Consider the following 57,671-nt stretch of genomic DNA (forward strand, 5'->3'; position numbering starts at 1 on the left):
ACTACTGTGGCAGGTACTTGTACCACCCCATCAGCGCCAACAGGAGCTTTGGATATTACTAACAGTACTTGTGTGAGCGCTTGTACAGTAAGTGGTGGTTCTATAGCTGTTGGTTCAGTTTCAGGATCAGGAGGAACTATAGAATATTCTACCAATGGAGGTTCATCATGGAGTGCAACTTTACCAACTTACGCTGCTCCACAAACTATTTTAGCGAGTGTTCTAAGTCCGGCAGGTTGTCGTAGTACTAGTACTCAAGTTGGAACTACTGTGGCAGGTACTTGTACCACACCATCAGCACCAACAGGAGCTTTATCTATAACTAATAGTACTTGTGCTAGCTTATGTACAGTAAGTGGCGGTTCTATAGCTGTTGGTTCAGTTTCAGGATCAGGAGGAACTTTACAATATTCTACTAATGGAGGTTCTTCATGGAGTTCTTCTTTACCAACTTATGCTGCACCACAAACAATTCTGGCAAGTGTTCTAAGTTCAGGAGGTTGTCGTAGTGCTAGTTTCCAAGTCGGAACTACAGTGGCAGGTACATGTACGCCAGTAACAGCTGGTATTACTAATAACAGTGGTACTACAGCATTATCCTGTTCACAAAGCAGTATTAATGTAACAGCAACAGGAGGCGGAAGCTATTCATGGAATGGCGGAGCTACTCCGGGTACTGCAGCAAATAGCTTTGCTACAGCAGGAACTTATACTGTAACAGTAACAGGAGCTAACGGTTGTACTGCTACCGCACAAATTACTATTACAGGAACCGTTTCATCACCAGCTACTTGGTATTTAGATGCCGATGGGGATCATTATTATACTGGTTTACCACAAACATCATGTTCACCACCTTCAGGGACTGGTTGGACCAGCACCGGTATATTAGGCGGCGGAGATTGTAATGATTCAGTTGCCACGATTTATCCAGGAGCTGCAGAGACTTGTTACGATGGCATACTTCAAAACTGTAATGGTAGCTTACTATCAGGGTGTGCTATTATAACTTCGAGATTACGACTAGGTGATTGTGGAGCAAACTTAACCAGTACGGGTCAGATAATTCGAGGCGATCGTTTTTCACAGGCGATTCCATCCGGAGTAACAGTTACAGGTTATCGTTTTAGAGTTACCAATACACAAACAGGAGCGTTTCGTATTGTGGAGCGTCCAAACTATGTTTTCCAATTAACCTATACAGATATTGCTACATATAGTACTACTTATACTATAGAAGTAGCGCTTCGATTGAATCAGGAATGGATGCCTACTTATGGTGCTGCGTGTAGTGTTACTACGCCAGGAGTAGCGCAGACTGCATTGACTGATTTGGCTTGTGGCAGTCATTTGGCACAGGTATCAAGTACGATTCGTGCGACAAGTGTAGTTTCTGCATCAAGTTATGATTTTGAGGTTTCGTTGATTGAGGATGATTTAGTTACGGCTACTACAGTCTTTAACAGTCCGAGTCCGTCTTTCAATTTATTACAATTGAGTAGTTTCCCAATTAAGTTTGGTGCTGAGTATCGAATCAGAGTTAAGGCAATAGTTTTAATTGACAGTGTTGCTCTGCCTTCAAGCTATGGGACTACTTGTTCAGTATTTACGCCAGAAGCACCGCTTGCTTCACTGCGCGATTGTGCAGGGGAAGGTGGGCTTGCTCTGACTTCGTACAACACTGTTATTTATGCTAATCCACTAGGTATAGGAGGAGCTCAATATATATTTACATTGTATAATGAAGATGGCTACAGCCAGCAGTATTATAGTTATAACCGATATGTACGTTTAATGGACTTCCATTTATTGACACCATTGACAGTAGGTGGGGATTATAAGCTACAGGTAGATGCATTTATTTATGGTTTCCCTTATGCTGGTAAAGATTGTGATATTTCTGTTCCGGCACCACCGACACCATCGGGCAAAATAGTTGTAGCTACAGTATTCCAGGCGAGTGCTTATCCGAATCCTTTTGCGAATAACTTTATGCTGGATGTTAAGACCTCTAGTGATTCAGTAGTGAACTTAAAAGTTTATGACATGGTTGGAAGATTGATTGAGCAGCGTGAAGCGAGAGTATCTGATTTAGAAACAACGACCATTGGAGATCGTTATCCAAGTGGTGTTTACAACGTGGTTGTATCACAGGAAGATAATGTACAAACGCTACGTGTAGTAAAACGATAATAGCTATTTGTTATTTATAATAAAAAGGCCTTCGAGAAATCGAGGGTCTTTTTTTGTTTCAATAGTATATCTAAAAGGGAGTAGATAATCAAATCAGTATTATTCTTAATTACAAATCCTATAAATTTTGACAGGAATTATTTTAGATTACTTACTTTATTAACTAAAAATCAATAATTTATTAACACGCAAACGTTTTCGTTTAGTGTAATTGAACCTGGGAAGTATTTTAAATAAGGTTTATTCTATATATTTACATTCCCTAAGTTTACTCTTTTCATACAATAGCCATGAATTAAATGCATTTTTAATTAATGCAATAATTTAAACATTTAATTTATTTTTTTTTATGAAAACAAAATTACTCAATTATCAAAAAATTGTTAAATCCGCATTTGTTTTACTTTTTCTTTATTCAAGTACTGCCTTCGCAGGTGCTGGGTTTTGGAAGCAATATGTAATTATTAATAATGGAGGAGGTAATACCTACTATGGTAATAGTCTCGGGTCATTTTTTAATGGCGCCAATTTAGGGACTTATTGTCAAAATGCCACATTAATCCTAAATGGGGCAGAAGCCAACACATTCCAGAATGGCAATGATAATGTTACCTGCGATGTATTCTGTCCCCGTATGTATTACAGAATTTACAAAAGTGGGACTACCGCACCCAGTTACACAGTTATGAGTTTAGGATTTAGATCTGTGGCAGGTAATAATGATAAAAAGTGGGATCAAACTACTCAGAATATCAACATGCTTTCCGGAACCACTGCCGGGACATATGTTATTGAGGTTTATTTTGAGGGAAATGCAGTATATTCTGGTGGTAACTTTAGTTTTAGTGATGGAACTTCCAGTGGCCCTTACACAGCAACTTTTACTGTTACTGACATACCAGCAATTACTGGTATAACAGGAAGTATCTCGAATACAGCATTATGTTCTAATGCTACCCAAACGCTTACAGCGAACGGTGTTGCAGGGACTGGTGCCACAGTAAACTGGTGGACAGCTACCAATGGAGGAGGAACTAATTTGGGTACAGGTACGACCTTGACTAATAGAGGTCCGGGGACTTACTTTGCAAGAGTAACGGGAACTTGTAGTCCAGCTGTTGAAGCATCTATAACTATTTCGTCAACTGCGATTCCGGCTATCACGAATATAACAGGAAGCGTATCAAATACAGCATTATGTTCCAATGCTACCCAAACGCTTACAGCGAATGGGGTTGCAGGAGCAGGTGCTACAGTAAACTGGTGGACAGCCACCAATGGTGGAGGAACTAATTTGGGTATAGGTACGACCTTGACTAATAGAGGTCCGGGGACTTACTTTGCAAGAGTAACGGGAACTTGTAGTCCAGCTGTTGAAGCATCTATAACTATTTCGTCAACTGCGATTCCGGCTATCACGGATATAACAGGAAGCGTATCAAATACATCATTATGTTCCAATGCTACCCAAACGCTTACAGCGAATGGGGTTGCAGGAGCAGGTGCTACAGTAAACTGGTGGACAGCCACCAATGGTGGAGGAACTAATTTGGGTATAGGTACGACCTTGACTAATAGAGGTCCGGGGACTTACTTTGCAAGGGTAACGGGAACTTGTAGTCCAGCTGTTGAAGCATCTATAACTATTTCGTCAACTGCGATTCCGGCTATCACGGATATAACAGGAAGCGTATCAAATACATCATTATGTTCCAATGCTACCCAAACGCTTACAGCGAATGGAGTTGCAGGAGCAGGTGCTACAGTAAACTGGTGGACAGCCACCAATGGTGGAGGAACCAATTTGGGTACTGGTACAACCTTGGCTAATGCAGGTCCGGGGACTTACTTTGCAAGAGTAACGGGAACTTGTACGCCAGCTGTTGAAGCTTCTATAACTATTTCGTCAACTGCGATTCCGGCTATTACGAATATAACAGGAAGCGTATCAAATACTTCATTATGTTCTAATGCTACACAAACGCTTACAGCGAATGGGGTTGCAGGAGCAGGTGCTACAGTAAACTGGTGGACAGCCACCAATGGTGGAGGAACCAATTTGGGTACTGGTACAACCTTGGCTAATGCAGGTCCAGGGACTTACTTTGCAAGAGTAACGGGAATTTGTACGCCAGCTGTTGAAGCTTCTATAACTATTTCATCAACTGCGATTCCAGCTATTACGAATATAACAGGAAGCGTATCAAATACTTCATTATGTTCTAATGCTACACAAACACTTACAGCGAATGGAGTTGCAGGAGCAGGTGCTACAGTAAACTGGTGGACAGCCACCAATGGTGGAGGAACCAATTTGGGTACTGGTACAACCTTGGCTAATGCAGGTCCAGGGACTTACTTTGCAAGAGTAACGGGAACTTGTACGCCAGCTGTTGAAGCTTCTATAATAGTAAATTCAGTTACTGCCGAAACATGGTATTTAGATGCAGATGGCGACAGATATATCACTTCTTCACCAACTACGGTTACTGCGTGTTCACAACCTGCAGCTACAGCACCAGCAGTTTACAGAGTAGTAGGAGGAGCACAAGGAGTACTAGGATTTGGAGTAGCATTTGACTGTAATGATTCAGCTGCCACGATTTATCCAGGAGCTGCAGAGACTTGTTACGACGGCATACTTCAAAACTGTAATGGTAGCTTACTATCAGGGTGTGCTATTATAACTTCGAGATTACGACTAGGTGATTGTGGAGCAAACTTAACCAGTACGGGTCAGATAATTCGAGGCGATCGTTTTTCACAGGCGATTCCATCCGGAGTAACAGTTACAGGTTATCGTTTTAGAGTTACCAATACACAAACAGGAGCGTTTCGTATTGTGGATCGTCCAAACTATGTTTTCCAATTAACCTATACAGATATTGCTACATATAGCACTACTTATACTATAGAAGTAGCGCTTCGATTGAATCAGGAATGGATGCCTACTTATGGTGCTGCGTGTAGTGTTACTACGCCAGGAGTAGCGCAGACTGCATTGACTGATTTGGCTTGTGGCAGTCATTTGGCACAGGTATCAAGTACGATTCGTGCGACAAGTGTAGTTTCTGCATCAAGTTATGATTTTGAGGTTTCGTTGATTGAGGATGATTTAGTTACGGCTACTACAGTCTTTAACAGTCCGAGTCCGTCTTTCAATTTATTACAATTGAGTAGTTTCCCAATTAAGTTTGGTGCTGAGTATCGAATCAGAGTTAAGGCAATAGTTTTAATTGACAGTGTTGCTCTGCCTTCAAGCTATGGGACTACTTGTTCAGTATTTACGCCAGAAGCACCGCTTGCTTCACTGCGCGATTGTGCAGGGGAAGGTGGGCTTGCTCTGACTTCGTACAACACTGTTATTTATGCTAATCCACTAGGTATAGGAGGAGCTCAATATATATTTACATTGTATAATGAAGATGGCTACAGCCAGCAGTATTATAGTTATAACCGATATGTACGTTTAATGGACTTCCATTTATTGACACCATTGACAGTAGGTGGGGATTATAAGCTACAGGTAGATGCATTTATTTATGGTTTCCCTTATGCTGGTAAAGATTGTGATATTTCTGTTCCGGCACCACCGACACCATCGGGCAAAATAGTTGTAGCTACAGTATTCCAGGCGAGTGCTTATCCGAATCCTTTTGCGAATAACTTTATGCTGGATGTTAAGACCTCTAGTGATTCAGTAGTGAACTTAAAAGTTTATGACATGGTTGGAAGATTGATCGAGCAGCGTGAAGCGAGAGTATCTGATTTAGAAACAACGACCATCGGAGATCATTATCCGAGTGGTGTTTACAACGTGGTTGTATCACAGGAAGATAATGTACAAACGCTACGTGTAGTAAAACGATAATAGCTATTTGTTATTTATAATAAAAAGGCCTTCGAGAAATTGAGGGTCTTTTTTTATTAGCTGTTGTTTGTTTAACCTGTTGGGTGTAATTTATTTTTAAGTATTTTTCTATAAAAAAACAACACAAAAACTTCTTTTTAGCCGCTTATTTACTTTACTGATTTTTGCCTTCTAAAACACATTTTTAAAAATAAAAAACACCCTTAATCCTTTCCACCTGCTTATTTATATGGGATTTCCTAATTTTATTTTTGATAATTTAGGTATTATATTTTTATGGATGCTATAAAAATACAGTCAAATAATTATTGACTGTTTTGTTTTTTTAACAAAAAAATGATTTACTACGATACTTTTTATTAACATTTTTTGTTTCGTATTCTATTTTGTTGTAAAATTGTACTAGTTATGCAATCGATTGCATTAATTTATTCATCATCAGTAGTTTGTATTATCATTTTTTTGATGAAAAAGTTACTTTAACGCAATCGATTACATTATTTTATGTCAAAATCAATTTTTAACTTAATTATTTATTTTATGATTAAAATTACCCAAAATTTTCATCAGGCAAAAGCCAAAACGGCGGTTCATCGATTGCTGGGGGTTTTTGTTTTAGCCTTGTCAATATTTAGTGTGGGAAATGCTTTTGGGCAAATTTCTATGACATCTAGCCCAACAAGCTATTCGCAGAACTTTGATGTACTAGCAACGAATAGTCCAGGTAGTAATGTAGCATGGGCTGACAATAGTACGATAGCAGGTTGGTATTGTAATCAAACTAGCTACAGAACATACACAACGGGTGATGCCACCCCTACCAATAGATTTTGGTCTTGCGGATCAAGTACTTCCAGTACTGAAAGATCTTTTGGTTCAATGATGACTAGTACTACAGTAAGAGATTGGGGGGTTAAACTTACCAACAATACTGGTAGTACATTAAATTCTATAACAATTGGCTTTGATGCGGAAAGGTGGTATACAGCTGGTACAGGGAGTAATTTTATTATACAATATTCAACTTCTGTAAGTACTCTTGGTACTGCAGTTACAAATACAACTGGTGCAAGTACTGGATGGACAACTATAGCGACAATTAGTTCGCCAGCTACATCATTAAGTTATACATTGTCTTCTCTTTCACTAACAAATGGGTCAACAATTTTTATTAGATTCTTTTCTGTTTATATGGGTTCAGCATCTAATGTGTCTTTATGGGCAACAGATAACTTTACAGCAAGTTGGGCTTCCGGTTCTTCTATTACAGCTCCAGCATTAGGGACACAGCTTACAACAACTTATGGGACTGCATCTACGGCACAAACTTCTGCTGTAGTTGGTTCTGGTTTAAGTGTTGGTATTACAGCTACGGCGCAAACAAATTTTGAGGTGTCAAGTGATAATGCTACTTTTGGTCCTACTGCTAGTCTTCCTCAGGCAGGAGCGACCTTGTATGTTCGTTTAAAGTCAGATGCTCCCGTAACAGGTTCGTATAACGATGTTAATGCTGCGTTATTATCAAGTACAGGTGCGGCTTCTGTTTATGTTAAAACAAAACCGACTTTAAATGCGGTTACCGCCAAAGCCTTAACCATAACAGGTCTTACAGGTAATAACAAACCGTATGATGGTAACACAACCGCTTCGTTTACTGTTGGTACTTTGGCTTATACAGGTTTAGTTAATAGTGAAAGTCATGCAGTAAATACTACCGGAACACAAACAGCAGCTTTTACAACAGCATCTGCTGCTGATGGAAAGCAAATAACGGTTTCAGGCTATTTGCCTCCTACAGCAAATTATACAGTTACACCACCTAGTTTAACAGGAAATATTACTAAAGTACCTTTAACTATTACTGCCGGGAATCAAAGCGTAACTTATGGTACAGCGGCAGCTACCGTTACTGCTGCGGGTACTTATACCCCAACCGGTTTTGTAAATAGTGAGAATTCATCGGTTATAACTGGTACTGCTTCTTATACAACTTCTTATACTGATACTACAGCTGCGGCAACCCCAGGTGTTACAATTACTCCTGTGGTAACTGGTTTAATAGCTACTAATTATAGCTTTACTCCGGCAAATGGTACTATCACGATTACGAAAGCTAATTCAAGCATTTCAATTACAGGAGGAAGTCCTACTTATGCTTATGATGGTAATCCTCAAGGACCAACTACTTCTAGTGTAACAGGTTCTACAGGTACGGTATCTTATTTATATACAAATACTTCCGGTCCTGCTTATAACAGTAGTGCACCGCCATCTAATGCAGGCGCCTATCAGGTAGTAGCAACGGTAGATCCGGATACTAACTATAACGGAGCTTCATCAACACCTTATGCTTTCAGTATTATATCGGCTACGATGCCGGAAATAACTAGTCCGTTAACAGCTTCTGCAACTTATGGCGTTGCCGCAGCGACCTATACAATTACAGGTACTTTCTCACCTACATCATTTGATGCAATAGGATTACCAGCTGGTTTAAGTGTAAATACTTCTACAGGTGAAATTACAGGAACGGCTACTGCTGCACCAGGTAATTATAACGTAACTATTAGCGCAACTAATGGAACTGGTACAGGAGATGACATCCTTGTTTATACTATCCTTGCAAAAGAACTTACGGTTAATAGTGCTGTTGCTAATAATAAAGTATATAATAGAACGGATGCAGCTACTTTTTCAGGAACTTTAAGTGGTTTTGTGAATGGTGATGATGAATTTGATGTAAGCTTAAATGGAACAGGTACTTTTGCACAGGTAACAGTAGGTACAGCAATAGCGGTAACTTCTACAGCTACATTAGGAGGTGCTAAAGCAAACTATTATACTTTAACACAACCAACAGGTTTATCAGCAGATATTACCCAAAAAGGATTAACAATTAGCGGTGCCACAGTAACTCCTAAAACATATACAGGAACTGCAGGGGCAACTATTACGGGTGGCAGCTTAGTGGGAGTTATTTCTCCTGATTCGGTTACGCTTGTAAATGGTGGCGGAACATTTGCTGATGTAAATGTAGCTAATGGAATTTCAGTAGCCTCTGCATTTAGTTTGGCAGTTGGTGGTGATTCTGCGAATTATACGGTGGCACAACCAACATTAACCGGAAATATCACGACAGCACCATTAACCATTACCGGTTTAACAGGAGTGAATAAACCATATGATGGTAACACAACCGCTACGTTTACAGGAACTCCTGAGTATTCTGGATTGCAAAACGGAGAAACGTTTTCGGTTACCGGTACCGGGACAGCAACTTTTGCCAATGCAACAGCTGGTAATGGAAAAACGATAACTATTAACGGTTATACTGCTCCTTCAGCTAATTATAGCGTTACAACTTCTACTGTAACCGCAAACATCACTAAAGTAGCTTTAACTATCACTGCGAATAACCAAAGTGTTGGTTATGGTACAGCTGCATCTGTTGTTACTGCAGCAGGTGCTTATACAGCTACAGGTTTTGTAAACAGTGAGACAGCTTCAGTTATATCGGGAGCAGCAAGTTATACTACTAATTATACAAATACTACTGCAGTTGGTGCTTCGGGAGTTACTATAACTCCTGCGGTTGGTACTTTATCAGCTGCTAATTATAGTTTTGGTACTTTTGTAGATGGTACTATTACGGTGACTGTTGTTACTAATACTACTGATTATTTCCGATCTACCGGCAATGGTGATTGGGGTGATATTGCAACATGGGAAGCGTCTGTTGATGGAGCTACTAATTGGCATACTTCATCTTTAGTTCCTGGTGCATCTGCCGCTATGGCGACCATTCAGGATGGACATACTGTTACTATCAGTGCAGATAGAACAATTGGTAATACAACTATCAATAGTGGTAGTACCGGAGGTACTCTGAAAACTACTACAAGTGCCGTTGTTACTGTTTCATCAACTAAGACCCTTACTGTAAATGGTACTTTTGAGAACAATGGTACCGTTACTAACTTGGTGTCTACAGGTGCTACTGTATTATTTAATGCTAACAGTACTTATCTTTTATCAGGAACAAGTGCATTCTTTCCAGGGGGATCTACGGTGACTTGGAATGCAAATTCTACAATCAATGTAACAGGAGGGCCTATTTCAGGTAATTTGGCTACTACCGCAAGTACTGTATATGGTAATATTACATTCAATACAGATGCCCCAACAGGTACCATTGTTCCTTTTAGTAGTAATAGTGGTTTACAAAGAATTGCAGGTAATTTGACGGTTACAAAATTTGGAACAGGTTTGTTGCAACTAATATCCAGTGGAGGTACGAATATTTTGCCTATTGACGGTAATTATTTGCAATCAGCCGGTTCAGTTGTAATGAATCCTTCTTCAGCTTCTTCAACTACTTTTAGACCCATTGTTGTAAAAGGTAATTTTACTTTGGATGGTGGTACGTTTCGCTTATCAAGTAGTACAGCAAACTGTTACCTGATTGTAAAAGGAAACTTTACAGTGAACAACAGTGCAATTATAGAAAACACAGGTGGTACCAGTGCCAGTGGAGCAGCATATGTTCACTTGGCCGGGAACGGTGCGCAAACTTATTCTCGCTCTACAACCAGTACAATTACAGCCACGGCGGGTAACCAGATTAATTTTGTTGTAAATGGTGGTAACGTTTTAGATATGGGTACAAGTATTATTGATGGTAGTGCGAATGTGAATGTAACGGTAAGTGGTGCGTATACATCCTCTGCACTTGTCGGTAATACAGCAGTTAGTGCTACGAGTACTCTTATTACTATAACCAGTGGAAGTATGACAGGTATATTACCGGGTATGGCTATCTCAGGAGGAAGTATCCCTGCCAATACTTATGTGACAGCTGTATATTCTGGTACTCAATTACAATTGTCAAAAGCCCCTACAGCTACTGCCACTGGTGTAAGTTTCACCATAGCTTCAGCTTCAGCAGCAACAATTAAGACTGCTAATGCAGGCGGCCTCGACAGTGCTTTTGCAAATGGCGGAACTAAAACACTGAACCCGGCTGCAAACTACGAGTTTAATGGTACTGTTGCGCAGGTAAAAGGTTCATTGCTGACAAATGCTGCTAATTTAACTATTAACAACCCTGCAGGTGTAAGCTTTAATACTCCTGTCACTGTAAGTGGAAACTTATCGATAACAGCAGGATCAACTTTAAGTGTAGCAAATGGTTTGAATATTCCGGTTGGAAGTTTGACATTGGGTGGAGCTGCTCAGGCTAGTGGTTCTACTTATGGAGGTACAGGGTCTAATGCCGGAACAATAAATGCAACATATTTTGCTGCAACAACAGGTACTGTGTCAGTGGGACCTAGTATCTCATTTACGGGTACTCCTCTTACTGCTGTAAATACTACTTATGGAACAGCTTCGGCTTCAACTACTTTTTCTGTTTCAGGAGTTAGTATGACTGCTGGTATTTTAGTAACGCCACCATCAGGATATGAGGTTTCTTTGTCTTCTGGTTCAGGTTATGGAGCTACGGTAACAGTAGGTGCGGCGGGTACTATTGCTTCAACTCCTGTTTATGTGAGATTAGCTGCGACAACAGCTGTGGGTGCTTATTCTGGTAATATTGTTCTATCTAGCACTGGTGCTTTAAGTAGAAACGTTGCTACTGTTTCGAGTACTGTAAAACCTACTACTCCAGTGGTAACCGTAGTTAATAACTGTGATGGTACATCAACTTTGTCTACCACTGCTACTGGAACTTTATTATGGAGTACTAATGAAACAACAGCTAGCATTACGGTAAATGCTGCAGCAACCTATACGGTAACTCAAACAGTAAATTCAGTTACAAGTGATGCCGGTAGCGGAACAGCTGCGCCAAGAACAGCGCCAACAGCGGCTATCTCAAACAACAATGGTTTAGCACTTAACTGTACCACACCAAGCACTACCTTAACGGCTAGTGGAGGAGGTACCTATTCATGGTCAACCGGAGCTACTACAGCTGCAATTACAGTTTCACCAACAGCTGCTTCTACTGATTATACAGTAACGGTAACAGCTGCTAACGGATGTACAGCTACTGCTACTGCTACAGTTACTGCAGATAAAACAGCACCGATAGCGGCTATTTCAAACGACAATGGTTTAGCACTTAGCTGTACTACACCAAGCACTACCTTAACGGCTAGTGGTGGAGGTACTTATTTATGGTCAACCGGAGATACTACGGCTGCGATTACAGTTTCACCGACCGCAGCTTCTACAGATTATACGGTAACGGTAACAAGTGCTAATGGATGTACAGATTCAAAAACGGTGACAGTCACAGCTAATAAAACTGCACCACCAACCCCAACTATTTCTGCGGGAGGTCCAACTACATTCTGTTCAGGCGGAAGTGTTGTTTTGACTTCGAGTGCGGCATCAGGTAACACTTGGTCAACAGGTGCTGTATCGCAAAGTATCACAGTAAGTACAGCAGGGGACTATACAGTTCAGGTTACCAATGGTTTTGGATGTCAAAGTTTATCATCGGCGGCTACGACAGTTACCGTAATCGCTCAGCTGGTTTGGTATTTAGATGCTGATAACGATGGTTATTCAAGTAGTGCAGCATCATCAGTTTCAGCCTGTACTCAGCCTGTTGGTGGTTATAAACTCGCTGGTCAGTTAGCCAATGCAGGAGTAGGCAGTATAGGAACAGATTGTAATGATTCAGTTGCTACGATTTATCCAGGAGCTGCAGAGACTTGTTACGACGGCATACTTCAAAACTGTAATGGTAGCTTACTATCAGGCTGTGCTATTATAACTTCGAGATTACGACTAGGTGATTGTGGAGCAAACTTAACCAGTACGGGTCAGATAATTCGAGGCGATCGTTTTTCACAGGCGATTCCATCCGGAGTAACAGTTACAGGTTATCGTTTTAGAGTTACCAATACACAAACAGGAGCGTTTCGTATTGTGGAGCGTCCAAACTATGTTTTCCAATTAACCTATACAGATATTGCTACATATAGTACTACTTATACTATAGAAGTAGCGCTTCGATTGAATCAGGAATGGATGCCTACTTATGGTGCTGCGTGTAGTGTTACTACGCCAGGAGTAGCGCAGACTGCATTGACTGATTTGGCTTGTGGCAGTCATTTGGCACAGGTATCAAGTACGATTCGTGCGACAAGTGTAGTTTCTGCATCAAGTTATGATTTTGAGGTTTCGTTGATTGAGGATGATTTAGTTACGGCTACTACAGTCTTTAACAGTCCGAGTCCGTCTTTCAATTTATTACAATTGAGTAGTTTCCCAATTAAGTTTGGTGCTGAGTATCGAATCAGAGTTAAGGCAATAGTTTTAATTGACAGTGTTGCTCTGCCTTCAAGCTATGGGACTACTTGTTCAGTATTTACGCCAGAAGCACCGCTTGCTTCACTGCGCGATTGTGCAGGGGAAGGTGGGCTTGCTCTGACTTCGTACAACACTGTTATTTATGCTAATCCACTAGGTATAGGAGGAGCTCAATATATATTTACATTGTATAATGAAGATGGCTACAGCCAGCAGTATTATAGTTATAACCGATATGTACGTTTAATGGACTTCCATTTATTGACACCATTGACAGTAGGTGGGGATTATAAGCTACAGGTAGATGCATTTATTTATGGTTTCCCTTATGCTGGTAAAGATTGTGATATTTCTGTTCCGGCACCACCGACACCATCGGGCAAAATAGTTGTAGCTACAGTATTCCAGGCGAGTGCTTATCCGAATCCTTTTGCGAATAACTTTATGCTGGATGTTAAGACCTCTAGTGATTCAGTAGTGAACTTAAAAGTTTATGACATGGTTGGAAGATTGATCGAGCAGCGTGAAGCGAGAGTATCTGATTTAGAAACAACGACCATCGGAGATCGTTATCCGAGTGGTGTTTACAACGTGGTTGTATCACAGGAAGATAATGTACAAACGCTACGTGTAGTAAAACGATAATAGCTATTTGTTATTTATAATAAAAAGGCCTTCGAGAAATCGAGGGTCTTTTTTTGCGGTTTTGTTGTTCTCTTTTTAAGTAAATCCTTATAAGGTTTTTAGGATTTAAGTGACAACTACATCGATTAAGTACATTTAAAATCGATTAAATGCTTATTAACCGTTGTATAACAATTAGTTAATATCTTTTTCTTGTAGATTACTTTTTTAGTGTTAAGTTTGAGGCTGGAAAAAAATTAATCAGATATGAAAAGTACCTCTACTATTTTAAGATTGAGTGAGTTTGTGACATCAGGAATGATGAATAACTCTTTGAAAAAAACTAAAACAATTCTACTCTTAATCGCCGTCTTTTTGATGGGATGTAATTTGAATTTTGGGCAAACCACACAAACATGGCAAAGTACTGCAAGTACTGCTTGGTTAACTGCAGCAAATTGGAATGCAGCTGTACCAGGGAGTAAAACAGTTACTACCAATAATGATATTGCTTTGTTCAACATTAATACTGCAACAGGTGTTGGTATTAACATGACTACCCAAACGGGAACCCATTATTTGGGGGCATTGAATTTCGGAACTGGAGCTACAACAAATAGAAGTGTTAGTAATAGTACTGCGACTGCAGGGACAGTGTTTTTCAATGGTGTTACTTTAAACGGGACTGCAAATACTATTATTTGGAATCAATCTTCCGGTACCCATTCATTTACTAACGGGAGCGGTACTTTTAATCTAGGGTTAAATGCTACTGATCATGTTATTCAGATTACGGGGGCAGGAGGAGTGACTATCGCTTCCGCTATTACTGGGACTTCTAAAAATTTAGAAAAAGCCGGTACAGGTGCAGGAGTTCTTACTTTGTCAGGAACAAATACTTATTCCGGAAACACATTAATCTCAGCAGGTACTTTAGCTCTTTCAACAGGAGGTTCTATTGCAAATTCACCTAATATTACTATTGGTTCATCAGGGACATTTAGTGTATCGGGATTAACTACAGCATTAACATTGGCCACTAATCAGGTATTAAAAGCATCAGCTACAGGTAGTAATACTACAGGTACGTTAACAGTATCAAACACAAAAGGACTTACACTATCAGCAACAGGAGGACTAACCTTTACTGCTTATGGAGGTGGAGCGACAGCACCATTGACTGTTAGTGGAGCTTCTGCTGGTGTATTGGCATTAAATGGTGCGCCTATCAATGTAATCACTACTACTGCATTAACTGCAGGTACTTACATTTTAATAGATAAAGCGCTTTCGGCAACAGGTGTTTCAGGAACTCCGGGAACCCTTACTGTAAATGGTAGCGGAATAGCGCCGTCAAATACAGCAGCTCTTTCTGTTAATGGCAGTGGGCAATTAGTTTTAACTGTTACTTCTACCAGTACACCAATTCTTGCCATTACTGCAAATAGTTCCGCGGCTTTTGGTTCAGTATGTACTAATGGAAGTTCAACTAAAACCTTTACCATTACTAATACCGGTACAGCAGCAACAAATGTTGTTGTTTCTTCAAATAATGTTGAATATTCTGTTGGACCTTTATCCTCTACCAGTATTCCTGGAACCAATGGTACAGCCACTTTTGATGTTACTTATACACCGGTATCTGGCTCTCTTGGTGCCACACTAACCAGTAAATATGATACAATTACAACCTCTGGAACTTTAGGTCTGACCGGTACAGCTTTAGCACCAGTATCTCAGGCTGTTACTTCAATTGGGGCTACAAGTGTGGTAAATACTATTGCAACCTTAAATGGTGATGCAACTTTTGGCGTTTGTCCAAGTACCACTACCAAAGGTTTTGTGTATTCTAAAGATAGCGAAAATTCAAATCCGGATGTAACGGGAGGTTTAACAGTAACTATAGTAACGTCGGGTTCATTAGGTTCAGCTGGAGCTTATACTGCGGCATTAACAGGGTTAACCCCAGATACATTATATCGTTTTAAGGCCTATGTTTTTGATGGCACAACATATACTTACAGTGCCTTGCAATCCTTTACTACCCTAAAGGTAGCTTCAAAATTGGCTTTTGGTATATCACCTGCCCCGCCAACGACGGGAAATGTTGGAACTAATTTAACGACATTTACAGTATTGGCGCAAAGACCTGATGATTCTACCGATACAGAATATACAGGAACAGTAACCTTGGTAAAAGGAACTGTAAGTGGTTCGGCTAATATAACAGGAAATGCTGTGGGAGCTGTTGCTGGAGTAGCCACTTTTAATGCTACTCAGTTTGATGCGGAAGGGACTTTTAATCTTACTGCGACTTCTGGCTCGCTAACAAATTCTGCTACGAGTAGTGATATTGTTATTATTTTAGCTAATTCAACATCAAATCCATGGATAAACACAGGAGCAAGTACTTCTTGGTGTACAGGTGCTAACTGGAATACAGGTTTTGTGCCATCTACCACACAAGTTGCGACTTGGAATGATGCAGGAACCGCTATTGTTGCGGGAATAACATTTTCAACTTGTATTCCAACCGTTTTAGGAATAGAAGTAACGAATTTAAGAACCCGAGCACTTTCTATTGGAAGCCAAGCATCTACTGCAGGAACTTTAACGTTGACCGGTGGTGTAATTAATTTAACCCCTAACACAATAATTAGAAATAATTCAGCGTTTGATTTAACGCTTCAACCTAATAATAGTAGTTCTGGCCCAATGTCATTAACGTTAGGGAACACCACCAACAATATTGTTAGAGTTGATGGTGCCGGAAAAGTCATTATTACTTCAGTTATTAATGGAGGAGCAACTCTTCCGTTAACAAAAACGGGTGCAGGTACTTTAGTTTTAGGAAATTCAGCCAATACATATAGTGGTACTACGACCATTACTACAGGAGAACTGCGTTTAAATCCTTCGACTACAACAGCTACTTTTGCTTCGCCGGTTGTATTAAATGGAGGTACATTAAGTACCACGAGTATCACTGCGTCTACAACTTTCACTAGTTCTTCTACATTAGGCTTAACGGAATCATCAACGATTGCCTTAGGTTCTAATGCACATTCATTAAAATTTGCTGCCAGCAATGGAGTATCATGGACCGCTGCCAAAACAATTACCATAACAGGTTGGAATGGAACAGCTGGTCAGGCTAATACCACAGGTAACAGAATATTTTTCGGAAATTCTTCAAGCGGGTTAACGTCTGGTCAATTAAGTCAAATTACGTTCCAGGGTTATACTAATGGTACAATTATTTTAAGTTCCGGAGAAATAGTTCCTAAAGCACCTCACACAGTTACCTATAATGCTAACGGAGGTACCGGGACACAAACGGATGCCACTCTTTATAATGATGGAGCAACAGTTACGGTATTAGGTCTAGGTTCTATAACAAGAACAGGCTATACGTTTGACCATTGGAATACCGCTATTGATAATTCGGGGATTAGTTATTCTCAGGGTAATACTTTTACAATAAATGCTAATGTAATATTATACGCTCAGTGGAACATTAACAGTTACACATTAACTTATGATAGCAATGGAGGAACAGGAACGCAATCGGATCCAAGTAGTCCCTATAATTATAACACAAATGCGACTGTACTTGGAATAGGTTCTGTTGTCAATCCTGGATTTAATTTTTCAACTTGGAATACAGCTGCAGATGGTTCTGGTGTAAATTATAATCCGGGGTCAAGTTTGTTAATGACAGCCAATACCACTTTATATGCAAAATGGGTTTCAGCATCGGCGCCTATATGTGCTTTATCTACTGCTGTTGCACCTGATGCAGAACAAATAAGATGCCAAGGTTTTCCTGCCAATGCATTAGCTGCAACGATTACTTCTGCAGGGACTACAGGTTCGCCAAGTTATTCGTATCAATGGTATTATAATACTACCAATGATAATACTACATTTACACACCCAGTGGGAACCAATAGTAATACTTTTTTACCACCAACTACAGGTTCAGAAGGAACCCGTTATTATTTCGTTGTTGGTTATTCAGATAATGTTGAGTGTGGTCCACAAACGGGCACTTCAGTATCATTGGCTTCGGCAACTGTTAAAGTAATCGTAAACGCAAACCCAACAGCTGCTATAAGTGTAGCAGAGACTTCGGGAACTACCAATAATGATGGTACCATTTGTACAGGAGCTTCGGTTACTTTAACAGCAAGCGGAGGGACATCTTATTTATGGTCAACAACTGCGACTACTGCGCCTATCACTGTATCGCCTACCACAACTACAACTTACACCGTAACGGTAACTAATGCAGCGAGCTGTTCGATAGATGTTAACACCTCTGTAACCGTAAATTCTTTACCGGCTAAACCAACGATTTCACCAAGTGGTACAGTATCACTTTGTTTTGGTGAAACGACCAGTTTAATGTCAAGTTCAGGAACTAGTTATGCATGGTTAAATGGTGCTGTTGCTAGTGGTAGCACACAAACTATTTCTTCTGTTGGCGCAGGGTCTTACACTGTACGTGTTACTGATGTCAATGGGTGTCAAAGTGCGGCTTCGGATGCCACAACAGTAAATGTAGGTTCGGCTTTAGTTCCTGGTACCGTTGATGCTGCTTCTACAGCTCCTAATACGGCAAATCACGTAGTAATTAGTCAGGTATATGGCGGAGGTGGAAATGCATCTGCCACTTATAAGAATGATTTCATTGAATTATATAATCCAACAGGTTCATCGGTTAGTTTGGCTAACTGGAAAGTTCAATATGCATCAGCTTCAGGGGCATTTGGAGATGCTGCAACTTTGACTGGTAGTATAGCTCCGGGACAATATTATTTGATTGGATTGGCCAGTGGTGGAACTCCTGGAATTGTTTTACCAACAACTCAGGCAACAGGTTCAACCAATATGTCAGCAACTTCAGGTAAAGTTCAATTGATTAATGCGAGTTCAACGGTTATTGACCTTTTCGGTTTTGGAGGTGCTACTACTTTTGAAGGAACAGTGGCTCCTGCACTTTCCGGAAACGTATTATCGTATCAAAGAAAAAATTCAGGTTGCACAGATTCTGAAAACAATGCTAATGATTTTACAAACACAAATACTGCGAATGCCAGAAATACTAGTTCTCCAACAAACTCCTGTTCCATATATTCAGAAACTATTTGTAGCGGTAACACCTCAAGCCTTATCAATGCCTCGGGTGTCAGCGGAAGTACAGAACCATATACATATAAGTGGTATAAAAATGATAGTTTAACCATAGCCCCAATAGGCAGTTCCATTCCTCTTGGATGGACGGAAGTTGGTTCAGGTTTATCGTTCACATCAGGAATGCTTACAGAAGACGCTACTTTTGCACTTTATGTAACAGCTACCGGTTGTGGTTCAGGAACTAGTGCCTGGGCTTCGGGTTACAGACAAGTGGATGTAAACCCAATCCCTACGGCACCTACGATTACACCTAGTGGAACGGTTCAAATAGCAGCCGGAGGAAATGTAACGCTGACGTCAAGTGCTGCTTCAGGGAATACTTGGTCAACAACAGAAACAACAGCTAGTATTATTGTAAATACAGCTGGAAGTTATACAGTTCATGTAACTACTAACGGTTGTGTAAGCGCAGAATCTGCAGCTACTGTGGTACAAATAATTCCGGCAGTTGCTACAACTTCACCGGCTACTTTAATCACTACCGATTCGGCGACACTAACGGGGAATGCTTCAGCTCAGGGACAAAGTGCTATTACTGTAAAAGGAATAGTATACGCTAAAACAAGTGATATTATAACTACTCTTACTATTGGAGAGGCAAATGTTGTTACACTTTCTACCTCGGGTGGTACGGGTGCTTTTTCTTTACCTACAGGATTATTAGTTCCTGATACTGGCTATTCTTTTAGAGCTTACGCGACTAACAGTCAGGGAACATCTTATGGAAGTACAGTAACTTTTACTACGTTAAAATTACCAACAATTACAAGTGTTACCCAACAGGGTTCCGGTTGTGATGGAACCGCGGCAGTCTTTGAAATAGTTGGTTTATTACCAGATATTCCTGCTGAGATTACCTACACGACAAGTTCGGGTACTCATACTGCTATATTTGATGGTAATCCTGGTAATTTTCCAATTCCAACGGCGGGTATTGGGTTAACACAGTTTACTAGTGTTGCTCTTTCTTATGACAATGATAATGGTCAACCTCTTACTATTACCAGTGTAAAAAGAACCGATATTAACCGAGAAATAACAGTATTTAATCCGGGTAGTAATGTTGCTAGTATAACTGTTATTCAAAAAACAACGCCGACCTTTGCTGCCATTAACCCAATATGTTATGGTTCGGCTAGTCCATTTAGCGATACTTCTCTCAATGGTGTTCATGGAAGCTGGGCAATTGATGTTTCCTTTTTACCTTTTGATAGTACTATTGTAGGTGACACTACTTATAGATTTACACCAGATACTGGTTTATGTGCTATAGAAGTAACGAGAGTGCTAACTGTAATTGCTTTACCGGCGGTTCCAACAGTAACTACAACAGCACCAACTTGTTCGGCTAATGGATTTAGTACTATTACAAATTACAGTGCAAGCAATACATATACGTTCTCACCTACAGGTCCAACAGCTGGTGCTGGTGGAACTATTACAGGTGCGGTTCTTGGAACATCGTATACGATAACTTCTACTAATACGGGTTGTACTTCCGGACAATCTTCAGCGTTTACCAATGCGGTGATGCTACCGACTCCGGCTACTCCAACAATTTCTGCTGGAGGACCAACTACGTTTTGTTCAGGCGGGAGTGTTGTTTTGACTTCGAGTGCGGCATCAGGTAACACTTGGTCAACAGGTGCTGTATCGCAAAGTATCACAGTAAGTACAGCAGGGGACTATACAGTTCAGGTTACCAATGGTTTTGGATGTCAAAGTTTATCATCGGCGGCTACGACAGTTACCGTAATCGCTCAGCTGGTTTGGTATTTAGATGCTGATAACGATGGTTATTCAAGTAGTGCAGCATCATCAGTTTCAGCCTGTACTCAGCCTGTTGGTGGTTATAAACTCGCTGGTCAGTTAGCCAATGCAGGAGTAGGCAGTATAGGAACAGATTGTAATGATTCAGTTGCTACGATTTATCCAGGAGCTGCAGAGACTTGTTACGACGGCATACTTCAAAACTGTAATGGTAGCTTACTATCAGGCTGTGCTATTATAACTTCGAGATTACGACTAGGTGATTGTGGAGCAAACTTAACCAGTACGGGTCAGATAATTCGAGGCGATCGTTTTTCACAGGCGATTCCATCCGGAGTAACAGTTACAGGTTATCGTTTTAGAGTTACCAATACACAAACAGGAGCGTTTCGTATTGTGGAGCGTCCAAACTATGTTTTCCAATTAACCTATACAGATATTGCTACATATAGTACTACTTATACTATAGAAGTAGCGCTTCGATTGAATCAGGAATGGATGCCTACTTATGGTGCTGCGTGTAGTGTTACTACGCCAGGAGTAGCGCAGACTGCATTGACTGATTTGGCTTGTGGCAGTCATTTGGCACAGGTATCAAGTACGATTCGTGCGACAAGTGTAGTTTCTGCATCAAGTTATGATTTTGAGGTTTCGTTGATTGAGGATGATTTAGTTACGGCTACTACAGTCTTTAACAGTCCGAGTCCGTCTTTCAATTTATTACAATTGAGTAGTTTCCCAATTAAGTTTGGTGCTGAGTATCGAATCAGAGTTAAGGCAATAGTTTTAATTGACAGTGTTGCTCTGCCTTCAAGCTATGGGACTACTTGTTCAGTATTTACGCCAGAAGCACCGCTTGCTTCACTGCGCGATTGTGCAGGGGAAGGTGGGCTTGCTCTGACTTCGTACAACACTGTTATTTATGCTAATCCACTAGGTATAGGAGGAGCTCAATATATATTTACATTGTATAATGAAGATGGCTACAGCCAGCAGTATTATAGTTATAACCGATATGTACGTTTAATGGACTTCCATTTATTGACACCATTGACAGTAGGTGGGGATTATAAGCTACAGGTAGATGCATTTATTTATGGTTTCCCTTATGCTGGTAAAGATTGTGATATTTCTGTTCCGGCACCACCGACACCATCGGGCAAAATAGTTGTAGCTACAGTATTCCAGGCGAGTGCTTATCCGAATCCTTTTGCGAATAACTTTATGCTGGATGTTAAGACCTCTAGTGATTCAGTAGTGAACTTAAAAGTTTATGACATGGTTGGAAGATTGATCGAGCAGCGTGAAGCGAGAGTATCTGATTTAGAAACAACGACCATCGGAGATCGTTATCCGAGTGGTGTTTACAACGTGGTTGTATCACAGGAAGATAATGTACAAACGCTACGTGTAGTAAAACGATAATAGCTATTTGTTATTTATAATAAAAAGGCCTTCGAGAAATTGAGGGTCTTTTGCATTTAATCAAGTATAATATAGTAAGGAATAAAATATATACCTAAACAAGAAATAAGTAGATTTAAATTGTGATATCTATTGACTATTTTTCTTTTAATATTTGTTGTTTTTAATAAATACGAGTACTTTTGTTACTCAAAAAAAATAATGTGCTAAATACTTTAGTTACTTCTAAAACAAGAGTGCGTTTGTTGGTCAAGTTTTTTATTAATGTGGCCAACAAGGGATACTTGCGTGGTTTAGCGGAAGAGTTTGACGAATCGACTAACTCTATTCGAAAAGAATTGAATAACCTTTCTGAAGCCGGTTATTTAAATAAAGTTACCATTCAAAATAGAATTAGTTACAACGCTAATACGCAACATCCATTATTTGAGACACTACAGAAATTGGTATTTCATTATTTGGGTTTACCTACTATTATTGAAATGATAGTAGAGCGAATGGGTATTGTAGAGCAGATCTATATTATTGGCGATTATGCTCGCGGCATTGATAGTGGTACTATAGAGGTAATAATAGTTGGACCACAATTAGATAAACAGTATTTAAATCAGTTAGAAGGTAAAATTGAAAAAGAAATTGAACGAAAAGTACGGTTTATAGCCACTAGTAATTATAAAGATAAAGGATTGTTGATTTATGAAGCCAAATTATTATCATGACCTTACGTAAGCAAGCACTTTCAGGTGTTTTTTGGACTTTTTTGCAACAGTTCAGTACACAGGGTATTTCTTTTATAGTATCCATATTAATGGCCAGGTTATTATTGCCATCGGAATTTGGATTGATAGGAATGATATATATATTTATTGCTATTGGTAGAATGCTTATTGACAATGGTTTAAGTCAGTCCTTAGTCAGAAATAAGGAAGTTAGTCAAGAAGATTACAGTACGGTTTTCTATTTTAATTTAGGAGGAAGTATTTTGATTTACATAGCTATTTATTTTTTGGCGCCGTGTATTGCACTTTTTTATAAACAAGACGTATTAACCCTTATTATACGACTTTATTGTTTGGTGTTTTTAATAAATGCTTTTGGAACTGTTCAAAGTACCATTCTAACTAAAAATATGCGCTTTAAAACTCAAATGTTAGTTGCTATACCCTCTTTGGTTATAAGTAGTTTAGTGGGGATTTCTATGGCATATATGGGGTTTGGTGTTTGGAGTTTGGTTTGGAGTGCTATAGTGCAAAGTTTTTTAAGTGTACTCCAACTATGGTTTTGGTCTTCATGGAGGCCAGCCTTACTCTTTAGTGTAGAAAAGTTTAAATATCACTTTTATTATGGGTATAAACTAACACTATCAGGTTTACTGGATGTTCTTTTTAACAATGTTTACACTATTATCATTGGAAAATTCTTTTCTCCAACGCAAGTAGGTTTTTTCACCCGAGCTGACTCATTGAAACAATTCCCAGTTAATAATATTGCTAAAATTTTAGACAAAGTTACTTTTCCCTTATTTGCTCATATTCAAAATGATGATGTCAGACTAAAAAGCGTCTATAAAAAAATTATGCAGATGGTTATTTTTTTGGTAGCACCATTACTTATATTTTTAGCCGTTTTAGCCGAACCGTTGTTCAGATTCCTGTTCACAGAAAAATGGTTACCTGCAGTACCTTATTTTCAAATTTTATGTGCTAATGGTATATTATATCCAATTCATGCTTACAATTTAAATGTTTTAAAGGTTAAAGGAAGAAGTGATTTATTTTTGAGATTAGAGTTAGTAAAAAAAATACTTTTGTTAGTAATTATTCTTATCACTTTTACTTTTGGTATCTATGGATTATTATATGGTAGTGTACTGTTTTCTATTTTGGCTTTTTTTATTAATACCCACTACACTGCCAAATTCATTAACTATACTTCATTTGAACAAATAAAAGATATTGCCCCTACCATTTTTTTAGCCCTTTTTGTTGGGGTGTTATTATATTTTATTGATATTTTTGTGATAACAATAAGTCAGTATGATATTGTTAGACTGCTAGTTGGCGGATTCGTATCTTCTATACTTTATGCTTTATTAGCATTTAGTCTTAAAATGCATTCCTTTACAGAGTTAATTTCAATTATAAAAAGAAAATGATCAACGTTACCAAAACTTTTTTCCCGCCTCTTGAGGAATATACAGAACAATTAGAACGAATATGGAAAAACCAATGGTTAACTAATAGGGGTGAACTTATTTTGGAATTAGAAGAAAAACTAAAAAGCTATCTTTCTGTTTCCAATATTATTTTGATGAATAACGGTACAATTCCGCTTCAAATTGCTTTAAAAATATTAGGGAAAGGTGGTGAAATAATAACAACTCCCTTCAGTTATGTAGCCACAACTGCAGCAATTGTTTGGGAAAATTGTACACCGGTTTTTGTTGACATACATCCTGACTATTTAACTATTGATGAGACTAAAATAGAAGCAGCTATAACTGATAAAACTACAGCTATATTAGCTACTCATGTTTTTGGGAATCCTTGCCATCTTGAGGCTATTTCGGCAATCGCAAAAAAACACAATTTAAAAGTAATTTACGATGCAGCGCATTCCTTTGGAGTGACCTATAAGGACAAATCTATTTTTGAGTATGGAGATGTAAGTACCTGTAGCTTTCATGCCACTAAATTGTTTCATACAGGTGAAGGCGGAGCATTATTTTGCTCTGATGAACATATAAGAAATCAATGTTTTTACAGTCATAATTTTGGTCACAACGGACCATTGGATTTTCACGGGCTTGGTATTAATGGCAAAATATCCGAATTGCAAGGTGCTATGGGATTAGCGGTTTTGCCTCATATGGCTACGATTATGGCAGAACGAAAAAGAACAGTTGATTTATATAATAATCACCTAAATTTTTCGAAACTTACTAAAATGAAGCTAAGAGACAACACTGTATGGAATTACAGCTATTATCCGGTTCTTTTTGAAACGGAGAGCGAATTATTAACTGTTCAAAAAGCTTTGAATGCAGAAAGTATATTTCCGAGACGGTACTTTTATCCTTCATTGAATACTATCAATTATGTTAATGCAAAGCAAATGATTGTATCCGAAAGTGTTGCAAGCAGGGTTTTGTGTTTGCCTTTGTCTCATGATTTAAGGCAAAGTGATATTGAAATAATTATTAAATCAATAAATACTAATTTATCATGTTAATTATAGGAGCTAAAGGATTTGCCAAAGAAGTTTTAGAAGTTCTAAAACAATTAAATCGCCTTGAGAATATTGCTTTTTATGATGATGTTAATCATGATATTGGCGATTTTTTATACAGTGAATTCCCTATTTTGAAAAGTGAATTACAAGCTAAAAATTTCTTTGAAAAAGTGGGCTCAGAATTCACCATAGGCATTGGTAATCCACAATTGAGATATAAATTATATAAGAAATTTACAGATTTGGGAGGTGTTTATGCTTCCACAGTAAGTCCATTAGCAATTATTGGAAGTTTTGGAAATCAAATAGGTGCAGGGTGTAATATTATGACATCTACTGTAATTACGAATGACATTACAATTGGCGAAGGGGTTTTGATCAATTTATGTTGTACTGTTGGTCATGATACATTAATTGATGATTTTGTGGAATTGTGTCCTGATGTAAATATTTCGGGTAATTGTCATATAGGTAAATTTTCTTTTATAGGCACCAATAGTACAGTTTTACCTAATGTAAGAATTGGTAAAAATGTTATTGTAGGTGCAGGTTCTGTTGTTACCAAAGATGTTCCTGATAATTCGCTTGTAATTGGAACTCCTGCAATAATTAAAAAAGACTTGCCTCCTTTTGAAGTTTAATTTATGTCAAATTCTAATTGCCCTATAGTTAGCGTTGTAATGATTACTTATGGACATGAAAATTTTATTCGTGAAGCCATTAGTGGTGTACTTATGCAGGAATGCTCATTTGAAGTTGAGTTAATAATAGCTAATGATTGTTCTCCTGACGATACAGATATTATAGTGAATGATATAAGAAAATGTTATGATGGTCCTCATAAAATACATTACCATAAACATATAAACAATTTGGGAATAATGCCAAACTTTATATGGGCTGTTAAACAATCTAAAGGTAAATACATTGCACTGTGTGAGGGTGACGATTATTGGACAGATCCTTTAAAACTGCAAAAGCAAGTTGATTTTTTAGAGCATAATACTGATTTTTTTATGGTTGGTCATCAGTCCCAAAAAATAATAAATATAATAGACGGGAGTGACACTGAAATAATCGGAATATTTAAAAAAGATGTATTTGATTACGATGATTTAGCCATTAAAAATATAAGAATACCTACAGCTTCTTTAGTTTTTAAAAATAAAATTAAGTTTCCTGAATGGTTTTTTAAAGTTTATGGAGGGGATAGAGCTTTAATATATTTGGCAAGCACAAAAGGTAAAATAAAAGTAATGGATTTTATAGGTTCCGTATATAGGATACATGACGGTGGTATTGAACAAGGGTATAAGAAAGATAAGTCTTCTTTGCCAAAAAGAAATATTCATGAAAATAATATCTACTTGTCAATTATTCCAAAAAAGTATACTTTCAAATATTTAAAAGCAAATAGTTGGAATTATTTTTATTTGAGTATAAATTATCTCAGAGAATTCAAGATAAGTAATTCGTTTAAGTCTTTTTATAAATCAATTTTATATTACATCAAATACTTATGGAGTTTACAGTATTTAGGAAAAATAAATAATTAAAAAATTAAAATGTCAAATATTCTTATTTCAACCAAACTTAAAACTACCAATATTGGTAATCAAGCCTTATCTGATGAATTGATACTAATGGCACGTGAATTTACCACAGAAAATAATCGATTTAAAGTAACAGGTCGTCCGGTTGGTTTAGATAAATATAAATTTGATTCGTTAGATAAATTAAATCCTGTTGCACATTTTGAAGGTATAGCTCAAAAAATTGCTGAAAAGGCAAGGAAACTAAAAAAACTTACTTTTGATAATGGAGATTTAGCTATTGTAAAGACCAATTTATTAGATGTTGAAGGGAATATAGTTAAAACAGAGAAATTAAGAAGAATCGCTAGAAAAGTGAGAAGATTTTATTATTCATTTTTTTTATATTCGAAAAAGTATGAAAATAGACTTGCTTTGTATAGCAATATGGATTATTATCTTTATAGTGGCGCTGGTGAAATTGGTTTCTCAGATTTTTTCCTTCGACAACTATTAGATTTGAGAGTGGCGCAGCTTTTAGGAGTAAAAACATGCGCTATTAATCAATCTGTTGAATTAACAGAAGGTATTGAAAAAGAAATTTTGATGCATGTTTATGAAAAAATGCATAAAATTGTGGTTAGGGGTGAAATTTCAAAAACATTGCTTGTGAGTAATAATATTAATCAAAATATTATTACTGTATGCCCTGATACAGCCTTTAGAAATAAAGTTGAAATCGTACCTAAAAAGACTTTTGATAAAAGCATAGCCTTAAATATCACACCTAAAACATACGATAAATATAACTATGACACTATAATAAAAAAGTTACTTGAGCATAACTATAAAATAACCTTTGTCAGTAACGACCCGATGGGGGAGAAAGAATTAGCTGAACAATTGCATAAAAAATATAATTTCCCTATTATTATTAAATCATTGAATTACAAAGAGTATTCAGAATTTATAAAAGAATTCGATGTTTTGATTAGTTCACGATTGCATTCTTGTGAATTGGCATTAACAGCAGGAGTGCCCGTAGTTCCGGTAGAAGGAAATGTACACAAAACTACAGAAGTCCTGAGTTTTGTTGAATACCCGATTTCGGTAGTAAATGCAAAATCTGATTCTTTTGTAGAAGAGCTATGGGCTAACATACTGTATGTTGAAAATAATTTTATTGCTATTCAAAATTGGATATTGGACAATAGAATGGGCATATCTGAAAATGCTACTAAAAATATTATAAGTGCTTTAGATTAAATTAACAAAAAAAAACAGACTCAATGAAATTTGCAGCATTTATAATGACTTATGAGCGTCCTCAATTGATTTTGGATACTATTAGCAAGTTACTTGAGCAAACTTTGCCACCTGTAAAAATAGTAGTGATTGATAACAGCGAAACCACGCTTACTCAAATAAGATTAGAAGAGTTCAATAGTCCAATAGTAGTTTATCATAGGGTTGGATATAATTCAGGACCTTCAGGCGCTGCGGCAATAGCGCTTAAAATGTTGGCTGATGAAGGTTATGATTGGATTTATTGGGGTGATGATGATGATCCCCCTCAGCATTCGAGAATTTTCGAACAGTTACTGGATTTAGCTCAATCACTTCCTTATTGTGGATCTGTAGGCTGTGTAGGGCATTTTTTCGATCCTAAAAAAGGAATTATAAATAGAGTTCCTAATATTCAGCTTCAAGGGAAAGGACACATAGAAGTTGATACAATAGCTGGAGGTATGACTAAAATAGTAAATGGGAAAATGATTAGAGAATATGACATTTTACCAGAAAAGGAATTTTTTTTTGGGTTTGAAGATTTAGATATTGATTTAAAAATTCAAAAAGCAGGATTTCATCTATACGTAGATAAAGAAATATATCTAAATGGGAGAATAAAAAGTGGGAAGATAAATTTGCACGTCAGAAAGATCAATAAGCCTACTCTTCAAACACTTTGGCGTGAATATTATTCTATTAGAAATTTAATGTATATTTTTTGGAGAAATAAATTATATAGTGCTTTTTTAAGAATTTTAGTAGTCAAATCACTAAAGATGGTTTTTAATTTTAGATATTCATTCGCTATTGGATGTTATACAACAAAAATTACATTATTGGCTTTTGCACATTTTTTTCAGGGAAAAATGGGATTACGGGTTAAACCTTTGAAAAAGTAATTAATTTTAATTTTATGCTGAGCTGAGTATTTACTTTTTTTAAAACCTTTATAAAAAAAATCGATAATAAATGAAAATATTAGTAACCGGAGCCGCCGGATTTATCGGAATGCATACTGCTGCTAAAATGGCTGCCGATGGTCATCGAGTCATCGGGTTAGATAATATTAATTCCTATTATGAAACACAGTTAAAGTTTGACCGTTTATTGCAATTGGGCATTGAAAAAGAAGATATTCGCTACAACAGCAAAGTATCAGGTTTACCCAATTTTGAATTCATCGAACTCGATATTCAGGATGCCGGAAATCTAAATACCCTGTTTGCCAGAGAAAATTTTGATTGTATCATTCATTTGGCTGCTCAAGCTGGGGTTCGTTATTCCATTACTAATCCAAGAGATTACATTGACAATAACATCATTGGATTTTTCAATATTTTGGAAGCTTGTAGGCAATTCAGTATCAATCATTTGATTTTTGCTTCAAGTTCTTCGGTTTATGGAAATTCTGACGATGTGCCATTTTCAGAAAATCAAAAGACAGATGCCCCGGTAAGTTTTTATGCCGCGACCAAAAAAAGTAACGAGGTGATGGCACATGCCTATTCGGATTTGTATAAAATAAAAATTACCGGCTTAAGGTTCTTTACTGTATATGGCCCTTGGGGTCGACCTGATATGGCGCCTGTACTTTTCGCCAAAGCGGGAGTTAATAAAAAGCCTATTAAGATTTTTAATAATGGTAATCAAAGCAGGGATTTTACATACATTGATGATATTGTTGAAGGTATTAAAATAGTTGCAGAAAACTCAAAAGACATTGAAAATTACAAAATTTTAAACATTGGAAAAGGGGCTCCGGACTTATTAATGGATTTTGTAACTACTTTGGGAAAAGAGCTTAATGTGGATTTTATTTACGATTTTCAACCTGCTCAGAAAGGCGATGTTATAGCAACTTTTGCCAATACTAAGGCATTGGAAAACCTAGGTTACAAACCTAAGACTTCTTTATTTGACGGTATTCATGAATTTGTAGACTGGTTTAAAAAATATTATAAAATAGCTCGATGATTGATGGGTAAAATTAAAATCGTTTATATAATAGATACTTTGCAAACGGGAGGAGCAGAGAAAAGCTTGGTGGATATTGCCATTAATAACAACTATTTTGATTGTGTTTTTATTACAATTTACAAGGGCGATTTTTTGGTTAAAATTCTCGAAGCACATAATATAAAAGTGTATTCTCTAAATATTGCTACTCGTTATTCTTTTTCTGAAGCGGTGGATAAATTAATTCCGTTACTACATGAAATCAACCCAGATGTAATACATTCAACCTTATTCCGGTCAGATATAATAGCACGTAGGTTAAAGAAACATTTTAAAATCCCTTTGATTAATAGTTTTGTAAATAACTCCTATACTAATGATCGATATTCCAAATTATCATTGACCGCAAAGCTGAAATTATATTTGGTTCAATGTTATGATATGATTACCGCCCAAAAGGTAGATTGTTTTATTTCTAATTCAGAAACTATTAAACTCTCTAACGCAAAGGCACTAAGAATTAATCTGGATAAAATAAAAGTAATTTACAGGGGAAGAAATTCTATTCTTTTTGATAATATTTCTGCAGATGTGGTTAAACAACTTAAAATCAAGCTTCAATTGGAGGGTAAAACTGTTTTTTTGAATGTCAGTAGACTACTCGACAGAAAAGGTCAGTTGGATTTGATTACTGCTTTTAGAGAGGTAAACAAGATAAATCCAGAGACAGTGTTGCTAATTGCCGGAGAAGGTAGTTATCGTTCTGAACTAGAAACCGCCATAAATGAATTTGGTTTAGAAAAGAGTGTTTTGCTTTTAGGAAATAGGGAGGATATTCCTGTTTTGTTGAAAATGGCAGATTTTTTTGTTTTTCCTAGTTATTATGAAGGATTGCCAGGAGCCTTAATTGAAGCGATGATGGCTGAAAAAATAATTATTTGCTCAGATATTCCGGAAAATAAAGAATGTGCAACAATAAATGAAGTAATTTTTTTTAGCAAAGGCGATATCGGAGATTTAAAGCTGAAAATGAGAGAAGTGATTATGAATGCTGAACAGTATTCTGATAAAGGAAAAGCAGCAAAACAATTAGCAAATCAAAAATTTGATATAAACAAAGTGGTAGAATACTATCATCAGACCTACAATGAACTAATTCAATCACATTCAAAATGAAAATTCTACAAATTATTCAAAAACCTCAATTTCGAGGGGCCGAAATATTTGCTTGTCAGCTAAGTGAACAACTACAACAATTAGGACATACTGTAGATGTGATTTTTTTGTCAGGAAGTAGAAGGGAAGTTTTACCCTTTAATAATCTTAATTTTTTGCACTTAGAAGCCGATTTAACTAAAAGATTTTGGGATTTCAAAGCCTATAAGAAATTAGCAACTATTATAAAAAATGGTCACTATGATATAGTTCAAGCCAATGCATCAGATACCTTAAAATATGCCGCTCTATCTAAGTTTTTTTATAGGTGGAATCAGCCTTTGGTGTTTAGGAATGCTAATAAAATAAGTGACTTTCTTACCTCATTGCCCAAAAAATGGATAAATTCCTTTTTTATTAATACTACTCAATTAATCGCTTCTGTAAGTGATTTATGTAAATTAGATTTTCAAAACCAATTTCCCAAATATACTAAGTCAGTTTTATCTTTACCAATAGGTGTAAGTGTTGAAAGTAAGCCTTATTCTAGTTGGGAAGAAGCTAAGTTGAGTTTCACAGCTGACCAAGATATTTGGATTCATGTAGGCAGTTTTGTCCCAGAGAAAAATCATATGGGATTAATTGAAATTTTTAATGAATTCAGTAAAAAGTTTAACAATCAGCATTTAATTTTAATAGGAAGTGGTAAACTATACCCTTCTGTTTTGAAATATGTTGAAGATAATCAGATAACGAATATTCATTTCTTAGGAAAAAGAAATGATGTAACTAAGATTTTACCCTTATGTGAAGGTCTACTCTTGCCAAGCCATATAGAAGGATTGCCAGGTGTGATATTAGAAGCAATGATGTCTAAAATTGCTGTTGTAGCTTATAATGTAGGAGGTGTTTCTGAAGTAGTTAATGAAAAAACAGGTTATTTGATTAATAAAAACAATAAGCATTCTTTTGTTGATGCTATGATAAATATAAAAGAGAAAAAGACTCTTGAAAAGATTCAAAATGGATTTCAATTAGTAAAAGAAGAATTTTCAAATGAAATAATTGCAAAGAAATTTGAAGTTGCTTATTACAATTTGCTAAATGGGAAAAATTAAAGTACTCCATATCATAAAATCTTTAGGCCGTGGTGGTGCAGAAATGTTACTGCCCGAAACCTTGAAAGTGCATGATACTTCTATGTTTGAGTTTCATTATATTTATTTTTTGCCCTGGAAAAATCAAATGGTTGAAGCCATAGAAAATTCTGGTGGGAAAGTAACTTGTTTTGCTGCTAAAAATAATATTCAATTGATTTTTCAATATCCCAAGATTGTAAAATATTGTAAAGAAAATGAGATTCAACTCATACATGCTCATTTGCCTTGGGCAGGATTTGTGAGCCGACTGGTTCATCGATTAACCAAAATCCCAACCTTATATACTGAACACAATCTTCAAGAGCGGTATCATTTTGTAACCCGTTATCTCAATCAATTTAGTTTTAATTCTCAAACATTGGCTATAGGTGTTTCTGAAGATGTTACTCAGTCTATTCAAAAAAAAATTGCGCCTTCCATACAGGTAAAAACTATTTTGAATGGTGTGAATACAGAAAGTTTTAAGCGAAATACACAAACAGAAGGAAAAGATATACGACAATTGTTTCAAATCCAAAATGATGATTTTGTTGTTGGAACCGTTGCTGTTTTCAGATTTCAAAAACGCTTGGATAAATGGCTCGAAATCATGTCGGTCGCCATCGCTAAAAACCCAAAGATTAAAGGTATTATTGTTGGTGCCGGACCTTTAGAAGAAGAATTTAAAGCAAAACACCAAGAACTTCACCTAGAAGGGAAAGTTTTTTTTGCCGGTTTGCAAACCAATGTTAAACCCTATTATGATGCCATGGATGTTTTTATGATGTCATCATCTTTTGAAGGATTACCAATCGCTTTATTGGAAGCGATGAGCATGGAATGTGCTATTGTTTCTACGGATGCCGGTGGTATTAAAGAGGTTATTCGATCAAATGAGGACGGATTGATTGTAGCTGTTGACCGATGGCAATTACTTTCCGATTCTGTTTTGGCCTTGAGCCAGGACAATCAAAAACTTGCCTTATACCAATCTAATGCCCGAAAAAGAGCAGTAGATAGTTTTAGTATTAATGCTATGGTGAAAGAGTTAGAATCTTATTATTCAACTTATTCATTATGATTGTTAGAAAATCAGAATCCTCGGATAAATCAGCTATGATTGACTTGCTCAAATTGAGTTTGGGTGAAGGCATTTTAAAAAAATCTGAACAAGTTTGGAATTATAAGCATGAACAAAATCCTTTTGGTGCTTCCTATGTTTTACTTGGTTTCGAAGAAACGGTATTGATTGGAATAAGAGCTTTTATGCAATGGCGTTGGCAAAAAGGAGAACAGATTTGGACAGCGTATCGAGCGGTTGATACAGCCACTCATCCTAATCACCAAGGAAAAGGAATCTTTAAAAAGTTAACTTTACAAGCCTTGGACGATGTAGCTCAAAAAAGTGAGTGTTTTATTTTTAATACACCCAATGAGAAAAGTAGGCCTGGTTATCTGAAAATGGGTTGGGAAATTATTGAAGCTATTCCAATTGCGATAGTGCCGGTTCCATTCTATGCTATTTCGAATTTATTTTCCCAAAAATTAGAAGTAGAACATATTATTTCTCCATCCAGATTGGATGAGATTTGTACATTTCATAATAACAGATTATCAAAAAAAAATGGCATCTTTACACCTAAATCAGCAGCCTATTTAAAATGGAGGTATGAAGATAATCCGATGCAGGATTATACTGTTTTTTCTAATGATGATTGGTATTTGGCTCTCTATTGCAAAAAGCATCGTTTTTTTAATGAACTTAGAATAGGGGATATAATCAGTGCTAATCCTTCTTTAGATTGCCGTTTGATACGAAAAACGATTATGCAATTTGCTTTCAAGAATAAGTGTTTGATAGTCACAGTAGCCGATAAAAGTTTGTTTGGACTTCGATTTTTCGGTAAGTTCGGACCAAAACTCACGTTCAAACCTTTAACAAAAGATACAGTATTTATTAAGAGTGCTATGGATATTAAAAATTGGAACTATAACTTAGGTGATTTAGAATTGTTTTAGATGATTGATTTTATAATTGTATTTATACTGCTTTTGGTAGTAACCCAAAAACTTTTAGCGAGTTTGTCAAAGAAGTTTGCTTTTTTTGACAAATCACTAATGCAGAAACTATATTGGTATCATCTATTTTTTTTTGGTATTTATTATCTCTACACCTTATATAATCCTTCAGATTCCAAACAGTATTACCTTGTTGCTCAAAATGCAGGTGAAGAATGGTCACTTTTTTTTGAGTCAGGAACCAAGTTTGTAAGTTTTGTGGCTATTCCCTTTGTATCTATGGGATTTTCCTATTTAACCATGATGTTGGTTTGTTCCTGGTTTGGGTATATTGGATTTGTTTATGCCTATCTTTATTTTAGGGAGAATATCCCAATTGATATTAAAATATTCAAAAGATACAATCTATTGACAGTGTTGCTTTTTTTGCCCAATATGCACTTTTGGACAGTTTCTTTAGGAAAAGGGTCTCTCATTTTTATGGGATTAATGCTTTTTACCTATGCGGTTAAGTTTCCTCAAAAGAGAATTGTCACATTGTTGATTGGTGGTTTCTTTGTGTATATGGTTAGGCCACACGTAATGCTTTTTGTTTTAGTTGGTGTTATGATAGGTTTGCTAACCGGTCGGGGAAAATTGACAACGGGTGTTAAAATATTGATTTTAGCAATGTCCTTAGGGTTTTTATTTGCGGCTAGTAATTCTATTTTAGCGGTTGCTAAATTAGAAAATTCAGAAAACGTAGTAGATGATTTCGAACAGTTCTCCGAAAAAAGATCTGTCGGTCTTTCTGAATCTGCCGGTTCCGGAGTTGATATGAGTAGTTATGCTTTGCCCTTTAAGTTTTTTACCTTTTGGTTCCGTCCTTTATTTATTGATTCTCCGAGTTTACTGGGTGTTTTTAGTTCACTGGAAAATTTAATTTACTTATTGCTTTTTGCGAAAATCTTGAATAGAGGTTTTATTCGTTTTATTCGAAAGGCACCCTATATGGTTAAAATGTCGGCTATAGTTTTCTTATTGACTTCTTTCGCCATGACATTTGTAATGTCTAACTTAGGGATTATTATGCGTCAGAAATCGATGGTTATGTATTTTGGTTTTTTTGTTATTTATTACTTTTTGGCACAAAAAGAATTTAATAAAAGACAACAACAAAAGCAAAGAGCGTATGAAATGGCCTTAATTCCTAATCCATGAAAAAAGGAGCTTTAGTAATCTCACTTGATTTTGAATTGGTATGGGGCATTTTTGACCATATCCAAATTAATGATAAAGTAGCTTATTTTGATAACACTTTAGCTGCTATTCCTCAAATGCTGGCACTCTTTGAAAAGAATAATATTAATGTAACCTGGGCTACGGTAGGAATGCTTTTTAACGAAAACTGGGATGAATGGAATGCCAATATACCGGCAGTTATTCCAAGCTATGATAATCAAAATTTAAATCCATATAATTATGGATTGCAACATCAAAAAAGTGGATTCGATCGATTTTTTTTTGCTCCCAATCTGATTAAAGAAATCAATAGTGTCAAAGGACAGGAAATTGGAACGCATACCTATTCCCATTATTATTGTTTAGAGAAAGGGCAAACGATTGAACAGTTTGATGCTGATTTGGCGCAGGCCATAAAAATGGCAAAAAATTTTAGTGTTGACTTGCGTTCACTAGTTTTTCCAAGAAATCAATACAATAGTGCGTATTTGGATATTTGCTCAAAACATCAAATAGAAACCGTTAGAACCAACCCAGATTCCTGGTATTGGGATACTACAAAATCGGAAACCTTTGTTTCAAAATTAGCCCGTACCGGTGATGCCTATTTGCCAATTGGAAAAAAATCATATTCAAAAGATTCGATATCAAATGATAAAGTCATTGGTCAGTCAGCAAGTCGATTTTTAAGACCACAACACCAATTTGAGTTTTTAAATAGCACAAGGTTGGCCCGAATTAAAAATGAAATACTTCATGCTGCCAAAAACGGAGAAGTCTATCATTTATGGTGGCATCCGCACAATTTTGGTATAGCTACTGATGAAGCCATTAAAACTTTGAAAGCTATTATAAGTGTTTTTAATCAGTGTAGAGATGAGTATGGTATGGAAAGTCTGACCATGAAACAACTTAGTGACGCACGTTCGGCGATTTAATATCATGATAGGTAAAGCGATAGATGGCCTGAAAAATTATGATAAAAAAGACATGCTGCTTTTTGGTTATCATCTGCTATTCATTCTAATCGCATACAAATTAAGAGTTGACAGAGGTATTTCAGATGCCCATTTATACTGGGGAAAAAGTATTGATATCAATCAGCATTCGTGGTTTGATTTTGCCAATTACGGAACCAATTTTATTTTGTTTCTCAATTATCCGTTTATTAAATTGGGATTGCCTTTTTGGTTTGGTTTTTTGATGTACGGAATAATTGGTTTTTTGGGCATCAGGAAATTTATGGATTGGGCTTTTTTAGTCTTTGGAAAGCCATTGCAATACAAAGGATTTAATCTGTTGTATTTAGTTTTTTTTCTGCCAAACCTTCATTTTTGGACAGCTTCTTTGGGAAAAGAAGCACTTCTTTTTTGGGGAATCGCCAGTGTTTTTTACGCTATGGCTTCTCATAATTATAAAACTTTTAGTTTTGTTGTAGGCAGTTTATTGGTTTTGATTATCCGACCACATGTTGCTCTGATGTTATTAGCTGCTATAGCTTTGATCGTACTTTTTGACAGCAAGTATTCTTTAAAAAAGCGAATAGCGTTTTTCACTTTTGCTTTAGTATTTTTGTCAATGCTTTTGTATATGGTTTTCCAGTTGTCAAATATTCGTTATTGGAATTGGGAAAGAATCACCTATTTTAATGAGTATTCTATTTTATCGTTTAAAGGTTCAGGAACTTATGTTCCAATGCTGGAATACAATTATTTTTACAAACTGTTCTCATTCAATTTCCGCCCTTTATTTTTTGACAGTATTAATGTTTGGACATTTTTCGGCAGTATAGAGAATTGTATAGTTCTTTTACTTCATGGCATTGCATTGTTTTTTGTAGTGAAGTTTTATGCTAAAATTACTTTTGGGCAATGGCTGAAAATTGTTTTTTTATTTACCTTTATTGCTAGCCTGTTGTATGTGCAACGCTATGCTAACTTGGGTATTTTTATGCGGACAAAAATGATGTTTCAACCCTTCATGATGATTGCTTTACTCTTCATAATTAAGCAAGGCATAGCATTTAAAAATTTAAAGGATTAGATGGAAAAACCCAAACTCATACGAATAACGACTGTTCCACTTTCTTTAGATAAATTATTGTCGGGGCAATTGAATTATATGAATTCTTTCTACGAAGTAATTGCCATTTCCTCTGAAAAAGAATATTTAGAGAGAGTTGGCGAAAAAGAAAAAGTGCAAACTTTTCATCTTGAAATGTCCAGAAAAATAACGCCAATTCAAGATTTTCTGGCGGTTATTAAACTGTATCGTTTTTTGAAAGTAAATAAACCTCTGATAGTTCACACACATACACCAAAAGCAGGAATCGTTGGAATGTTAGCGTCAAAACTAGCTGGCATACCCTATAGATTTCATACTGTAGCCGGATTACCCTTACTTGAAACCAAAGGATTTAAAAGAACGCTTTTAGATTTTGTGGAAAAACTAACCTACAGCTGCGCTACCAAAGTGTATCCCAATTCACATGGATTATCAGACATTATATTAAAAAACAACTATTGTTCAAACGCCAAATTGAAAGTAATTGCTAACGGAAGTTCTAACGGTATCGATACAGCTTATTTTAATCCAGACCTGTTTTCTAAGATTCAAAATTTGGAGCTAAAAGCAGCCTTGTCTATTTCAACTTCCGATTTTGTATTTGTATTTGTTGGTAGATTGGTGGCCGATAAAGGAATCAACGAAATGGTAGCCGCTTTCAAATTAGTAAATGAAAAATATCCGAATGCAAAGCTACTTTTAGTAGGAGATTATGAATCCGATTTAGATCCGTTATCACCTTTGACATTAGATCAAATTAAAGCTAATGATGCTATCATAACAGTTGGTTTTCAAAGCGATGTTCGTCCTTATCTGGCTGTTGCACATGCTTTGGTTTTTCCAAGTTATCGTGAAGGATTTCCCAATGTAGTGATGCAATCCGGGGCAATGGGTTTACCGTCAATAGTGTCGAATATCAATGGCTGCAATGAAATTATTGTTGAAGGCCAAAACGGAACCATTATTCCGGTTAAAAATACTCATGCTATTATTGAGAAAATGGAAAAGCTAATTGATGACTCAGCATATTATACCTCGTTAAAAAATAATGCCAGAAGAATGATTGTTGAGCGTTATGAACAGAAAGTTGTTTGGTCCGCCATTATCGAAGAATACAGAAGTCAAAAAATATAGCTATTTTTGCCAAAAAAACAATGTATACAAGAATAGTAAAACCCATAGCCGATTTCTTCGCCGCTTTAATTGGTTTGATACTATTATCCCCTTTATTTCTACTAATTACCGTTTTACTCTTTATTGCTAATAATGGAAAACCGTTCTTTTTTCAATTGCGTCCCGGAAAGAATGGTAAGATTTTTAAAATTGTCAAGTTCAAAACCATGAACGACAAAAAAGATAGTAATGGGCAATTACTTTCTGACGCACAAAGGTTAACAGCAGTTGGGAGTTTTGTCCGCAAAACTTCTTTAGACGAAATGCCTCAATTAATTAATGTGTTGAAATGTGATATGAGTTTGGTTGGACCAAGACCTTTACTTACTAATTATGTGCATTTATATAGTGATTTTCAAAATCGGCGACATGAAGTCAAACCCGGAATTACCGGCTGGGCACAAGTAAATGGCAGAAATGCTATTTCCTGGGAGAAAAAATTTGAATATGATGTTTGGTATGTAGAACATATTTCTTTTATTTTGGATATGAAAATACTTTTTAAGACTGTCCTAAAAGTAATAAAAAGTGATGGTATTAATGCTGCTAATGCTGCTACAATTGAACCTTTTAATGGAGAATAGCATAACCTTATATGGCGCAAGCGGACACGGAAAAGTGATTATCGATATACTGAATGCAGTAGGAGTAAAGATTAAATCTGTAATTGATGACAATCCAAAATCAGAATCTATTTTAGGGATTCCGGTTGCTAAAACCAGTGAGTATGATATGTCCTCTTTAGGGGAAACCATAATTTCTATTGGAAATAATAAAGTCAGAAAAAAGCTTTCTATATCTCTAAGCGCTAATTTTGCAAAAGCAGTGCATCCATCAGCAGTAATTTCTCCTAATTCAAGCATTGGGGAAGGAACTGTCGTCATGGCAAGAGTTGCGATAAATCCGGATGTGACTATCGGAAAACATTGTATTATCAATACTAATGCTACTGTTGAACACGATGCATTGATTGCCGATTTTGTGCATATTTGCCCAGGAGTTTCCCTTGCTGGGGATGTTACTATAGGCGAAGGTACTCAAGTTGGAATTGGAGCAGCAGTCATACAGGGAATTTCAATTGGGAAATGGGTTACCATTGGGGCAGGAGCAGTTATACTAAATGATATTCCGGATTATGCGGTTGTAGTAGGAAATCCGGGAAAAATAATAAAATACAATTCTATAAATGAATAATTCAAAAATATGGCTTTCCTCTCCGCATATGGGAGGTAATGAGCAGAAATATGTTAAAGAAGCTTTTGACACCAATTGGGTTGCTCCTCTTGGTCCAAACGTAAGCGGTTTTGAGCACGATTTAGAAAATTTCCAAAACGATGATGTATTCGTTGCAGCACTTAGTTCGGGAACTGCAGCTATTCATTTGGGATTGATTTTATTGGGAGTTCAGGCTGGTGATGAAGTTATTTGTCAAAGTTTTACTTTTTCAGCATCGGCTAACCCAATACTATATCTTGGTGCTACTCCGGTTTTTATTGATAGCGAAATTGACACTTGGAATATGTGTCCGATTGCTTTAGAACAAGCCATTGCTGATAGAATTTCAAAAGGTAAAAAACCAAAAGCAATAATTCCGGTGCATTTGTATGGTATGCCATTTAAAGTTGATGAAATCAAAGCAATAGCCTTAAAATATGAAATCCCAATTCTTGAAGATAGTGCCGAAGCACTAGGAAGTACTTACAAAGGGAAAAAATGTGGCACTTTCGGTGACATTGGCGTTTTATCATTTAATGGTAATAAAATAATTACTACATCCGGCGGTGGCGCTTTGGTTACACATTCAAAAAAGGTAAAAGATAAAACAGTTTTTCTGGCAACACAGGCTCGGGATAATGCACCTCATTATCAGCACTCTGAAATTGGCTACAATTATAGGTTGAGTAATATTTGTGCCGGAATTGGAAGAGGTCAAATGGAAGTTTTAGAAAAGCATATAAATCTGAGACGCGAAATGCATGATTTTTATGTTGATTTCTTTAAAGATATTGAAGGTGTTACCGTTTTTCAAGAGCCAAATGCTGATTTTTACTCTAATTTTTGGCTAAGCTGCATTGTCATCGATTCAGATAAACTAGGAAAAACAAGAGAAGAATTAAGGCTTGCACTGGAAGCTTCGAATATTGAATCCAGACCTTTGTGGAAGCCTATGCATTTGCAGCCTATATTTTCTGACTATCCTTTTTATGGGAAAAAAGTTTCAGAACAGTTTTTTGAAAATGGTTTGTGTCTGCCGTCAGGCTCCAATTTGAATGAAGATGAAAAAGGAAGAATCACTAACGCACTTTCTCAATTTTTTAAATAATACTTTTGTCTAAAAATAAAAATAGACTATTTTAGTTTAAATTTGTCGTTTACAAAAAAATATGAACCCTATTTCCAAGGTGCTTAAAGAAGCTATGTCCAGCAAAAGATTTCGTAATATTGGTTATTTACCAAGATGGATTATTTTTGCTATTGATGTATGTATCGTTGCTGTTGCTTGTGTAATTACGTTTGTTATTGTCCACAGTTTGAATGTTAAGCCCTATAATACGATTACGATTTTATCTCAATATGGTATAATTGTAGCAATAAATTCCATTTTTTTCATTTTTTTTAAAACCTACAGTGGGATAATAAGGCATTCCACTTTTATAGATGGAGTTAAGTTGTTAGTAGCTACTTCTACTTCCTATTTGGCCTTAATGGTTATTAACTATTCATTTCAAATTATAACGGGAAATAAATTATTACTTTCAACAGGATTATTTATTACGTATGTTATTTCCTTTTTATTGCTTTTTCTTTTTAGAATTCTGGTCAAAAACTTTTTTGAAAAGTACCTGCAGGTTGAAGATAAGAAGCAACTAATAAGAGCTGTTATTTATGGAGCTGATGCTAATGCTATATCGGTTGCCAATGCGTTAAAAACAGAAAAGCCATCCCGATTTAATGTTGTTGCTTTTGTCGATAAATTCAAGCAGGATAAAACCTCAAAGAGTATTCTTGATTTACCAATCATTAATCAAAATAGGAGCTTACATGTGATTTTGAGATCTGTCAATGCTGAATCGCTGATTATCGCTGAAAAGAGTCTGACAAAAGAAGAAACTATCGCGATTGTTGAAGAATGTCTGGAATATAACTTCAAAGTTTTTACAGTTCCGTTGATTACGGATTGGGAAGATCAAAAACAAATATCCAATCAATTGCAGCATTTTGCTATTGAAGATTTATTAGAAAGAAAACCAATTGTTTTAGATAATAATAAAATTTCAGCACAGATTAAAGGCAAAAGAGTTATGATAACTGGCGGTGCCGGTTCTATAGGAAGTGAAATAGTTAGGCAGGTTATTAATTTTAGCCCATATAAAATAATTATTTTAGATCAGGCAGAATCACCATTGCATAGTTTGCATTTAGAAGTTTCGGAACTTTCAAACGATGTCAAAATTAGAACCGTCTTAACAGATGTAAAAGATTATAACGCTTTAGAATCAGTTTTTGAAAAGTACAAACCTGATTTTGTTTATCATGCGGCTGCTTACAAACACGTTCCTCTGATGGAAGAAAATCCGTCACAAGCCATTTATACTAACGTAATCGGGACAAAAAATCTAGCTGATTTATCAAGCAAGTATCTTGTTGAGAAGTTTGTATTAATCTCTACCGACAAGGCTGTAAATCCAAGTAGCGTTATGGGAGCCAGTAAACGTATTGCTGAAAAATACGTTCAATCCTTGAATTATCACCTTTTAAATTCAAAGAAAAAAATTACCACTAAATTTATCACTACTAGATTTGGAAATGTTTTGGGTTCTAATGGTTCTATCGTTCCTTTGTTTACCAAGCAAATTCAGGAAGGAGGTCCAATTACTATTACACATCCCAAAATTATCAGGTATTTTATGACTATACCGGAAGCATGTCAACTTGTACTTGAAGCCGGAGCGATGGGTAATGGTGGTGAAATTTATATTTTTGATATGGGTGAACCGGTTAAGATTATTGATTTGGCCAAAAAGATGATTCGTTTAGCAGGATTTATTCCGGATAAGGACATCAGTATTAAAATTATTGGATTGAGACCAGGAGAAAAGCTATTTGAAGAGTTGCTTAATGATACCTCAAAAACTTTGCCCACTCATAATATAAAAATAATGATAGCGCAGGATACTATCGATGATTTTGAAGATGTAAGAGTGGCTATTACAGAATTAATTGCAACAGCTCAAAAAAAATCCAGTCAGGAAGTAGTAACCTTAATGAAAAAAATTGTTCCCGAATTTAAGAGTATGAATTCAGAGTTTCAAGTTTTAGATATCGACTAAATTGCTATTTAATGAATTTATCTATTCAAAAATATAAAATCAAATTGTAGCTTTGCGGCTTAAAAGTGAGCATTCTTTATAGTTTTGCTAAAAAAATCACATTGTAAATTATACCATAATGATAAAAAAAATATTCTTATTGCTACTTACCCTCACTATAGTTTCTTGTGCTAGTAAAAAAGACATTCTTTATTACCAAGATTTAAAAGATGGAACACAAGAATATATCAATTATTTACCAAGCTCCATTCAAATCAACGATATATTATATATAAGAATATCAGCTTTAATTCCTGAATCTGCCGAACCTTTTAATATACAAATAGGCGCAAATGCAAACAATATAAACATGGAAACCTATAGAATTCAGGGCTATTTAGTTTCACAGGAAGGTTCTATTGTATTTCCAATATTGGGTACTATAAAATTGGCAGGAAAAAGCACTATTGAAGCACAAAATTTGATAGCAAAAATGCTTAGTGACGGCGGTTATATAAAAGAACCAACTGTTAGTGTTAGAGTAATAAATAGTAAAATAACCGTTTTGGGAGAAGTTAAAAGCCCTGGTACTTATAGCTATGATGAACAGAATTTATCATTAAATCAAGCTATTGGTTTAGCTGGAGATTTGACTATAAACGGTGTGCGAAATGATATAATGATAATACGGGAAGTCAATGGAGTGCGAACATACGCAAACGTTGATTTGACATCTTCTGATTGGTTTTCCAGCCCTTACTATTATGTTAAACAAAACGATATTATTATTGTGAATCCGAACGGACCAAAAATTAAAACAGCTGGTTATATAAACAGCCTCGGCTCTGCTTTAGGAATCATTTCGTTTGGTTTGACACTTTATTTATTGTTAAAAAAATAATTAATGGAAAATATTCAGTTTGAAGCAGACGGAAGTCATAATGAGGTTAATATTTTAGACCAAGTATTTAGATACTTGCGCCATTGGTATTGGTTTTTGATTTCTATGTTGGTGTGTTTTTTTGTTGTAAAAAATTATTTAGCACATACCATACCTATCTATGAATCTAAGGCTAACATTAAAATTATTGATGATTCAAAAAACACTTTTGTGTTACCAGGTTCCGGATTAGCTTCAATGTCGAGGTCAAAAGTAAATTTAGACAATCAGATTGAAGTATTAAAATCGAATAGATTATTAGAACAAGTTGTAAGAAACTTAAGTTTAAATACACAATATTATAGAGTTGGGTATTTAAATAATATTGAAATATGGAAAAATAGACCTTTTAGTATTGAATGGTTAAGTAACGACATTGCTATGGACACTAAGTCTTTTGCAATTGAAATTGAAATCGTTAAAAATGGATTTAAAATTGTTACTTTCAACGGAGCAGAGGCTAACAAATTTTCTCGATTTAATTCTGAGCAAGCTTTAAATGGTATCCCTTTTAAAGTGAATCTTCAAGTCGGAACTAATATAGATTCTCTTATAGGAAGAAAGTATTTAATAAGACATTCAGCACTTATGCCAACAGTTATTGGGCTTTCCAATAATTTAAAAATAGTAAACAAAAATGAAAACTCCGATATTCTTACTATTTCTCTATCATCCAGTAATAAGGATCGTTCAGAAGCTATTTTAAATGAAATTATTAAGCAATATGATATTGATGGGATGACCGACAGAAGGTTAGTTTCGGAGAAAACTATTGAATTTGTTAACAATCGATTTAAATCTTTAGAGCGCCAATTAGATTCCATAGAAACTGATAAAGCAGCCTACAAGAGTAACAATGAATTAACATTTATTGAGTCTGATGCTGCCACTGCTACTTCAGGGAAAATTCTAGCAAATAATGATGTTTTTCAAACAGAGACACAAATTGCTTTATCAAAAATATTAGAACAAACGGTACGATCTGATAAGAAATTAAATTTGTTACCAACCAATATTGGCGTTGCAAATGCAAATGTAAACGGATTGTTGTCTGGTTTTAACACTATAGTTTTAGAAAGGGATAGAATGTTAGTAAGTGCCGGTGAAAACAATCCTAAGGTTACTTTTTATAACAGTAAATTACAAGAACTTCAAAAAAATATTCTTGAGTCAATCAAGGCCTATCAAAGAGAGTTAGAGGTTTCATTGTCTCAAAACAATATAAACAAAAGAACTTCTACAGGTAAGTTTAGAGCTATCCCAACTAATGAGAAAATTTTAAATTCCATTGAACGTCAACGAAATTTAAAAGAATCACTTTATATTCTGCTTTTGCAAAAACGAGAGGAAGCTGCGGTTAATTTAGCGATTACTGCTTCATCCATAAAGGTAATAGATTATGCACTTACGGATGCAAGCCCTATTTCACCTAAAAAAGGGTCATTCTATATTGGAGCATTGCTTATTGGGTTGTTGATTCCGTTTTTAATTTTATACATAAGCTTTTTACTCGATGACAAACTTCATACTAAAGAAGATATTTTAAAATTAACCCGAAATAAAGTTATCCTTTCCGAAGTTCCGCATATTGATTCGGATGAAAGAATAACAAGTAGTAATGACAGGTCTTTGCTTGGGGAATCTTTCCGAATTTTACGAACTAATTTAACGTATATTTTCCCTTTACAATCAGAAAAACAGGCTCAAACCATTATGGTTACTTCTACTATTAAGGGAGAAGGTAAAACATTTACCGCCTTGAATTTATCTATCTCTTTTTCTATCATGAATAAAAAGGTGTTGTTAATTGGAGCTGATATGAGAAACCCTCAGTTGCATAACTATTTAACCGTTAAGAAAAATGAACTTGGACTTCAGGATTATCTGCATGATGTAGCTATTGATTGGCGTAGTGTTGTTAAACAAAATCAACTAAATACCAGTTTAGATATTATCTTATCGGGTACTATTCCGCCAAATCCTGCAGAGTTATTATCCAATGGTCGATTGGATAATCTTATCGCTGAAGCTAAAAAAGAATACGATTATATTATTATTGATACTGCTCCGACGCTTTTGGTTACCGATACCTTGATAATATCCCAATTAGTTGATACTACTTTATATGTGGTTAGAGCTGATTATACTCCTAAAAAGATATTAGAGTTTTCAGTGAATTTGAGTGAAAAAGGCAAATTGAAAAACATGGCTTATGTAATCAATAATGTTGGTTCTAATTATAAAGGTTATGGTTATAGCTATGGTTACAATTACAAATATAACTATGCGTATGGTTATGGTTATGGTTATGACGATGCAAGTAATTCAAAGAAATCTTTTATTAAAAGATTGTTTAAAAGATAATAGAATTAAAAATCAAAAATAGAATTGTTTTGAAAAATTGGAGTCAGGTACTCATGGTTTTTCAAAACAATTTTTTTATGCATAGCTTCCAAATGACGATTATGATGCACATCAGAACCTATAAAATCTATTAAACCTTCTTTTAACAGAGAATTTGAAACTTTAGCCACGTGTTCACCATAATAACCGGTTGCCGACAACATATTTAGTTGAAACAAACAACCAACATTTTTTAACTTCTTATATTCATTCATTGAATGATGGTAAAAATGATACCTTTCAGGATGTGCTAATACAGGTTGGTAACCATTAGTTTGCAATTCATATAGTATTTCATATAATTGAATTGGTGGACTCAAATAGGATATTTCCACCAAAACATAATTTTCTTTTAAAGTTAACAGCCGTTCCTTTGTGATCAGTTCTCTAAACTCGGCATCCATCATATATTCTGCTGCGGCTTTAATATTGGAATTAGCGTCCGAAATCTTTAGTTCCTGAATTGTAGCCGATAGCTTTTGATTTATTTCAACACTGGTATTTTTCCATACATCACTCATAACGTGTGGTGTAGTAATAAACTTCTTGAAACCAATTTCCTGTAAGCCTTTTATAAGATTTTCAGTATCTCCAATAGTCACTGCACCATCATCAATTCCAGGTAATAAATGAGAATGAATATCTATATAATTATTCGGAATTAAATCACGTAAGTATGGCTTTTTTTTAAAGAAATGAATCAAAATAAGGTGTTTAATGGGCATAAATTTAATAAATAATAATCTAACTTCTCACTTTATACACTAATACCAAATAAATAGGTGTAATTCTTTTTATAGGGTGCTCTAATTTATATATTTGCAGGTGTTAACAATAAATCATAAGAGCTGTAATGGAAAATAATAGTCAATCTCAGGATTGGGATTTGGTCATAAAAGGGCATACCTCGCTTTTTGATGTTAAATTCAAGGATCTTTGGCATTATAGAGATTTATTGTTGCTTTTTGTGAAAAGAGATTTTGTCAGCTTTTATAAGCAAACGATTTTAGGACCAATGTGGTTCTTTATTCAGCCCATTTTTACCACGATTGTTTTTTCATTTGTCTTTGGAAGTCTGGCAGGAATAAGCACCGATGGATTACCAAAATACCTGTTTTATTTGACTGGAATTACAGCCTGGAATTATTTCGCTGATTGTCTGACTAAAACGAGTACTGTTTTTAGAGATAATGCCAGCATTTTTGGCAAAGTGTATTTTCCGAGATTAATCATGCCTTTGAGTATTGTGGTTAGCAATTTGGTTCGTTTTGGAGTCCAATTTTTGTTGATGGTATGCATGATGGTTTATTTTTATTTCTTCCCAATTGAAGGGACACACTTTGAAGTTACAGTAGGAATATTATTGTTTCCGGTCTTGGTCTTGCTAATGGCTTTTCTCGGATTAGGATTGGGATTAATAATTACTGCGATGACTACAAAGTATAGAGATTTAACCTTTTTAGTAACCTTTGGAGTGCAGTTGTTAATGTATGGAACAACGGTTATTTACCCGTTGAGTTATGCGAGAGAAAAAGGATATAGTACCTTAGTTGAATTAAATCCAATGACCGGAATTATTGAGAGTTTTAGATATGCTTTTTTAGGAAAAGGCGAATTCACCATATGGAGTTTGGGATATTCCACTTTAATGACCATTATTATATTATTTATCGGAATTGTAATATTTAATAAAACCGAGAAAAACTTTGTTGACACCATCTAATGAGTAAACCAATCATACACGTAGAAAATTTGTCAAAGGCTTATCAAATAGGCCAAATTGGTACCGGAACAATATCGCGTGATATTGAGCGTTTTTGGTTGACAAAAATTCTGGGAAAAGACGACCCGTTTTTAAAAATTGGTGAGACAAACGATAGAAGTTTAAAAGGAGAAAGCGACATCGTTTGGTCTTTAAAGGATATTAATTTCGAAATTAATCAAGGTGATGCTGTTGGAATAATAGGTAAAAATGGCGCCGGAAAAAGTACCTTACTCAAATTGCTTTCCAGAGTAACAAGTCCTACAACCGGTGAAATAAAAGTAAAGGGAAGAATAGCCAGTTTGCTTGAAGTTGGTACCGGTTTTCACCCTGAATTATCCGGTAGGGAAAATATTTATTTGAATGGTGCTATCCTAGGAATGCGCAAAAAAGAAATTACTCGTAAACTTGATGAAATCATTGATTTTTCAGGAGTTGAACGCTATATTGATACACCCGTAAAAAGATATTCTTCCGGAATGTATGTTCGTTTAGCTTTTGCTGTAGCCGCACATCTTGAAAGTGAAATTTTGATAGTCGATGAGGTTTTGGCCGTTGGTGATGCTGAATTTCAAAAGAAATGTCTCGGTAAAATGGGTGATATCAGCAAAGGGCAAGGTAGAACGGTTTTATTTGTGAGTCATAATATGGCTGCTGTAAAAAGTTTTTGTTCCAGAGGAATTGTTTTAGAAAACGGTTTGATTAAAAAGAATGATACCGTTGAGAGTGCTGTAGGATATTATCTAATGGGAAATTCAGCCTCATTAAATCAGAGGCAGTTCACAACAGAATTCGATACTATTGATTTTACCATACATTCATTAGCAGTAAATGTTGTCGACGATATTGAAAATGTTATTTTAGATGAGTATCAGGAAATAGAACTTAACGTAGGATTTACGTTGAAGCATGCTCAAAAACATTTGCATGTTACTTTTGTTTTAAATAACGAATACGGAGAACCTTTGTTTACTTTTTCACATATTAATGCAGGCCTGAAGTTAAAGCAAGGATTGAATCATATAAAATGTAAAATGCCCAAAGGATTTTTAAACATAGGTTCTTATTATTTATCCCTTTTTGTTATAGAAGATGCTAAGTCAGTATTGTTTCTGGAAAAAGACATACTCCCTTTTACAATACAAGAAGGAGAAAGGCCTATTGGTTCTTGGATGGGAAAAGAACCGGGTTTTATAAAGCCAATTTTTGATTGGAAAATAAATTAAATTAGTAAAATTATATCATGAAAAGAACCATAAAAAAGATAATCGCTAAGGTTGGATTTCGCATAGTAAATAAAAATTCAAAAGATTTAGTTCAGAATAGCCAGGTTACTTTACTAACCAATTTCTTCCAAACTTTAAAAGAGTTTGGTTTTGATCCAAAACACATTGTAGATGTTGGAGCTAACCATGGCAAATGGACAAGAAATGCTTTGAATTTTTTCCCTGATGCACATTATACAATGGTTGAACCACAACACTGGTTAAGAGATTCCATTGCGGATGTTTTAGATTCAAATGATAAAGTGAAATTGTATCCTTATGGAGCAGGAGAAACCGAAGGAACATTTAATTTTACGGTTATGGATAGTGATGTGAGTTCATCATTCAAATATTCAGAAGAAGAAGCAAAAGCAAATGGTTACAAACAAATTCAATTACCAATTATAACCTTAAATAAATTACTGGCCGAAACCAAGCTGCCAACCCCGGATATTATAAAAATTGATGCTGAAGGAATTGATATTCAGGTATTGAATGGCGCTTCGGATTATTTAGGAAAAACCGAAATTGTTATGGTTGAAGCTGGCGTAATCAATAAAGAATATGATAATAGCTTTATAAAAACTATTAATTATATGGATCAAAAAGGGTATACTCTTTTTGATATTACTGAGTTGAATAGACCTTTTCAAACAAAAGTACTTTGGCTGGTAGAACTTGTTTTTGTGAAAAAAGGAGGCGTTATCGATACTAAAGTAATTGAGGAGAACTAATATTTTCAATACTTTAGAGATGACAAAATATACGATTCTATAGTTTTAGATTTTAACTATGAAGGACAAACTATTAGTTTCAGTTGATATGATAACATACAAGCACGAAGCCTTCATAAAGCAAGCTATCGATGGGGTTTTGATGCAAGAAACTGATTTTGAGTATGATTTAATTATATCCGATGATTGTTCTCCTGATACTACATCACAAATTGTTAATGAAATTATAGCGAATCATCCCAAAGGTCATATTATAAAGTATTTTCGCCACGAAAAAAATTTAGGGATGCAGGAAAATAGTTTTTTTGCATTGCAACAATGTAAAGGGAAATATGTTGCCTTATGTGAAGGAGATGATTTTTGGACAGACAAAACCAAACTTCAAAAACAAATCGACTTTTTAGAGAAAAATCCTGAGTTGAGTTTTTGTTTTCATAAAGCATTTCGGTTTGACTCGGAAAATGAATCACTCAATAAAGTTTATCCCCAAAATTTAAATAAAACCATTTTAAACGAAGAAGACTTCTTTGCAATTCCAACAATTCCAACGGCAAGTGTCGTTTTTTTTAATGATATTAAGTTCCCAAAACTTCTTCATAGTCATCCGGATATGTTGCTTTACGCCACTTTGTTATCCAAAGGGAATGCCGGTTTTATAGATGAGCAAATGTCTTCCTACAGACTTTATAGTCACGGTATTTCTAATAGATATAGCGAAAATTGGTATTTAGAAAGACGAATCAACGAACTGAATATTGAAAAGAAATACCCTGATTTTTCATCAAAAGTCAGAGCCCAAATTGCCAAAATTCACATCAACCACGTGCTTTTGTATTTGAACAGGAATAGAGGTAAGTTGACTTTTGCCCAAAAGAAAAATTATCTGAAGACCATATGTTTTTCAAAATATTTTTATAGAAAATCATTAAAAGAGTATCTTGCACTGTTAAAAACACTGCTGAAGTAATCCGAAAATTGAATATATTTTGAAAAAAAAAATACTGCTTTTTGGACCGATTGGTGATTTTGGAGGAAGAGATATAGAAGTTAATATTATCGCCAAAGCCATTAGTGATCAATATCAAACAGCTGTCTTTTCCAGTATTTACATCACTGGGAATTCCTATGCAATTCAAGGGTTGAAAAAGGTTGATTTTAATTCATTCGAAAAGGAAATCTATAAATCAAATTGGTTTTTAAGGGTTTTGTCCCAAGTGTTTTATTGGAAGAATAAAAAGAAAAAATTGCCTTATGCTTACCTAAAAAACGATATCTCAAACTCTTTTTTTGATTTTGAAAAAGTCCAAAAAAGGATTCTTTTCAATGAACTCAAAAAGACTGATGCTGTAATTGCTTGTGTACAACCAACTTCTTCCTATCTGAAAGAAGCCATAGAAATTTGTCATAAATTAAACAAACCCTTTTTCATCAGAACCACCGGAACGATTCGCAAATTTGAGGTCAGCTCTTTTCAGTTTTTAAAAAATGTGACTTGTTTTATTCACCATTCTAAAACCAATGCCAATAATTTAAACAAACAGTTGCCCTTGCCATTTGTAATTATTGACCAATGCGCTCAATTTGAGTCAAAATTATTAGCTTTACCTATCAGCAATAACCAAAATATTTACGGCTATTTAGGTCGATTAAGCAGTGAAAAGGGTATATTGGAACTGATACGTTTCTTTAAAAATACCAACACTGGAAAATTGTTAATCGCAGGCGACGGTCCATTGAAAAAAGAAGTAATTGAAGCCATTAATCAAACAGACAATATTGAGTATTTAGGACAAAGTCAACCTGAAGAGTTGAACTTTTTTTTCCAAAAAATTAGCACTCTAATTATTCCTTCTCTCGAAGAATCAGGACCTTTAGTTGGCTTGGAAGCGATGGCTGCAGCCAAGTTGGTTTTATCTACAAGAGTTGGCGCCATGGAAGAACGACTGGCTAATTCACCAAATAATTTTTGGTTCGATATTGAGAATCAACAATCTTTTTTGGATAGTTTAGCCCAAATACAGCAACTGAGTAAGGACGAATTTGAAAAAATTGCAAATAACAACAGAGAAGTTTACCTTGCAGACTATCAGTTTACAGCGATTAAAGAAAAATATAACAATTGCTTGAATCAGTATTTGAATTCATGAGAATAGGTAAGAATCCACAAATAGATAAATCACTTCACTCTTCTGATTATTTTCATCAGGTGATTGTGCCGGTTTATATTCCTAACAACGAAGATTATTTTAAAGACAGTTTTAATGTATTTAAAATCACTGTGGATTCATTACTCAAGACTTCCCATTCTAAGACCTTTATTTCAATTGTTAATAATGGTTCTTCGGCTGAAGTAGCAACCTACTTAGAAGAATTGTACCATAAGGGAAAAATTCACGAATTGATTCATACCAACAATATCGGAAAAATCAATGCAATCAACAAAGCCTTAATCGGACAATCATTTTCTGTGGTTACGATGGCAGATGCTGATGTATTGTTTTTAAACGGTTGGCAAAAATCGGTTTACGACATATTGGATGCCTTTCCGAAAGCCGGAGCGGTTTGTACAACACCCAATTCCAGAACTTTAAAAAAACTGACGGAGAACATTTATTTTGATCAATTTTTCTCTAAATCATTGCGTTTTGCCCAAGTTAAAGACCCTCAGGCGATGATTGATTTTGCTGAAAGTACTGGAAATAATTGGGTTTATCGACCAATTCATTTGGAAAAATATTTGACTGTAAATCGCCATAACGTCAGCGCTGTAGTTGGTGCAGGACATTATGTTTGCACTTATCGTCGTGATGCTTTACCTCAAAATGGCTTTGCGAATACCCATACATTATTGGGTAATAATTTAATGGAACCAATCGATATCGGAATTATCAAAAAAGGGTATTGGCGTTTATCAACGGAGCAAAATTTTACTTATCATATGGGCAATCATACCGAAGATTGGATGTATAATAAGTTAAACGATTTAATCGAAGAAAAACAAAGCATTCTTAAACCTGAATGGGTTTCCGTTACATCTTCTCTTTTTTTAAATTGGTTCAAACTGAATGTTTTTGGTCGCTTGCTGTTTTCCCGACATATTTTATGGAAAAACTTTTTGCGTTTCAAAGGATTGAAAAAAGAAGAAGCAAAAGACTATTAACAAGGGCTTTTTCAATAAATTAGCACCAATAAAAACAGTGGTATGAGAGTGGGATTCAATCCGCATAAAGACAAACCTTTAGACCAAAGTGATTACCTGCATCAGGTGATTATTCCTGTTTTCATACCTCATTTTGAAGATTATTATAAAGACGCTTTTACCATACTGAAACATTGCTTGAATTCTTTGTTGCAAACAATGCACAATCAAACCATGATTACTGTTGTCAATAACGGTAGCTGTAAAGAAATAGTTGATTATCTCAATCAATTATATGAAGCAAATAAAATTCAGGAAGTCATTCACACCGACAATCTAGGTAAAATCAACGCGATTTTTAAAGGTTTATCCGGAAACAACATCCCTTTAGTGACCATATCCGATTCGGATGTTTTGTTTTTGAAAGATTGGCAAAAAGAAACCATTGCTGTTTTTAACAATTTCCCAAAAGCAGGCGTTGTAGGCATTGTACCTCAAATCAGAACGTTTGCGCATTTGTCAAGCAATTTGATATTTGAAAAATTGTTTTCCAACAATCTGAAATTTACCGAAGTTAAGAACCCCGATGCCTTCAAAAAGTTTTATTATAGCATTGGTTGGGGAGAAAATTATAATCACGATTATTTGCGTTGGACACTTTCTATCGAGAATAAAGATTTTAGAGCTGGTGTAGGTTCCGGACATTTTGTGGCGACATACAGGAAAGAGTTATTCGACGAAATTAAAACCTATTTTGGTTATAAAATGGGCGCTGATTCTGAAAAATATTTGGACGAAAGCCCATTGCAAAAAGGGCTTTGGCGATTGACAACCAATGATAATTACGCCTATCACATGGGCAATGTTGCTGAAGATTGGATGACCTCAGAAATTCAAAAAAATACCGTTTCACAAGTAGAAGCAGTGCATTTTATTAACCAACAGAAGCCGGCAAAAGTGAGCCGTTTTTCTTTTTATATAAAAAATAGAATTTTCGCAAAAATATTTGACAATAAAGCATTCAGAAAATATTTTTATCATTTTAAAGGTTTACCCAAAGACGTTGCTAAAAACTACTAAAATGACCGTTGGAAATTCAAAAACCGCCATACTTATTTCTACCAAAAATCGTTGCGACGATTTGTTGTTCACACTCCAAAAAATAAGGCATTTATTTAGTGTAAATGTGACTTGTGTTGTATTTGACGATGGCTCAACTGATGCTACTTTTGAAAAAGTAAAATCAAATTTTCCGGAGGTTGAAGTATTGAGAAACCAAACGTCAAAAGGATATCTTTTTTGTAGAAATGTGATGCTCAATAAGACAACTGCAGATTTTGCCATTTCGTTAGATGATGATGCACATTTTCTAACTGAAACTCCAATAGAAATTATTACTGCTTATTTTCAAAATAATCCAGCATGTGGATTGATAGCAACCCGAATATATTGGAGTAAAACAGCACCCGAAAATGGCAATAATAAAGAAATTCAGCAAAAGGTAAAAAGCTATGTTGGCTGTGGTCACGTTTGGCGAATGAAAGCCTGGAGAGCTATTTCAAATTATCCTGAGTGGTTTCAGTTTTATGGAGAAGAAACCTTTGCCTCATTTGAATTGTTCAAAGCAAAATGGGAAGTTCATTATGTTCCTGAACTTTTGGTATTGCATAGAGTTGATTTAAAAGAAAGAACAAAATCAAATAATGACTTTGCTTTTCGTTACAGAAGAGCAATCAGAGCCGATTGGTATATTTATTTTTTGTTTCTCCCACTTGGTAAAATCCCAAGAAGATTGGCATATTCTATATGGATGCAATGCAAAACCAAAATTCTAAAAGGCGATTTTAAAGTAATAAAACCATTGCTTTTGGCTATTTTTGATTTGATTTGCTGCTTTCCAAAGTTGATTAAAAACAGAAATGCTTTAACAAGCGAGGAATACGATGTTTATGTTAAATTAAACGAGGCAAAAATATATTGGAAACCATAAAAACGGTTATTTTTACAATCACTAATTTTACTAATGAAGAATATTGCAATAATTCCTGCACGTGGCGGTTCGAAAAGATTGCCCGATAAAAATATTTTACTTCTAAATGGCATTCCGATGATTGCCTATAGCATCATGTATGCTCAACAAAATCCTGAAATAATTGACGCCATATTTGTGAGTACTGATGATGAAAAAATCAAGGAAATAGCAATAAAGTATGGAGCCAAAGTAATTGACAGACCAACAGCAATATCCGGAGATTTTGAGCCTACAGTTAGTGCGTTGAAGCATTGTTTAGAAGTTATAAACGATAAGAAAATCGAAAATGTAATTTTACTTCAACCTACAAATCCGTTGCGTCCTGAAAATTTATTGAAAGAAGCCTTTGATATTTATCAAAACAAGAGTTGTGATAGTTTGTTTACAGTAACCAGAAACCAACACAAATTTGGTAAAATAATAAATGATAAATTTGTTCCTTTTAATTATGAAATAGGGCAAAGAAGTCAGGATTTAGAACCTATTTATTTTGAAAATGGATTGTTGTATATTAGCAAAACAGCAGCCGTTTTAAAAGAAACTATTATCACAAAAAATGCTTTTCCGTTTGAGGTGAATCATCCTTTTTCAACAGTTGATATTGATACTCAGGAAGACTTTGATTATGCCGAATATTTATTGAAAAAGTCAAAAAAGTAAATCTAAAATGAATCCGTATATAGAAATAGCAGGAAGAAAAATTGGCCAGGATTTTCCACCATTAGTAATAGCTGAAATAGGAATCAATCATGAAGGCTCACTTAAAGTTGCCAAAGAAATGGTTGATGCCGCTTTCCGCGCCGGAGTTGAGGTTGTAAAACACCAAACTCATATTGTTTCTGACGAAATGAGTGGTGCTGCCAAAAAAGTAATTCCGGGGAATGCTGATGTTTCCATTTATGAAATAATGGAGCGCTGTTCTCTGAATGAAGCTGACGAATTAGAACTTAAAAATTATGTAGAAAGCAAAGGAATGATTTTTATTTCTACACCATTCTCAAGAGCTGCAGCCGAAAGGTTAAAAAAGTTTGATATACCGGCATATAAAATTGGTTCAGGAGAATGCAATAATTATCCGTTGCTGGAACATATTTGTAGTTTTGGGAAACCAGTGATTTTAAGTACTGGCATGAATACTATTGAAAGTGTGAAAAAAGCGGTTGCTATTTTTGATAAACACAAAATTCCGGTGGCCTTATTACATACGACTAATTTATATCCAACACCAATACATTTGGTTCGTTTTGGAGCTATGACACAATTGCACGAAGCATTTCCGGATAAGGTTTTTGGCTTATCGGATCACACGTTGAATAATAATGCATGTCTTGGTGCAGTCGCACTTGGAGGAAGTATTTTGGAGCGACATTTTACGGACCATATGCAACGAACCGGACCTGATATTGTTTGCAGTATGGACGAAAGCGCCTGTGCGGAATTAATAGTTTCTTCGAATGAAATATGGCAAATGCGTGGCGGACAAAAAGAACCCGCCAAAGAAGAACAGGTAACTATCGATTTTGCTTTTGCAACGGTTTGTTCTATTTTACCTATCAAAAAAGGGGATAAGTTATCCAAAGAAAATATCTGGGTGAAACGTCCTGGTACGGGTAAAATTTTAGCGGAACATTTCAATGATTTAATCGGAAAAACAGCAAATCGTGATATTGATAACGACGAACAATTAGACTTTACAGATTTTGAATAAAACAAAGAAAATCCTTTTTCTTACCGGTACACGTGCCGATTTTGGCAAAATAAAATCATTGATTTCAATCCTTGAAAATAATCAGGAATTTGAAGTTTTTGTTTTTGTAACTGGTATGCATTTACAAAAGGAATATGGATATACGCTTATCGAAATAGAACGCTGCAATTTCAAAAACGTTCACGCTTTTGAA

38 protein-coding genes (2 of these 38 running past the window's edge) are annotated in these 57,671 nt (G+C 35.6%); 37 read left to right on the forward strand and 1 reads right to left on the reverse strand.

What is annotated here, in order from left to right:
• The 26 genes from GS03_RS06770 to GS03_RS06895 all read left to right on the forward strand — a co-directional run.
• Window positions 1-2,193: the final stretch of a T9SS type A sorting domain-containing protein gene (locus GS03_RS06770; RefSeq protein WP_136151795.1), read on the forward strand. 8,292 nt of this gene lie to the left of the window's left edge; only the last 2,193 of its 10,485 coding nucleotides appear in the window; its start codon lies beyond the left edge, outside the window; it ends in the stop codon at window positions 2,191-2,193.
• A gap of 349 nt (window positions 2,194-2,542) precedes the next feature.
• Entirely contained in the window at window positions 2,543-6,064 is a 3,522-nt protein-coding gene (locus GS03_RS06775) for a T9SS type A sorting domain-containing protein (RefSeq protein WP_136151796.1), read from the forward strand.
• 540 nt (window positions 6,065-6,604) lie between these two features.
• Window positions 6,605-14,032: a YDG domain-containing protein gene (locus GS03_RS06780; protein WP_168710279.1), complete on the forward strand. Its 7,428-nt coding sequence runs from the start codon at window positions 6,605-6,607 to the stop codon at window positions 14,030-14,032.
• A 246-nt stretch (window positions 14,033-14,278) separates the two neighbouring features.
• Window positions 14,279-22,405, forward strand: a complete 8,127-nt coding sequence (locus tag GS03_RS06785; RefSeq protein ID WP_136151798.1) for an InlB B-repeat-containing protein — start codon at window positions 14,279-14,281, stop codon at window positions 22,403-22,405.
• Between the two features lie 284 nt (window positions 22,406-22,689).
• Entirely contained in the window at window positions 22,690-23,124 is a 435-nt protein-coding gene (locus tag GS03_RS06790) for an ArsR family transcriptional regulator (RefSeq protein WP_246034008.1), read from the forward strand.
• Window positions 23,121-24,560 (forward strand): lipopolysaccharide biosynthesis protein, encoded by a 1,440-nt coding sequence (locus GS03_RS06795; protein ID WP_136151799.1) that lies wholly within the window; start codon window positions 23,121-23,123, stop codon window positions 24,558-24,560. The genes GS03_RS06790 and GS03_RS06795 overlap by 4 nt, the downstream gene beginning before the upstream one ends.
• Window positions 24,557-25,636 carry a DegT/DnrJ/EryC1/StrS family aminotransferase gene (locus GS03_RS06800; RefSeq protein WP_136151800.1) on the forward strand — a complete coding sequence of 360 codons (1,080 nt, stop codon included), beginning with the start codon at window positions 24,557-24,559 and terminating at the stop codon, window positions 25,634-25,636. Before GS03_RS06795 ends, GS03_RS06800 begins: the two co-directional genes overlap by 4 nt.
• The gene (locus GS03_RS06805; RefSeq protein ID WP_136151801.1) at window positions 25,630-26,277 is read left to right on the forward strand and encodes an acetyltransferase; all 648 of its coding nucleotides are present in this window, start codon (window positions 25,630-25,632) and stop codon (window positions 26,275-26,277) included. Before GS03_RS06800 ends, GS03_RS06805 begins: the two co-directional genes overlap by 7 nt.
• Before the next feature lie 3 nt (window positions 26,278-26,280).
• The gene (locus tag GS03_RS06810; RefSeq protein ID WP_136151802.1) at window positions 26,281-27,192 is read left to right on the forward strand and encodes a glycosyltransferase family 2 protein; all 912 of its coding nucleotides are present in this window, start codon (window positions 26,281-26,283) and stop codon (window positions 27,190-27,192) included.
• A gap of 9 nt (window positions 27,193-27,201) precedes the next feature.
• Window positions 27,202-28,434 (forward strand): polysaccharide pyruvyl transferase family protein, encoded by a 1,233-nt coding sequence (locus GS03_RS06815; protein WP_136151803.1) that lies wholly within the window; start codon window positions 27,202-27,204, stop codon window positions 28,432-28,434.
• A 23-nt stretch (window positions 28,435-28,457) separates the two neighbouring features.
• Window positions 28,458-29,357: a glycosyltransferase gene (locus tag GS03_RS06820; protein WP_136151804.1), complete on the forward strand. Its 900-nt coding sequence runs from the start codon at window positions 28,458-28,460 to the stop codon at window positions 29,355-29,357.
• A gap of 70 nt (window positions 29,358-29,427) precedes the next feature.
• Entirely contained in the window at window positions 29,428-30,432 is a 1,005-nt protein-coding gene (locus GS03_RS06825) for an NAD-dependent epimerase/dehydratase family protein (protein WP_136151805.1), read from the forward strand.
• A gap of 3 nt (window positions 30,433-30,435) precedes the next feature.
• A complete protein-coding gene (locus GS03_RS06830) occupies window positions 30,436-31,590 on the forward strand; it encodes a glycosyltransferase (RefSeq protein WP_136151806.1) in 1,155 nt (384 codons plus the stop codon).
• Window positions 31,587-32,687: a glycosyltransferase family 4 protein gene (locus tag GS03_RS06835; protein WP_136151807.1), complete on the forward strand. Its 1,101-nt coding sequence runs from the start codon at window positions 31,587-31,589 to the stop codon at window positions 32,685-32,687. Before GS03_RS06830 ends, GS03_RS06835 begins: the two co-directional genes overlap by 4 nt.
• A complete protein-coding gene (locus GS03_RS06840; RefSeq protein ID WP_136151808.1) occupies window positions 32,674-33,789 on the forward strand; it encodes a glycosyltransferase in 1,116 nt (371 codons plus the stop codon). Before GS03_RS06835 ends, GS03_RS06840 begins: the two co-directional genes overlap by 14 nt.
• Window positions 33,786-34,727, forward strand: a complete 942-nt coding sequence (locus GS03_RS06845; RefSeq protein ID WP_136151809.1) for a GNAT family N-acetyltransferase — start codon at window positions 33,786-33,788, stop codon at window positions 34,725-34,727. The genes GS03_RS06840 and GS03_RS06845 overlap by 4 nt, the downstream gene beginning before the upstream one ends.
• Complete coding sequence (locus GS03_RS06850; protein ID WP_136151810.1) at window positions 34,728-35,927, forward strand: hypothetical protein; 1,200 nt, start codon at window positions 34,728-34,730, stop codon at window positions 35,925-35,927.
• On the forward strand, window positions 35,924-36,886 hold the full coding sequence (locus GS03_RS06855) for a polysaccharide deacetylase family protein (RefSeq protein WP_136151811.1): 963 nt from the start codon (window positions 35,924-35,926) through the stop codon (window positions 36,884-36,886). Before GS03_RS06850 ends, GS03_RS06855 begins: the two co-directional genes overlap by 4 nt.
• Before the next feature lie 4 nt (window positions 36,887-36,890).
• On the forward strand, window positions 36,891-37,991 hold the full coding sequence (locus tag GS03_RS06860; protein WP_136151812.1) for a hypothetical protein: 1,101 nt from the start codon (window positions 36,891-36,893) through the stop codon (window positions 37,989-37,991).
• The gene (locus GS03_RS06865; RefSeq protein ID WP_136151813.1) at window positions 37,992-39,146 is read left to right on the forward strand and encodes a glycosyltransferase family 4 protein; all 1,155 of its coding nucleotides are present in this window, start codon (window positions 37,992-37,994) and stop codon (window positions 39,144-39,146) included. It begins immediately after the preceding gene.
• A 20-nt stretch (window positions 39,147-39,166) separates the two neighbouring features.
• Window positions 39,167-39,769, forward strand: a complete 603-nt coding sequence (locus GS03_RS06870; RefSeq protein WP_136151814.1) for a sugar transferase — start codon at window positions 39,167-39,169, stop codon at window positions 39,767-39,769.
• Window positions 39,759-40,379 (forward strand): acetyltransferase, encoded by a 621-nt coding sequence (locus GS03_RS06875; RefSeq protein ID WP_246034010.1) that lies wholly within the window; start codon window positions 39,759-39,761, stop codon window positions 40,377-40,379. Before GS03_RS06870 ends, GS03_RS06875 begins: the two co-directional genes overlap by 11 nt.
• Window positions 40,372-41,508 (forward strand): DegT/DnrJ/EryC1/StrS family aminotransferase, encoded by a 1,137-nt coding sequence (locus tag GS03_RS06880; protein ID WP_136151815.1) that lies wholly within the window; start codon window positions 40,372-40,374, stop codon window positions 41,506-41,508. The genes GS03_RS06875 and GS03_RS06880 overlap by 8 nt, the downstream gene beginning before the upstream one ends.
• A 61-nt stretch (window positions 41,509-41,569) precedes the next feature.
• Window positions 41,570-43,516 (forward strand): polysaccharide biosynthesis protein, encoded by a 1,947-nt coding sequence (locus tag GS03_RS06885; protein ID WP_136151816.1) that lies wholly within the window; start codon window positions 41,570-41,572, stop codon window positions 43,514-43,516.
• A gap of 118 nt (window positions 43,517-43,634) precedes the next feature.
• Window positions 43,635-44,396, forward strand: a complete 762-nt coding sequence (locus GS03_RS06890) for a polysaccharide biosynthesis/export family protein (protein WP_246034012.1) — start codon at window positions 43,635-43,637, stop codon at window positions 44,394-44,396.
• Window positions 44,397-44,399: 3 nt separating this feature from the next.
• Window positions 44,400-46,799, forward strand: a complete 2,400-nt coding sequence (locus GS03_RS06895; RefSeq protein WP_136151817.1) for a GumC family protein — start codon at window positions 44,400-44,402, stop codon at window positions 46,797-46,799.
• A gap of 5 nt (window positions 46,800-46,804) precedes the next feature.
• On the opposite strand, the gene GS03_RS06900 is transcribed toward GS03_RS06895, so the two are convergent.
• On the reverse strand, window positions 46,805-47,563 hold the full coding sequence (locus GS03_RS06900; protein ID WP_246034014.1) for a tyrosine-protein phosphatase: 759 nt from the start codon (window positions 47,561-47,563) through the stop codon (window positions 46,805-46,807).
• A 128-nt stretch (window positions 47,564-47,691) separates the two neighbouring features.
• Between GS03_RS06900 and GS03_RS06905 the strand changes: the two genes are divergently transcribed.
• The 11 genes in view from GS03_RS06905 to neuC are tightly spaced (at most 58 nt apart) and all read left to right on the forward strand, a layout consistent with a single transcriptional unit that may run on beyond the window.
• Complete coding sequence (locus GS03_RS06905; protein ID WP_136151818.1) at window positions 47,692-48,561, forward strand: ABC transporter permease; 870 nt, start codon at window positions 47,692-47,694, stop codon at window positions 48,559-48,561.
• Window positions 48,561-49,826, forward strand: coding sequence for an ABC transporter ATP-binding protein (locus tag GS03_RS06910; RefSeq protein ID WP_136151819.1), 1,266 nt, complete (start codon window positions 48,561-48,563; stop codon window positions 49,824-49,826). Before GS03_RS06905 ends, GS03_RS06910 begins: the two co-directional genes overlap by 1 nt.
• A gap of 17 nt (window positions 49,827-49,843) precedes the next feature.
• Window positions 49,844-50,599, forward strand: coding sequence for an FkbM family methyltransferase (locus GS03_RS06915; protein WP_136151820.1), 756 nt, complete (start codon window positions 49,844-49,846; stop codon window positions 50,597-50,599).
• Window positions 50,600-50,657: 58 nt separating this feature from the next.
• A complete protein-coding gene (locus tag GS03_RS06920; RefSeq protein WP_136151821.1) occupies window positions 50,658-51,566 on the forward strand; it encodes a glycosyltransferase in 909 nt (302 codons plus the stop codon).
• 19 nt (window positions 51,567-51,585) lie between these two features.
• The gene (locus GS03_RS06925; protein WP_168710280.1) at window positions 51,586-52,746 is read left to right on the forward strand and encodes a glycosyltransferase family 4 protein; all 1,161 of its coding nucleotides are present in this window, start codon (window positions 51,586-51,588) and stop codon (window positions 52,744-52,746) included.
• Window positions 52,719-53,759 (forward strand): glycosyltransferase family A protein, encoded by a 1,041-nt coding sequence (locus GS03_RS06930; RefSeq protein WP_246034016.1) that lies wholly within the window; start codon window positions 52,719-52,721, stop codon window positions 53,757-53,759. The genes GS03_RS06925 and GS03_RS06930 overlap by 28 nt, the downstream gene beginning before the upstream one ends.
• Before the next feature lie 42 nt (window positions 53,760-53,801).
• On the forward strand, window positions 53,802-54,818 hold the full coding sequence (locus tag GS03_RS06935; protein WP_136151824.1) for a glycosyltransferase family A protein: 1,017 nt from the start codon (window positions 53,802-53,804) through the stop codon (window positions 54,816-54,818).
• A gap of 1 nt (window position 54,819) precedes the next feature.
• On the forward strand, window positions 54,820-55,728 hold the full coding sequence (locus GS03_RS06940; protein ID WP_136151825.1) for a glycosyltransferase family 2 protein: 909 nt from the start codon (window positions 54,820-54,822) through the stop codon (window positions 55,726-55,728).
• A gap of 33 nt (window positions 55,729-55,761) precedes the next feature.
• A complete protein-coding gene (locus tag GS03_RS06945; protein ID WP_136151826.1) occupies window positions 55,762-56,430 on the forward strand; it encodes an acylneuraminate cytidylyltransferase family protein in 669 nt (222 codons plus the stop codon).
• 7 nt (window positions 56,431-56,437) lie between these two features.
• The gene (locus GS03_RS06950) at window positions 56,438-57,478 is read left to right on the forward strand and encodes an N-acetylneuraminate synthase family protein (protein WP_136151827.1); all 1,041 of its coding nucleotides are present in this window, start codon (window positions 56,438-56,440) and stop codon (window positions 57,476-57,478) included.
• On the forward strand, window positions 57,468-57,671 hold the 5' end (the start) of the coding sequence (gene neuC / locus GS03_RS06955; protein ID WP_136151828.1) for a UDP-N-acetylglucosamine 2-epimerase. The gene runs 936 nt beyond the window's last position; only the first 204 of its 1,140 coding nucleotides appear in the window; its start codon is at window positions 57,468-57,470; the stop codon falls past the right edge of the window. The genes GS03_RS06950 and neuC overlap by 11 nt, the downstream gene beginning before the upstream one ends.

Origin of the sequence: Flavobacterium sangjuense (assembly GCF_004797125.1) — a bacterium.
GTDB classification, from domain to species: Bacteria; Bacteroidota; Bacteroidia; order Flavobacteriales; family Flavobacteriaceae; genus Flavobacterium; species Flavobacterium sangjuense.

Bases quoted from the DNA above. Each gene is read 5' to 3' on its own strand.
- GS03_RS06775 (WP_136151796.1), top strand. From the start codon at position 2,543: ATGAAAACAAAATTACTCAATTATCAAAAAATTGTTAAATCCGCATTT.
- GS03_RS06780 (WP_168710279.1), top strand. From the start codon at position 6,605: ATGATTAAAATTACCCAAAATTTTCATCAGGCAAAAGCCAAAACGGCG.
- GS03_RS06785 (WP_136151798.1), top strand. From the start codon at position 14,279: ATGAAAAGTACCTCTACTATTTTAAGATTGAGTGAGTTTGTGACATCA.
- GS03_RS06795 (WP_136151799.1), top strand. From the start codon at position 23,121: ATGACCTTACGTAAGCAAGCACTTTCAGGTGTTTTTTGGACTTTTTTG.
- GS03_RS06800 (WP_136151800.1), top strand. From the start codon at position 24,557: ATGATCAACGTTACCAAAACTTTTTTCCCGCCTCTTGAGGAATATACA.
- GS03_RS06805 (WP_136151801.1), top strand. From the start codon at position 25,630: ATGTTAATTATAGGAGCTAAAGGATTTGCCAAAGAAGTTTTAGAAGTT.
- GS03_RS06810 (WP_136151802.1), top strand. From the start codon at position 26,281: ATGTCAAATTCTAATTGCCCTATAGTTAGCGTTGTAATGATTACTTAT.
- GS03_RS06815 (WP_136151803.1), top strand. From the start codon at position 27,202: ATGTCAAATATTCTTATTTCAACCAAACTTAAAACTACCAATATTGGT.
- GS03_RS06820 (WP_136151804.1), top strand. From the start codon at position 28,458: ATGAAATTTGCAGCATTTATAATGACTTATGAGCGTCCTCAATTGATT.
- GS03_RS06825 (WP_136151805.1), top strand. From the start codon at position 29,428: ATGAAAATATTAGTAACCGGAGCCGCCGGATTTATCGGAATGCATACT.
- GS03_RS06830 (WP_136151806.1), top strand. From the start codon at position 30,436: ATGGGTAAAATTAAAATCGTTTATATAATAGATACTTTGCAAACGGGA.
- GS03_RS06835 (WP_136151807.1), top strand. From the start codon at position 31,587: ATGAAAATTCTACAAATTATTCAAAAACCTCAATTTCGAGGGGCCGAA.
- GS03_RS06840 (WP_136151808.1), top strand. From the start codon at position 32,674: ATGGGAAAAATTAAAGTACTCCATATCATAAAATCTTTAGGCCGTGGT.
- GS03_RS06845 (WP_136151809.1), top strand. From the start codon at position 33,786: ATGATTGTTAGAAAATCAGAATCCTCGGATAAATCAGCTATGATTGAC.
- GS03_RS06850 (WP_136151810.1), top strand. From the start codon at position 34,728: ATGATTGATTTTATAATTGTATTTATACTGCTTTTGGTAGTAACCCAA.
- GS03_RS06855 (WP_136151811.1), top strand. From the start codon at position 35,924: ATGAAAAAAGGAGCTTTAGTAATCTCACTTGATTTTGAATTGGTATGG.
- GS03_RS06860 (WP_136151812.1), top strand. From the start codon at position 36,891: ATGATAGGTAAAGCGATAGATGGCCTGAAAAATTATGATAAAAAAGAC.
- GS03_RS06865 (WP_136151813.1), top strand. From the start codon at position 37,992: ATGGAAAAACCCAAACTCATACGAATAACGACTGTTCCACTTTCTTTA.
- GS03_RS06870 (WP_136151814.1), top strand. From the start codon at position 39,167: ATGTATACAAGAATAGTAAAACCCATAGCCGATTTCTTCGCCGCTTTA.
- GS03_RS06875 (WP_246034010.1), top strand. From the start codon at position 39,759: ATGGAGAATAGCATAACCTTATATGGCGCAAGCGGACACGGAAAAGTG.
- GS03_RS06880 (WP_136151815.1), top strand. From the start codon at position 40,372: ATGAATAATTCAAAAATATGGCTTTCCTCTCCGCATATGGGAGGTAAT.
- GS03_RS06885 (WP_136151816.1), top strand. From the start codon at position 41,570: ATGAACCCTATTTCCAAGGTGCTTAAAGAAGCTATGTCCAGCAAAAGA.
- GS03_RS06890 (WP_246034012.1), top strand. From the start codon at position 43,635: ATGATAAAAAAAATATTCTTATTGCTACTTACCCTCACTATAGTTTCT.
- GS03_RS06895 (WP_136151817.1), top strand. From the start codon at position 44,400: ATGGAAAATATTCAGTTTGAAGCAGACGGAAGTCATAATGAGGTTAAT.
- GS03_RS06900 (WP_246034014.1), bottom strand. From the start codon at position 47,563: ATGCCCATTAAACACCTTATTTTGATTCATTTCTTTAAAAAAAAGCCA.
- GS03_RS06905 (WP_136151818.1), top strand. From the start codon at position 47,692: ATGGAAAATAATAGTCAATCTCAGGATTGGGATTTGGTCATAAAAGGG.
- GS03_RS06910 (WP_136151819.1), top strand. From the start codon at position 48,561: ATGAGTAAACCAATCATACACGTAGAAAATTTGTCAAAGGCTTATCAA.
- GS03_RS06915 (WP_136151820.1), top strand. From the start codon at position 49,844: ATGAAAAGAACCATAAAAAAGATAATCGCTAAGGTTGGATTTCGCATA.
- GS03_RS06920 (WP_136151821.1), top strand. From the start codon at position 50,658: ATGAAGGACAAACTATTAGTTTCAGTTGATATGATAACATACAAGCAC.
- GS03_RS06935 (WP_136151824.1), top strand. From the start codon at position 53,802: ATGAGAGTGGGATTCAATCCGCATAAAGACAAACCTTTAGACCAAAGT.
- GS03_RS06940 (WP_136151825.1), top strand. From the start codon at position 54,820: ATGACCGTTGGAAATTCAAAAACCGCCATACTTATTTCTACCAAAAAT.
- GS03_RS06945 (WP_136151826.1), top strand. From the start codon at position 55,762: ATGAAGAATATTGCAATAATTCCTGCACGTGGCGGTTCGAAAAGATTG.
- GS03_RS06950 (WP_136151827.1), top strand. From the start codon at position 56,438: ATGAATCCGTATATAGAAATAGCAGGAAGAAAAATTGGCCAGGATTTT.